Origin of the sequence: Limosilactobacillus balticus (assembly GCF_014145615.1) — a bacterium.
Classification (GTDB): Bacteria; Bacillota; Bacilli; order Lactobacillales; family Lactobacillaceae; genus Limosilactobacillus; species Limosilactobacillus balticus.
In genome coordinates, this window is the sequence record NZ_JACIVH010000041.1 from 1 (window position 1) to 57,671 (window position 57,671).

55 protein-coding genes and 1 riboswitch (1 of these 56 running past the window's edge) are annotated in these 57,671 nt (G+C 38.4%); of the genes, 50 read left to right on the top strand and 5 right to left on the bottom strand.

Going from position 1 to position 57,671, the window contains the following annotated elements:
- Positions 1-450 precede the first annotated feature (450 nt).
- The gene (locus H5S10_RS00475) at positions 451-1,299 is read right to left on the bottom strand and encodes a fructosamine kinase family protein (RefSeq protein WP_182588362.1); all 849 of its coding nucleotides are present in this window, start codon (positions 1,297-1,299) and stop codon (positions 451-453) included.
- A 381-nt stretch (positions 1,300-1,680) separates the two neighbouring features.
- Here H5S10_RS00475 and aspS point away from each other — a divergent pair, with 381 nt between their 5' ends.
- Positions 1,681-3,483 (top strand): aspartate--tRNA ligase, encoded by a 1,803-nt coding sequence (gene aspS, locus H5S10_RS00480; RefSeq protein WP_182588363.1) that lies wholly within the window; start codon positions 1,681-1,683, stop codon positions 3,481-3,483.
- 60 nt (positions 3,484-3,543) lie between these two features.
- Here aspS and H5S10_RS00485 read toward each other — a convergent pair whose 3' ends face one another.
- Together H5S10_RS00485 and H5S10_RS00490 are read right to left on the bottom strand one after the other, a co-directional pair.
- Positions 3,544-4,284 carry an amino acid ABC transporter ATP-binding protein gene (locus H5S10_RS00485; RefSeq protein ID WP_269153077.1) on the bottom strand — a complete coding sequence of 247 codons (741 nt, stop codon included), beginning with the start codon at positions 4,282-4,284 and terminating at the stop codon, positions 3,544-3,546.
- Positions 4,274-5,785, bottom strand: a complete 1,512-nt coding sequence (locus H5S10_RS00490; protein ID WP_182588364.1) for an ABC transporter substrate-binding protein/permease — start codon at positions 5,783-5,785, stop codon at positions 4,274-4,276. Before H5S10_RS00490 ends, H5S10_RS00485 begins: the two co-directional genes overlap by 11 nt.
- A 300-nt stretch (positions 5,786-6,085) precedes the next feature.
- On the opposite strand from H5S10_RS00490, the gene rpsU reads away from it, so the two are divergent.
- The 20 genes from rpsU to pepT all read left to right on the top strand — a co-directional run bounded on the left by rpsU (position 6,086) and on the right by pepT (position 26,763).
- A complete protein-coding gene (rpsU, locus tag H5S10_RS00495; protein ID WP_003665847.1) occupies positions 6,086-6,277 on the top strand; it encodes a 30S ribosomal protein S21 in 192 nt (63 codons plus the stop codon).
- A gap of 59 nt (positions 6,278-6,336) precedes the next feature.
- On the top strand, positions 6,337-6,783 hold the full coding sequence (locus H5S10_RS00500; protein WP_182588365.1) for a GatB/YqeY domain-containing protein: 447 nt from the start codon (positions 6,337-6,339) through the stop codon (positions 6,781-6,783).
- A 119-nt stretch (positions 6,784-6,902) separates the two neighbouring features.
- Positions 6,903-7,880, top strand: a complete 978-nt coding sequence (gene bsh, locus H5S10_RS00505; protein WP_182586257.1) for a choloylglycine hydrolase — start codon at positions 6,903-6,905, stop codon at positions 7,878-7,880.
- Positions 7,881-8,039: 159 nt separating this feature from the next.
- A complete protein-coding gene (locus H5S10_RS00510) occupies positions 8,040-9,272 on the top strand; it encodes an argininosuccinate synthase (protein WP_035152705.1) in 1,233 nt (410 codons plus the stop codon).
- The gene (gene argH / locus H5S10_RS00515; protein WP_182588366.1) at positions 9,262-10,647 is read left to right on the top strand and encodes an argininosuccinate lyase; all 1,386 of its coding nucleotides are present in this window, start codon (positions 9,262-9,264) and stop codon (positions 10,645-10,647) included. The genes H5S10_RS00510 and argH overlap by 11 nt, the downstream gene beginning before the upstream one ends.
- A gap of 126 nt (positions 10,648-10,773) precedes the next feature.
- Positions 10,774-11,346 carry a biotin transporter BioY gene (locus H5S10_RS00520; RefSeq protein ID WP_182588367.1) on the top strand — a complete coding sequence of 191 codons (573 nt, stop codon included), beginning with the start codon at positions 10,774-10,776 and terminating at the stop codon, positions 11,344-11,346.
- A 6-nt stretch (positions 11,347-11,352) separates the two neighbouring features.
- Positions 11,353-12,324: a biotin--[acetyl-CoA-carboxylase] ligase gene (locus H5S10_RS00525; RefSeq protein ID WP_182588368.1), complete on the top strand. Its 972-nt coding sequence runs from the start codon at positions 11,353-11,355 to the stop codon at positions 12,322-12,324.
- A 99-nt stretch (positions 12,325-12,423) separates the two neighbouring features.
- Positions 12,424-13,431 (top strand): PhoH family protein, encoded by a 1,008-nt coding sequence (locus tag H5S10_RS00530; protein WP_182588369.1) that lies wholly within the window; start codon positions 12,424-12,426, stop codon positions 13,429-13,431.
- Complete coding sequence (ybeY, locus tag H5S10_RS00535) at positions 13,431-13,910, top strand: rRNA maturation RNase YbeY (RefSeq protein WP_182586387.1); 480 nt, start codon at positions 13,431-13,433, stop codon at positions 13,908-13,910. Before H5S10_RS00530 ends, ybeY begins: the two co-directional genes overlap by 1 nt.
- Entirely contained in the window at positions 13,894-14,289 is a 396-nt protein-coding gene (locus tag H5S10_RS00540) for a diacylglycerol kinase family protein (protein ID WP_182586263.1), read from the top strand. Before ybeY ends, H5S10_RS00540 begins: the two co-directional genes overlap by 17 nt.
- A gap of 11 nt (positions 14,290-14,300) precedes the next feature.
- Positions 14,301-15,206 carry a GTPase Era gene (gene era / locus H5S10_RS00545; RefSeq protein ID WP_182588370.1) on the top strand — a complete coding sequence of 302 codons (906 nt, stop codon included), beginning with the start codon at positions 14,301-14,303 and terminating at the stop codon, positions 15,204-15,206.
- A gap of 15 nt (positions 15,207-15,221) precedes the next feature.
- Positions 15,222-16,007, top strand: coding sequence for a DNA repair protein RecO (recO, locus tag H5S10_RS00550; protein ID WP_182586265.1), 786 nt, complete (start codon positions 15,222-15,224; stop codon positions 16,005-16,007).
- A gap of 260 nt (positions 16,008-16,267) precedes the next feature.
- A complete protein-coding gene (gene glyQ, locus H5S10_RS00555) occupies positions 16,268-17,254 on the top strand; it encodes a glycine--tRNA ligase subunit alpha (RefSeq protein ID WP_003665860.1) in 987 nt (328 codons plus the stop codon).
- 1 nt (position 17,255) lies between these two features.
- Positions 17,256-19,331: a glycine--tRNA ligase subunit beta gene (gene glyS, locus H5S10_RS00560; RefSeq protein WP_182588371.1), complete on the top strand. Its 2,076-nt coding sequence runs from the start codon at positions 17,256-17,258 to the stop codon at positions 19,329-19,331.
- Positions 19,332-19,465: 134 nt separating this feature from the next.
- The gene (dnaG, locus tag H5S10_RS00565; protein ID WP_182586267.1) at positions 19,466-21,331 is read left to right on the top strand and encodes a DNA primase; all 1,866 of its coding nucleotides are present in this window, start codon (positions 19,466-19,468) and stop codon (positions 21,329-21,331) included.
- Between the two features lies 1 nt (position 21,332).
- Positions 21,333-22,475, top strand: coding sequence for an RNA polymerase sigma factor RpoD (gene rpoD, locus H5S10_RS00570; RefSeq protein ID WP_003665864.1), 1,143 nt, complete (start codon positions 21,333-21,335; stop codon positions 22,473-22,475).
- 211 nt (positions 22,476-22,686) lie between these two features.
- Entirely contained in the window at positions 22,687-23,871 is a 1,185-nt protein-coding gene (locus tag H5S10_RS00575) for an aminotransferase class I/II-fold pyridoxal phosphate-dependent enzyme (protein ID WP_182586268.1), read from the top strand.
- A gap of 97 nt (positions 23,872-23,968) precedes the next feature.
- Entirely contained in the window at positions 23,969-24,676 is a 708-nt protein-coding gene (locus H5S10_RS00580; protein WP_288134654.1) for a tRNA (adenine(22)-N(1))-methyltransferase, read from the top strand.
- Positions 24,663-25,487 (top strand): Nif3-like dinuclear metal center hexameric protein, encoded by an 825-nt coding sequence (locus H5S10_RS00585; protein ID WP_182588372.1) that lies wholly within the window; start codon positions 24,663-24,665, stop codon positions 25,485-25,487. The genes H5S10_RS00580 and H5S10_RS00585 overlap by 14 nt, the downstream gene beginning before the upstream one ends.
- Before the next feature lie 25 nt (positions 25,488-25,512).
- Positions 25,513-26,763 carry a peptidase T gene (gene pepT, locus H5S10_RS00590; RefSeq protein WP_182588373.1) on the top strand — a complete coding sequence of 417 codons (1,251 nt, stop codon included), beginning with the start codon at positions 25,513-25,515 and terminating at the stop codon, positions 26,761-26,763.
- Between the two features lie 41 nt (positions 26,764-26,804).
- Here the strand turns inward: pepT and H5S10_RS00595 are convergent, their stop codons facing one another.
- Entirely contained in the window at positions 26,805-27,047 is a 243-nt protein-coding gene (locus tag H5S10_RS00595) for a YjzD family protein (RefSeq protein WP_003674260.1), read from the bottom strand.
- Positions 27,048-27,129: 82 nt separating this feature from the next.
- Between H5S10_RS00595 and dnaE the strand changes: the two genes are divergently transcribed.
- The 21 genes from dnaE to H5S10_RS00700 all read left to right on the top strand — a co-directional run bounded on the left by dnaE (position 27,130) and on the right by H5S10_RS00700 (position 50,701).
- Positions 27,130-30,477: a DNA polymerase III subunit alpha gene (gene dnaE / locus H5S10_RS00600; protein WP_182588374.1), complete on the top strand. Its 3,348-nt coding sequence runs from the start codon at positions 27,130-27,132 to the stop codon at positions 30,475-30,477.
- A 185-nt stretch (positions 30,478-30,662) separates the two neighbouring features.
- Positions 30,663-32,084 (top strand): pyruvate kinase, encoded by a 1,422-nt coding sequence (pyk, locus tag H5S10_RS00605; protein WP_003665875.1) that lies wholly within the window; start codon positions 30,663-30,665, stop codon positions 32,082-32,084.
- 142 nt (positions 32,085-32,226) lie between these two features.
- Positions 32,227-33,108: a CvfB family protein gene (locus H5S10_RS00610; RefSeq protein WP_182586348.1), complete on the top strand. Its 882-nt coding sequence runs from the start codon at positions 32,227-32,229 to the stop codon at positions 33,106-33,108.
- Positions 33,108-34,001, top strand: coding sequence for a tyrosine-type recombinase/integrase (locus H5S10_RS00615; RefSeq protein ID WP_182586349.1), 894 nt, complete (start codon positions 33,108-33,110; stop codon positions 33,999-34,001). Before H5S10_RS00610 ends, H5S10_RS00615 begins: the two co-directional genes overlap by 1 nt.
- A gap of 14 nt (positions 34,002-34,015) precedes the next feature.
- Positions 34,016-34,372 (top strand): hypothetical protein, encoded by a 357-nt coding sequence (locus H5S10_RS00620; RefSeq protein ID WP_003665878.1) that lies wholly within the window; start codon positions 34,016-34,018, stop codon positions 34,370-34,372.
- A complete protein-coding gene (locus H5S10_RS00625) occupies positions 34,365-35,156 on the top strand; it encodes a segregation and condensation protein A (protein WP_182588375.1) in 792 nt (263 codons plus the stop codon). The genes H5S10_RS00620 and H5S10_RS00625 overlap by 8 nt, the downstream gene beginning before the upstream one ends.
- Complete coding sequence (gene scpB / locus H5S10_RS00630; protein WP_182588376.1) at positions 35,119-35,724, top strand: SMC-Scp complex subunit ScpB; 606 nt, start codon at positions 35,119-35,121, stop codon at positions 35,722-35,724. Before H5S10_RS00625 ends, scpB begins: the two co-directional genes overlap by 38 nt.
- Positions 35,724-36,437, top strand: coding sequence for a pseudouridine synthase (locus tag H5S10_RS00635; RefSeq protein WP_182588377.1), 714 nt, complete (start codon positions 35,724-35,726; stop codon positions 36,435-36,437). Before scpB ends, H5S10_RS00635 begins: the two co-directional genes overlap by 1 nt.
- A gap of 134 nt (positions 36,438-36,571) precedes the next feature.
- Positions 36,572-36,691: riboswitch (FMN riboswitch) on the top strand.
- 115 nt (positions 36,692-36,806) lie between these two features.
- Positions 36,807-37,385: an ECF transporter S component gene (locus H5S10_RS00640; RefSeq protein WP_231796054.1), complete on the top strand. Its 579-nt coding sequence runs from the start codon at positions 36,807-36,809 to the stop codon at positions 37,383-37,385.
- 100 nt (positions 37,386-37,485) lie between these two features.
- Entirely contained in the window at positions 37,486-38,511 is a 1,026-nt protein-coding gene (locus tag H5S10_RS00645; protein ID WP_182588379.1) for a helix-turn-helix domain-containing protein, read from the top strand.
- Positions 38,501-39,940, top strand: coding sequence for a RecQ family ATP-dependent DNA helicase (locus H5S10_RS00650; RefSeq protein WP_182588380.1), 1,440 nt, complete (start codon positions 38,501-38,503; stop codon positions 39,938-39,940). Before H5S10_RS00645 ends, H5S10_RS00650 begins: the two co-directional genes overlap by 11 nt.
- An 84-nt stretch (positions 39,941-40,024) precedes the next feature.
- The gene (locus H5S10_RS00655) at positions 40,025-40,594 is read left to right on the top strand and encodes a LysM domain-containing protein (protein WP_182588381.1); all 570 of its coding nucleotides are present in this window, start codon (positions 40,025-40,027) and stop codon (positions 40,592-40,594) included.
- Positions 40,595-40,667: 73 nt separating this feature from the next.
- A complete protein-coding gene (gene cmk, locus H5S10_RS00660) occupies positions 40,668-41,354 on the top strand; it encodes a (d)CMP kinase (protein WP_182588382.1) in 687 nt (228 codons plus the stop codon).
- A gap of 72 nt (positions 41,355-41,426) precedes the next feature.
- The gene (gene rpsA, locus H5S10_RS00665) at positions 41,427-42,677 is read left to right on the top strand and encodes a 30S ribosomal protein S1 (RefSeq protein WP_182588383.1); all 1,251 of its coding nucleotides are present in this window, start codon (positions 41,427-41,429) and stop codon (positions 42,675-42,677) included.
- 91 nt (positions 42,678-42,768) lie between these two features.
- Complete coding sequence (der, locus tag H5S10_RS00670) at positions 42,769-44,082, top strand: ribosome biogenesis GTPase Der (protein ID WP_182586359.1); 1,314 nt, start codon at positions 42,769-42,771, stop codon at positions 44,080-44,082.
- A gap of 209 nt (positions 44,083-44,291) precedes the next feature.
- Positions 44,292-44,567, top strand: a complete 276-nt coding sequence (locus H5S10_RS00675; protein ID WP_003666054.1) for an HU family DNA-binding protein — start codon at positions 44,292-44,294, stop codon at positions 44,565-44,567.
- Between the two features lie 135 nt (positions 44,568-44,702).
- Positions 44,703-45,968, top strand: a complete 1,266-nt coding sequence (locus H5S10_RS00680; protein ID WP_182588384.1) for a tetratricopeptide repeat protein — start codon at positions 44,703-44,705, stop codon at positions 45,966-45,968.
- A gap of 125 nt (positions 45,969-46,093) precedes the next feature.
- Positions 46,094-47,305 (top strand): CCA tRNA nucleotidyltransferase, encoded by a 1,212-nt coding sequence (locus tag H5S10_RS00685; RefSeq protein WP_182588385.1) that lies wholly within the window; start codon positions 46,094-46,096, stop codon positions 47,303-47,305.
- A 1-nt stretch (position 47,306) separates the two neighbouring features.
- Entirely contained in the window at positions 47,307-49,217 is a 1,911-nt protein-coding gene (locus H5S10_RS00690) for an ABC-F family ATP-binding cassette domain-containing protein (protein ID WP_182588386.1), read from the top strand.
- Positions 49,218-49,234: 17 nt separating this feature from the next.
- The gene (locus H5S10_RS00695) at positions 49,235-50,197 is read left to right on the top strand and encodes a thymidylate synthase (protein WP_182588387.1); all 963 of its coding nucleotides are present in this window, start codon (positions 49,235-49,237) and stop codon (positions 50,195-50,197) included.
- Positions 50,198-50,212: 15 nt separating this feature from the next.
- Complete coding sequence (locus tag H5S10_RS00700) at positions 50,213-50,701, top strand: dihydrofolate reductase (RefSeq protein WP_182586364.1); 489 nt, start codon at positions 50,213-50,215, stop codon at positions 50,699-50,701.
- On the opposite strand, the gene trhA is transcribed toward H5S10_RS00700, so the two are convergent.
- The gene (gene trhA / locus H5S10_RS00705; RefSeq protein WP_182586365.1) at positions 50,690-51,334 is read right to left on the bottom strand and encodes a PAQR family membrane homeostasis protein TrhA; all 645 of its coding nucleotides are present in this window, start codon (positions 51,332-51,334) and stop codon (positions 50,690-50,692) included. The genes H5S10_RS00700 and trhA overlap by 12 nt on opposite strands.
- A gap of 178 nt (positions 51,335-51,512) precedes the next feature.
- On the opposite strand from trhA, the gene H5S10_RS00710 reads away from it, so the two are divergent.
- The 8 genes from H5S10_RS00710 to topA form a co-directional block, all read left to right on the top strand.
- Positions 51,513-52,355: a DegV family protein gene (locus tag H5S10_RS00710; protein WP_182586366.1), complete on the top strand. Its 843-nt coding sequence runs from the start codon at positions 51,513-51,515 to the stop codon at positions 52,353-52,355.
- Positions 52,356-52,446: 91 nt separating this feature from the next.
- The gene (locus tag H5S10_RS00715) at positions 52,447-53,373 is read left to right on the top strand and encodes an SGNH/GDSL hydrolase family protein (RefSeq protein ID WP_182588388.1); all 927 of its coding nucleotides are present in this window, start codon (positions 52,447-52,449) and stop codon (positions 53,371-53,373) included.
- Positions 53,374-53,375: 2 nt separating this feature from the next.
- Positions 53,376-53,978, top strand: a complete 603-nt coding sequence (locus H5S10_RS00720) for a YpmS family protein (protein ID WP_182586368.1) — start codon at positions 53,376-53,378, stop codon at positions 53,976-53,978.
- Positions 53,979-53,996: 18 nt separating this feature from the next.
- A complete protein-coding gene (locus H5S10_RS00725; protein ID WP_182579074.1) occupies positions 53,997-54,218 on the top strand; it encodes a YozE family protein in 222 nt (73 codons plus the stop codon).
- 21 nt (positions 54,219-54,239) lie between these two features.
- Positions 54,240-55,112, top strand: a complete 873-nt coding sequence (gene ylqF, locus H5S10_RS00730; RefSeq protein WP_182588389.1) for a ribosome biogenesis GTPase YlqF — start codon at positions 54,240-54,242, stop codon at positions 55,110-55,112.
- Complete coding sequence (locus H5S10_RS00735) at positions 55,105-55,875, top strand: ribonuclease HII (protein ID WP_182588390.1); 771 nt, start codon at positions 55,105-55,107, stop codon at positions 55,873-55,875. The genes ylqF and H5S10_RS00735 overlap by 8 nt, the downstream gene beginning before the upstream one ends.
- A 50-nt stretch (positions 55,876-55,925) precedes the next feature.
- The gene (gene dprA, locus H5S10_RS00740) at positions 55,926-56,801 is read left to right on the top strand and encodes a DNA-processing protein DprA (RefSeq protein WP_182586371.1); all 876 of its coding nucleotides are present in this window, start codon (positions 55,926-55,928) and stop codon (positions 56,799-56,801) included.
- A gap of 121 nt (positions 56,802-56,922) precedes the next feature.
- A protein-coding gene (gene topA, locus H5S10_RS00745) for a type I DNA topoisomerase (RefSeq protein WP_182588391.1) crosses the window boundary here: on the top strand, positions 56,923-57,671 show its start. 1,372 nt of this gene lie beyond the right edge of the window; 749 of the gene's 2,121 nt are visible here — the first part of the coding sequence; its start codon is at positions 56,923-56,925; its stop codon lies beyond the right edge, outside the window.

Here is a 57,671-nt window from a genome sequence, read left to right on the forward strand (position 1 = left end):
GATATTAACTTTCATACCATGTCACCGTTAGCTTTACTAAGAGTAACTTCGAGTAGTATTGGACTTCAGTTTGGTTTGCAACCTTATCCAGTCACCCTCAGCCTTATAGCTACTTCTTATTCATCGGTGCAGTATTTTGCCTTAGACTTCCTTCAGATTCCGTCTCACGACGGACACCCTTGTCTTAAGCTCATGGTTCCGACTACTACGGCCCATAGCGGACTTTCACCGCCTAGCTAATACCCATGCCGGGCGCACAAGCAAAGAGGCTGAGAGAAAAAACTTTCTCTCAGCCTCAATTGTTTTCACGAACAATAGCAAGATAACGTGGAAAATAATCACAAGACTTGAGTCTAAGTACGAACGCTAATTAACCCGTGACGTGATAATTATCGTTCTAGCTTAGTCCACCGCCTTGTCGAGGAGATTATTTCCCACTCCCTTTGATTTTTAGTATTGACTTAAAATTTGATCGACTGCGCCACCATAGCTCTCACCGAATAAGATTAAATGCATGCATAGATAATAGAAACGATACCACGAAAGGCGTTCCTCTAAATGATCATCAAATGGAAAGACGCTGCTATATGCCTGATAAAAACTATTATCGAAACCGCCAAAAACAGTTGTCATGGCTAAATCAAATTCACGATCCCCAAATAATGCATCTGGATCGATTAAGTATGGCTTATGATCGCCAGCAAATAAGAAGTTGCCGGCCCATAAATCACCATGAAGAAGACTAGGGATGACTTCATGGTGTTGATAGTAATCAGTAAATTTATTAACCATTTGTTGGTAATGTTCTTGCCGCCATTTATTCCATCGACCGCACTGGCTTGCCACTTGAACTTCAGGCTCTAGTCGCTGATTAATATAAAAATCAAGCCAGCTTGAATTCCAAGAATTATCTTTTACAAGGGCCTTGGTTTGATGATCGTCCATAAAGCCGAATTCATCATTATGCTGTTGGTGCATTTTGGCAACTGCTAATCCCAGGTTGGCTTGATTACCCCAAGTTTCATCAAGCCAGTTTAAAATTAAATAGGCATTCCCATCGATTTCACCATGATAAAGTGGGGTCGGGGTATTAATGACCTTACCGATAGCTTTGAGACCATTAATTTCATGATTGAAATAATCTTGTGAATGGTTAGGTTGAACCTTTATAAAGTACCTATTTCCATCAGTAGTTGTGGCTTGATATGCTAAATTAATATCACCACCACTAACTGGTTTAACAGAAGTGATATTTTTTAAAGGAAGGTGCTTAAACCATGCTGTATTTGGACTTTCCAATTGGTGTTCCTCCTTTATTAAATTACTTTATTTATACCATTTTTAGGTAAGTATTGTTAAATAAAGTTGATTTATAAGGCACTAATTAACCTTAGTATTGACATTTATGAGGGGATCGAGTAAGGTAAAAATGTAAATTAAAGATATTAATAGCTGTTGATAAAGAATGCTCGGGTACTTGAAATTATCAGCGATTGGAGAAAGGTGAGAGCTCCAAATATTTCAGTCTCGATTGACACTTTTGAAGCTGAGCAATACGCTCCGTTGTTTAGACGTTATTTTTGAGTGATACCAAGGTGGTACCGTGCATTTGCACCCTTGTAATTTCAAGGGTGCTTTTTATTTAAACTGCTATTAAAAATTGAAAGAGGTAAGCGGAGAATGAAGAGAACAAATTATGCTGGGGATACAAATGAACAGCAAGTTGGGCAAGAAGTTGTCTTAAAGGGTTGGGTAGCTAAGCGTCGTAACCTAGGCGGACTTATCTTTATTGATTTATGGGATCGGGAAGGAATCGTTCAACTAGTATTTAACGAAAAAGAAAATCCAGAAGCATTTGAAATCGCAAATGCGGTTCGTAACCAATATGTTCTTGAGGTTCAAGGAAAAGTTCAGTTACGGGCAGAAAAAGAAATTAATCTGGATATGAAGACTGGTAAAGTCGAAGTAGCTGTTGATAAGGTTAAGGTATTAGCAAAGTCAGAAACAACGCCATTTGATATTACTGATGGTGTTGATGCTTCTGAAGATTTACGGATGAAGTACCGTTACCTTGATTTACGGCGACCAGAAATGATGCGTAATTTGAAGTTGCGGAGTAAGGTTGCTTCGATCGTGCACAATTACTATGATAATGAAGGCTTTATGGATGTTGAAACCCCTGATTTAACACGGTCAACACCAGAAGGAGCACGTGACTATATTGTTCCATCACGTGTTTACCCCGGTCATTTCTATGCTTTACCACAATCACCACAATTATTTAAGCAATTGTTAATGGCAGCCGGAGTTGATAAGTATTATCAATTAGCACGTTGTTTCCGAGATGAAGACCTTCGTGGTGACCGTCAACCAGAATTTACGCAAATCGATACTGAAATGAGTTTTGCAACTCCTGAAGACATCCAAACAGTTACAGAAGGTTTAATTAAGCGGGTAATGAAGGAAATCGTGGGGGTAGATGTTAAGACTCCATTCCCACGGATGGAATGGCAAGAAGCCATGGACAAGTACGGTTCCGATAAGCCTGATACCCGTTTTGGGATGTTGATTCATGACCTTTCTGACATTGTAAAGGATAGTTCATTTAAGGTCTTTGCTAATACGGTTGCTGATGGTAACTATGTTCGTGCAATTCGCATTCCTGGTGGGGCAGATAAGTATTCCCGGAAAGATATTTCTAAGTATGAAGAATACATTAAACGTTTTGGTGCAAAGGGCCTTGCATGGGTTAAGGTAACTGCTGATGGTTACAATGGTCCAGTTGCTAAGTTCTTAAATGATCAAGTTGCACAAATCAATGAAGAAATGGATGCAAAAGAAGGGGACTTAATCCTCTTTGTTGCTGGTAGTTTCCACGTTGTATCGGATTCACTTGGCTATCTTCGTCGGGCAATCGCTGAAGAGCTAGATATGATTAAGCCTGACCAATGGAACTACTTATGGGTTGTTAATTGGCCAATGTTTGAATATGATGAAGGCTTTGGAAAGTGGATTGCCGCTCACCACCCATTCACAATGCTAAATGAAGAAGACTTACATTATCTTGAAGATGGGGAAGATCCTCATAAAGCTCATGCTCAAAGTTACGACATTATCTTGAATGGTAACGAGATCGGTGGGGGATCAATTCGTATCCACGATCCAAAGGTTCAAGAAAAAGTTCTCAAGGCACTTGGCTATACAAAGGAACGTGCAGAAGCTCGCTTCGGATTCTTACTTAAGGCTTTAACCATGGGGATGCCACCCGAGGGAGGCCTTGCCTTTGGTTTAGACCGGTGGGTTATGTTACTAGCTCAAGCTGATAGTATTCGGGATGTTATTCCATTCCCTAAGAACTCGAAAGCAGTTGAACCATTAACGGCAGCTCCTGGTAAAGTTAGTGAACAACAACTTGATGATCTTAAAATTGAATTTGATGAAAAGATTGATTATAAGCTCGATCAAGATCCAGATGAACAATAAATAAAGCAAAAATAATCCTCGTGAAAAGGTACTTGAAGTGTACTGTTCACGAGGATTATTTTATTTCAAAATCTTTTTCAGAAAGTCTTGTGCCCGTGGGCTAGTAGGGTGGGCAAAAAATTCTTCTGGATCCCCAGTTTCCTGAATATACCCATCGGCCATGAACCATATTTGGTCTGCTACTTCACGAGCAAACCCCATCTCATGGGTAACAACCACCATTGTCATTCCCGATTCAGCTAAATCGCGCATTACTTTTAGTACCTCATCAACCATTTCGGGATCAAGGGCACTAGTTGGTTCGTCAAAGAGCATCACTGTTGGATTCATCGCAAGGGCCCGCGCAATTGCAACCCGTTGTTTTTGCCCTCCTGACAGTTGATCTGGATATTGTTGAGCTTTATCGCTTAAACCAACTTTTTCTAGTAGTTCCATCGCAGTTTTAGTTGCTTCTTTTTCATTGATATTTTTTACTTTAACTGGTGCAATTGTGATATTTTTAAGGACTGTCATATTAGGAAAAAGATTGAAACTTTGAAAAACCATTCCCATCTTTTCTCGCAACTGATCGAGTTTTTTATCACTTAAGCCAATCAGATTCTGTCCTTCAAAAAGAACTTGTCCGCTTGTTGGTTGTTCAAGTGCATTTAAGCAACGGAGAAAAGTACTTTTACCTGCTCCTGAAGGGCCGATCACACAAATTACTTGACCCTTATCAACATGTTCTGAAATATCTTTTAAGACAATATTATTTTTGAATTTTTTCTGTAAGTTTTTAATTTCAATCATTTTAGTGGGCATGTTTCATTCTCCCTTCAAAGTAAAGCAAAATCCTGGATAACGTAAATGTGAGGATAAAGTAGATAATCATTGTGATGAATAAAGGTAATACTCCTTTATAAGTTGCTGATTGAACTAATTGCGTTTGATACATTAATTCGGAAACACCAATTACAGAAACTAATGAACTATCTTTTAATAAGGTAATAAGCTCATTCCCTAATGCTGGCCAAATATTTTTAAGTGCTTGGGGCATAATTACATATCTGAATGTTTCATTTTTACTCATCCCCAAGCTTCGAGCAGCTTCCGTTTGTCCAAGTGGAATGGATTGAATCCCAGAACGAATAATTTCGGCAACGTAAGCACCAGAATTTAGTGAAACGGCAATAATCCCAGCGAGGAGGGCCGGAAGTGATTGAATAATTGCCCCAATCCCAAAGTAAACAAACATGATTTGAACCATCATTGGCGTACCCCGAAGAAATTCAATGTAGCAAACAGCGATTGAATGTAAAAATTTGTTCTTTGAAAGCCGCATTAGTGCAAAGAGAGTTCCTAATAGGAAACCAAAAATAACAGAGACAACTGTAATGATTAATGTATATTTAATCCCTTTAGCAAAGTAACGCCAATAGCTAAGAACAGTATTTTGTTTTTTATAGCTCTTCATGTATTGGGAGGCTTCAGGAATCCATTTTTTATTAATTAGTTGTTCTTTATTAACTTTTTTAATTGTCTGGTTGGCGGCATTAACTAATGAAGTATCACCTTTAGGAAAGGCCATGGCAATTCCACCAGCAGTATTTGGCAATTTTGAATTAAAGGCATAAAGGTTTGAATTATTGGCAGCATAAGCTTTAGCAGTAGCAGCATCCATTAAAATTCCATCGTATTTATGAGATTGAAGTCCAATGACTAAGGAAGAAAGTTTAGCAAGACCTTTACCGTTTGCTTTAGGCATTTCCTTTGAAATCAAGGTTGCTTGGAGTGTCCCGTTTTGTGCTCCCACATTTTTCCCATTAAAACTCTTGGCATTAACTAATCTATCTTTATCTCCTTTATTAATTAAGAAGTAGCTATCACCGGAATAATATGTATTTGAGAAGTCAACGCTCTTTTTTCGTTCAGCCGTAATGTTCATTCCCGAAATAATAGCATCAATTTTACCAGTTTCCAAAGCAACAAGAAGTGAGTCAAAATCCATATTTTTAATAACTAACTTTACTCCTAGGTCTTTAGCAAATTGTTTAGCAAGGGAAACTTCAAAACCGACGTATTTAGTTTTTCCATTTTCTTTGGTTGTGAATTCGTAAGGTGGATAACCAGCACTCATTCCAACAACCAATGTTCCTTTTTGTTTAATCTTTTGCACTGAATCATTACTAGCGACTTGCGATGGATTATTGGCTGACGAAGAGCTAATTGAACTGCTCTCGTTAGCAGCTAATGCAGTAATAGGTGTACATAATATCGGAAATGCAATTACCATTAGCAGTAATAAATGTTTAAAACCTTTCATAGTTAATAACTCCTTTGAGAATAGTAAAATTAAATTGTTACTAAATATACACTTAAATGTTTATTTATGCAATGAAAAATCTATAAAAAGAATAAATATTCATATATTTGTATAATATCAAAAAGCGTTTTCTATGCTTGTGGAGTAAGCGAAGAATAAAAGGAGAAGAAATTTAAATTTTTATTTAAATGTAATGTTGACAGGGTAGGTCATGTTGGGTAAAATAATTTTTGTAGTGAAAAGGAAGCAGTATTTCTGCTACCTCAATACGTAACTTTAAGCTCGGAGGGAGGGATCAACATGTCAAAAACAGTCGTTCGTAAGAATGAATCTTTAGACGACGCTCTTCGACGCTTTAAACGTTCAGTTTCACGTAACGGAACATTGCAAGAATATCGTAAACGTGAATTTTACGAAAAGCCAAGTGTAAAACGCAAGTTGAAATCTGAAGCGGCACGGAAGCGTAAGAACAAGCGCGGTCGTCGTTATTAAAATGTGTGCTCTCACCTGTTGCCTGGTGAGAGCTTTTTTATATGAAAGAAGGATAAATAATGAGCTTACTACAACAGTTAACGTCAGATATGGTATTAGCAATGAAGAATCGTGATAAGGAAACATTAAACGTTGTCCGGATGCTTAAAGCAGCGGTTCAAAATGAACAAATTGAACTTGGCCACGATTTGAGCACTAATGAAGAAATTACAGTAATGGCACGTGAATATAAGCAACGTAAGGAATCGCTTGAAGAATTTGAAAAAACTGGACGAGAAGATCTGATCAACCAAGCTAAAAATGAATTGGCAATTGTTGAAAAGTATATGCCAAAACAGTTATCAAAAGATGAAGTTACTAAGATTGTTAAGAAAGTAATTGACGAACTTAATGCTTCTAGCATGAAGAACTTTGGGCAAGTAATGGGAGCGGTTATGCCTAGAGTTCAAGGACAAGCAGATGGAAAAGTAGTTAACCAGGTTGTAAAAGAACAGTTGAGCAAGTAGTATTAGCGGTAGTAATGAGAGTGTGAGGATAAAATTTCTTCAAACTTTCTTTTTTACTGTACTTTATTTCATTTTTAAACTAGAATTTGAAGTATATTCAAAAGAAAAGGGGCATTTATATGTGCACATCAATAATTTATACAGCAGGTGATTCTTACTTTGGTCGTAATCTTGATTTGGAAGTAAACCTTGGTCAAGAAGTAGTGATTACGCCACGTAATAAGACTTTAGAATTTCGAGAAATGCCAAATCTTAAACATCATTATGCGATTATTGGAATATCAATTGTTCGTGATGATTATCCATTATATTTTGATGGAGTAAATGAAAAGGGAGTTGGAATGGCAGGCCTTAATTTTGATGGACCGTCCCACTATTTCCCAATCCAAGAGGGAAAAGACAATATTGCATCTTTTGAGTTAGTTCCTTATATTCTTGCAGCAGCTTCTTCAGTTGTTGAAGCAAAGAAGCTGCTTTCAAATGCAAACATTGCAAACCTTAATTTTTCAGATAAATTACAAGCTGCTCCGCTTCACTGGATTATTGCTGATAAGACTGGAGCATCGGTAACAGTTGAATCAACGGCAAAGGGATTAAACATTTATGACAATCCGGTTGGTGTCCTAGCCAATAATCCAGAGTTTCCTCGTCAATTATTAAACCTTAGCAACTATCGTAGTGTTTCACCTGCTAGTTCGGCTAATGTATTTGCACCCGGTGTCGACTTACCAATTTATGGTCGGGGCCTAGGGACACATTTTCTTCCAGGCGGGATGGATTCTGAAAGTCGATTTGTTAAGGCCACTTTCACTAAGATGCATGCCCCTATTGGTGCTTCTGAAGTTGAAAACATAACTAACTATTTCCATATTCTTCAATCTGTTGAACAACAAAAGGGATTAGATGAAGTTGCGCCGGATACTTTTGAATATACAATTTACTCTGATGGTTCAAATCTAAAGAAGGGTATTTTCTACTACAAGACTTATGAGAATAGTCAAATTAATGCAGTTGATATGCATAAAGAAGATCTTGAAGCATCGAAATTAATTACTTACCCAATTCAAAATGAACAGGTAATCAACCAACAAAATTAAATAATTATTCTATCTGTAAACTCTTTTTATGCATGAATAGCTTATATTTCATGCATAAAAAGAGTTTTTTTGAAAAAATATGCTAAATCTATTGATTTTTATTCATAATACTCGTATATTTATAAACAACAAATTTCAAATGAGATGGAGGACGAGATTATGTCAAAGGAAAAGATTGTTTTAGCTTATTCTGGTGGTTTAGATACTTCGGTTGCAATTGCCTGGCTCAAAAATAAGGGGTATGACGTAATTGCATGTTGTATTGATGTGGGTGAAGGAAAAGACCTTGAAGCGATTAAAGAAAAGGGCCTCCAAGTTGGAGCGTGGAAATCAGTAGTAATTGATGCTAAACGCGACTTTGCTGAACAATTTGTATTACCAGCTCTTCAAGCCCATGCAATGTATGAGCAAAAGTACCCATTAGTTTCAGCACTTTCTCGTCCATTAATTGTTCAAAAACTTGTAGCAGTTGCTAATCAATATGGTGCGACTGCTATTGCCCATGGGTGTACTGGTAAAGGAAATGACCAAGTACGATTTGAAGCAGGAATTCATGCTTTGGCTCCTGATATGAAAATTGAAGATCCAATTCGGGATTGGCACTGGTCACGGGAAGAAGAAATTCAATACGCTAAGGATAATGGCATTCCCGTTCCAATCACAAAGGCTAGTCCCTATTCCATTGATGAAAACTTATGGGGCCGGGCAAATGAATGTGGAATTCTTGAAGATCCGTGGGCTGCGGCACCTGCTGATGCATATGATCGAACAGTTTCAATTGAAGAAGCCCCTGATACCCCAACCACAATTGAAATCACCTTTAATGAAGGAGTTCCGACCGCGATTGATGGCGAAGAAATGCCGCTTGACCAGTTAATTATGAAACTTGACAAATTAGCTGGTAGTCATGGGATTGGCCGGATTGATCACGTTGAAAACCGGCTTGTTGGTATTAAGTCACGGGAAATTTATGAGTGCCCAGCTGCAACTGTTTTATTGGCAGCCCATAAAGACTTGGAAGACCTAACGCAAGAACGGGAAGTAGCTCACTTTAAACCATTAATTGAACAAAAAATGAGTGAAATTATTTATAATGGGCTTTGGTATTCACCATTAATGAAATCCTTAGTTGCTTTTATTGATGAATCACAAGCTGTTGTTAATGGTGTAGTAAGGGTAAAGTTATTTAAAGGAAATGTAATCTGTGAAGGTCGGAAATCACCAAATTCGCTTTATGATAAGAACTTGGCAACTTACACCTCCGCTGATGAATTTGACCAAGAAGCTGCTACTGGCTTTATTAAACTTTGGGAATTACCAGATAAGGTCTATGCTCAAGTACAAAACAAAAATAAAAAGAAAGTAAAGGAGAATACAAGCGATGCCTATTAAGAGAATGTGGGGTGGCCGGTTTGAAGAAGCTGGCGACCAACTAGTTAACCAATTTAATGCGTCGATCAGTTTTGATCAAGAAATGGCTCAAGAAGACATTGAAGGCTCATTAGCCCATGTGAAAATGCTGAAAGAAACACAAATTTTGTCAGCAGATGATGCTGATAAGATTATTGCTGGACTCAAGAAATTACGTGAGCGATTAACTAGTGAAGGACTCCCATTTTCGAGTGACAATGAAGACATTCATATGAATATTGAGGCATTGCTGACAGAAGAAATTGGTCCCGTTGCCGGTAAGCTTCATACTGGGCGGAGCAGAAATGATCAAGTTGCAACTGACCTTCACCTATATGTAAAGAAGCGGTTGCCTGTTATCATTAATGAATTAAAAAAATTACAGGCAGAATTAGTAGATAAAGCAGCAGAAAATGTTGAAACGATTATGCCAGGATATACTCATATGCAACATGCTCAGCCAATTTCGTATGGACACTATCTCATGGCTTATTTCCAAATGTATCAGCGAGATGTTGAACGGTTTGAATTTAACCAGCAGCACACGGATTTATCACCCCTAGGAGCGGCTGCTTTAGCTGGGACCACTTTTCCAATTGATCGACAATTAAGTGCAAAGTATTTAGGTTTTGCTGAACCATATCATAATTCACTGGACGCCGTTTCTGATCGGGATTTTGCCCTTGAATTTTTAAGTAACGCAAGTATTTTGATGATGCACTTGTCACGGTTATGTGAAGAACTGATTTATTGGTGTAGTTATGAATTTGGCTATTTAGAATTGGCGGACTCATATTCTACTGGTAGTTCGATCATGCCTCAGAAGAAGAACCCTGATATGGCAGAATTGATTCGTGGTAAAGCTGGGCGAGTTTATGGTGATCTTTTTGGCTTATTAACAACAATGAAGGGGCTCCCGCTTGCCTATAACAAAGATATGCAGGAAGATAAGGAAGGATTATTCGATGCGGTGAAGACGATTCTTCCAAGTATCAGGATCATGACCGGGATGATTACCACCCTTCAAGTAAAGAAAGAAGCCATGGAGCATGCAACTCATCATGACTTTTCTAATGCCACTGAATTAGCAGATTATCTTGCTACTAAAGGAATTCCGTTTAGGGAAGCGCATGAAATTGTCGGTGAGTTAGTATTAAAAGGCCTTAAAACAGAGACAAATCTTGTTGATATTCCATTGGACGAATATAAAAAGATTTCGCCCAAAATTGAAGAAGATGTTTATATCTGCTTACAACCTAAAGTAGCGGTTGAACGGCGGAATTCTTATGGCGGAACTGGTTTTGATCAAGTTCGTCAACAAATTAGAGATGCTAAGAAAATTTTAGAAGGTAATTAATTCGGAAATTGAGAGTGAGAAAGCCAATTTTTTCTCACCCTCATTTTTTTGCTTTATAGTAACCCATATATTGAATTAAAGGTTACAATTAAATATAATTAATGCAAAAATAAAGGATTTACGATGATGATTAGGGAAAAGATAAGTTTGTCAATTCATGAAATGACTGTCGTTGCCATGATGGTTGCAATTATTGCTGTTTTAGGAGCAGTCCCAGGAATTCCGTTGGGGTTTATTCCGGTGCCAATTGTTTTGCAAAATATGGGAATAATAATTGCTGGGGAACTCCTTGGACCAAGATTAGGGACAATTACAGTATGGCTCTTCGTGTTTTTAGTTGTACTGGGTTTGCCGCTGCTTTCTGGTGGACGTGGCGGAATTATGATAGTCTTAGGCCCAACTGGCGGATATATTTTCGCCTGGTTATTTGTCCCGTTATTGATTGGTCTTAGTCTAAAATGCAGTTGGTTTTATGGGATGACGCAAGAAATAACTGAATTCCTGATTGTTTGGCTATGGGGAGTAATCTTTGTGGAAGGAGTGGGAGCAATATGGTTAGCAAATCAATTGCATACCACCTTTATTTCTGCTTTGGCGTCAAATATTTTATTTGTTTTTGGCGATACAATCAAAGCGCTTATTGCTGTCACAATTACTCGTCGTTTACGTCACATTAAGGTTGTTTCGTTCAGGAGATGATTAGAAATGGTTCATTCAACTGCACAGAAAATTTTATGGCAATTACTTTCAGCGCCGGGTTCATGGGTTTCTGGAAATGACTTAGCACAGCGGTTCAATATTAGTCGTGAATCCGTTTGGAAGGCCATCAACAGTTTACGAAAAAACGGAAATAATATTGAGAGTCGCAGAAATCTTGGATACCGTTTTACCGGAAATTCACGGTTGAATGCTGATATTATTGATTTTTATACTCATAATCACTTTACTAATCGTCTTTATGTTAAAGACCAAGTTAGCTCAACCCAAAGCATTGCAAAAGCTTTTTTGAGTCACCACCTAGTTACTGCGCCAACGGTATTTATCGCTGATCATCAAACTGCTGGTTATGGAAGACAGGGACGGTCCTTTTACTCTCCAGCAGCAACTGGATTGTATTTTAGTATGATTCTGCCTAGCCCAACGGACAGACCGCTACAAGCTGGGTTAATGACAACAACTTTTGCAGTTTTAATTGTGGGAGTTCTTAAACAATTTTTCCCTGCTCAAGATTTCCAATATAAATGGGTCAACGATGTTTATTTAGACTATAAAAAAGTTGGCGGAATTTTGACCGAGGCAGTAGTAGACCTTGAATCAAGGACAACGGCTTCCTTAGTGGTAGGAATTGGCTTGAATATTACTACAAAGAAATTTCCCCTGGCCCTTAAAGAGAAAGCGACGGGAATAGCACCAGCAGATCGTAATCTTTTAGTCAGTCGGCTTATTGAGGAGATTGCTAATAATTATTCGGACTATGATAATCCACAGTATCTTAAGAAATATCGCCAAGCCTCAATGATTTTAGGACAAAAAGTGGAAGTGTTAGTAAATGGTGAGGTTATTGCTGGAACTGCTAAGAAGATAGAAAATGATGGTGCTTTAACAATTAGCCTGGCAGACGGAAAAACGAAAACTTTTAATAGTGGAGAAGTAGTTAAAGTTAATTTTGAAAAATAACTTCGATCTCTTACGAAAGCTTGCAGTGGTGAGGTTAAAGGTGATCTATGATATAATTATCATTAAATAAAGTCTGCTAAATTAAAGGAGATTGTATAGGTGGGAGAACAAAAAACGATTGAACAAACTTTTCAAATTGAAAGTCCAGAAATAGAAGTTGGCTTACTAGGAACTCAGGATAAGTATGTGAGCTTGATTGAACAGGGAATGGACGTCGAAATTCGACCATTTGGTGAAAATCTTAAAGTAAGTGGACAAGAAGATGATGTTAAGCTTACGGTCGATGTATTTCGGGCCCTTATCTCATTGTTAAATCAAGGGATCCGCATCCACAGTACAGATATTGTTAGTGCGATGAAGATGGCACATCGAGGGACCTTGGAATATTTTGCTGACTTATATAGCGAAACGATTATTAAGGATCGTCGTGGTAGAGCTATCCGAGTAAAAAATTTTGGTCAACGGCAGTATGTTAACGCAATGAAACATAATGATATTACGTTTGGGATTGGACCTGCCGGAACAGGAAAAACTTACCTAGCAGTAGCGATGGCAGTGGCGTCTTTAAAGCGTGGCGAAGTGGAACGAATTATTTTGACGCGGCCGGCAGTTGAAGCGGGTGAAAGTTTAGGGTTCTTACCAGGTGACCTTCGTGAAAAAGTAGATCCTTATTTACGACCAATTTATGATGCATTAAATGATATTTTTGGTGCTGATCATACTCAACGGCTAATTGATCGAGGAATTATCGAAATTGCGCCACTTGCTTATATGCGAGGGCGAACTCTTGATGGAGCATTTGTAATTTTAGATGAAGCTCAAAATACAACTAATGCTCAGATGAAGATGTTCCTTACCCGTTTGGGATTTGGATCAAAAATGGTGATTAATGGGGATGTTTCCCAAATCGATCTTCCTCATGGGACTCGCAGTGGTCTTGTCAACGCGCAACGAATTTTGAATAATATTAAATCAATTAAGTTTGTTAAATTTAGTGCGGAAGATGTTGTTCGTCACCCGGTTGTAGCACGGATTATTACTGCTTATGAAGACCAAACATCAAAGCGATTAGCAGAAAAAGATAAAGAGAAAAAAGAGGAAAAATGATGGACCTGGAAATTTTCGATCAAACAACAGCACAGCTTCCCAATGAGCAAGTGAAGATGGTAAGGGACTTATTACAGTACGCTGCTAAAGAACTTTCCTTATCAGATAATACTGAAATGTCTTTAACATTTGTAAATAATCCGGAGATAAAAAAATTAAATGCCCAGTATCGGAATGTTGACCGAGCAACTGATGTTTTAAGTTTTGCTGCAGAAGAAGCAGGAGAAGAAACACCAATTATTATGGATCCCGAACTGGCTGCCGAAATTCCTGATAACCTGGGTGACCTGTTTATCTCTATCGATAAAGTAGCTGAGCAAGCAAAGTTCTTGGGTCATTCAGTTGATCGAGAGTTAGGATTTTTAGCTGTTCATGGCTTTCTTCACTTAAACGGGTACGATCATGAAGAGCCGGCAGATGAAGAAAAAATGTTTAAATTACAACGGGAGATACTAGACGGCTATGGACTCACGCGATAAACATCAAACTGAGAAAAATCATCACTTAATTCAAGCAATGCGTCATGCAATTGATGGCATTATCCAGGTATTACGTGAAGAACGTAATATGCGGTACCATCTTTTAGCTGCCTGCTTAGCCATTATTATGTCGGCTGTATTGCATATTTCAGCAATGGAATGGTTATGGATTTTATTGGCAATCTTTGTTGTTTTTACATCTGAATTTCTTAACACAGTTACCGAAGCTGTTACAGATTTGATTGTTGACCACCATTATGAATTAAATGTAAAAAAAGCTAAAGATGTTGCGGCTGGTGGTGTACTGATATCAGCGATATTTTCGGTCTTGGTGGGTCTAATTATTTTTATTCCCCGTATATTATCAATTATTAGATAGGAAGTTTTAATATGGATAATCCAAATTATAAGTCTGGCTTTGTGGCAATTATTGGGCGCCCAAATGTTGGGAAATCAACTTTATTGAATTATGTTGTCGGTCAAAAGGTAGCAATTATGAGTAATGTTGCACAGACGACACGGAATAAGATTCAAGGAATTTATACAAGCCCAGAAGCACAGATTATTTTTATTGATACGCCAGGAATTCATAAACCATCTACTAAGTTAGGTGATTTTATGGAAAAATCAGCAATGTCAGCATTAGATGAAGTGGATGCTGTCTTATTTGTTGTGAGTGCAACTGAGAAGCGCGGTCCTGGTGACGACTTTATTATTGAACGCTTAAAGAAAGTTAAGCAGCCAATCTTTTTAGTTGTTAATAAGATCGATCAAATTAATCCTAATGATCTGCCTGAAATTGTTGACCAGTATAAAGATACCCTTCCATTTAAGGATATTGTGCCAATTTCAGCTTTGCAGGGAAATAATGTGAACAGCTTAATTAATGATCTTATTAAGATTCTTCCCAATGGCCCACAATACTACCCTGCCGATCAAGTGAGTGACCACCCTGAACGTTTTGTGATTGCAGAAATGATCCGTGAAAAGGTCTTTTTGCTAACGAGACAAGAAGTGCCACACTCAGTAGCTGTTGATGTGACATCGATAAAGCGTGAGGATGAAAATCATATTCATATCTCGGCTAATATTATTGTTGAACGTCCAGGCCAAAAAGGAATTATTATTGGTAAGGGCGGAAAAATGCTGAAAAAGATTGGGACAATGGCACGACAAGATATTGAAAGATTACTTGGTGACAAAGTCTTTCTTCAACTATGGGTAAAGGTTGTTCCAGATTGGCGTGATAAGTCTGCAATGCTAAAAGACTATGGTTATCGGAATAAAGACTATTAAAAGGATGATGGTTACATGGCGCGCGTAACCACACAATTTACTGGGATCATTATGTATCGACAGGATTATCGTGAACGTGATCTATTAATAAAAATGCTCACTGATAAGATTGGGCCAGCAATGTTTTTTGTGAAAAACGCTAAGAAACGTGGCTTTCGAATGACTGCTGATATTCTCCCATTCACCCATGGTACATACATTGGCTCCCTTGATGAAAATGGCTTAAGTTTTATTAATACCGCTAGCGATACTAGCCAATACAAGAATATTGCAAGTGATATTAGCAAAAATGCATATGTTACGTATATTTTGGCATTGGTTGACAGTGCGTTTAATGATGGCCGAAGTATTGGTGAGTGGTTTAAGCAGGTTGCTGCAGCGTTAGACTTAATCGAAAAAGGATTAGATGAGCAAATAATTACAAATATTATTGAAACACAGCTGTTAGTTGCTTTTGGGGTAGCACCAATTTGGGATCGGTGTGTTGTTTGTGGTCGCAATGATCTGGCTTTAGACTTCTCTGAACAATATGGGGGGATGCTTTGCCAAAATCATTGGTCACTTGATGAGCATCGTCTTCATCTTGACCGTAAAACTATTTATTACCTTCAACAATTTGCCACAATTAACTTGCAAAAATTGAATTCTATTCGAATTAATCCAGTTACTAAACGACGCCTTCAACAAGTCTTAGATACTCTTTATGATAACGAGGTCGGGTTAAACTTGAAAGCAAAGCGGTTCATTAGACAAATGAATAAGTGGGAACAAAATATCGGAAAGTTATCAATGAACGATTGACATTTGTAAAATATTTTTCTATTATAAGAGCGTGTTTAATTGAATATTGGCAATGACAGAGATTATGGATAAACCAAATCAGCGAGCAGGGGATAGTGCAAGCCTTGTAATTTATTTATCCTTGGCACTCTAACAGCCGCTTAAACTAAGCTGTTTTACAGAGATGTAAAAAAGTAGGGTGGAACCGCGATTAACTTCGTCCCTACAGTATCGATTACTTGATACTGTAGGGACTTTTTCATTGAAAGGAGAAGTAAAGTATGACGAAAAAACTAACTGTGCAAGATATTATCTTTACATTAGAACAATATTGGGCAGATCAAGGTTGTATGTTAATGCAGGCTTATGATAACGAAAAAGGTGCAGGGACAATGAGTCCTTACACTTTCTTGCGGGCAATTGGTCCTGAACCATGGAATGTGGCTTATGTTGAACCTTCACGGCGGCCTGCTGATGGTCGTTATGGTGAAAACCCAAACCGGCTTTACCAACACCACCAATTCCAGGTATTAATGAAGCCTTCTCCTGATAATATCCAAGAATTATACTTAGGTAGTTTGAAAAAGTTAGGAATAGATCCTTTAGAACATGATATCCGGTTTGTTGAAGATAACTGGGAAAACCCTTCAATGGGCTGTGCCGGTGTTGGTTGGGAAGTTTGGCTTGACGGAATGGAAGTTACTCAATTTACCTATTTCCAAGTCGTTGGGGAATTGCCTATGAGTCCTGTAGCCGCCGAAGTTACTTATGGACTTGAACGGTTAGCTGAATATATTCAAAACGTTGACTCAGTTTATGACTTAGAGTGGGCAGATGGTGTTCTGTATGGTGATATCTTCCAAGAACCTGAATATGAACATTCTAAGTATGCGTTTGAAGAAAGTAACCAAGACATGCTTCTGCAAGACTTTAATGATTACGAAAAAGAAGCTAAACGTTTAATTAAGCTTGGATTGGTTCACCCAGCTTATGATTATGTTTTAAAGTGTAGTCATACCTTTAACTTGCTAGATGCGCGTGGTGCTGTCTCGGTTACCGAACGTGCTGGTTATCTTCACCGTATTCGAATTATGGCAAAATCAATTGCCAAGGCCTTTGTTGAAGAGCGGCGTAAACGTGGCTTCCCATTGATTCATGATGAAGCAGTTCGCCAAAAGACAGTTGAAGAATATACAAAAAAAGCGGAAAAGGCAAAGGAACGGGCTGCAAAGCAAGCGGCTAAGAAAGCACAAAAGGGGGAAAAGTAAGATGGCAAATACATACTTATTAGAAGTCGGTGTTGAAGAAATGCCTGCTCACGTTGTAACACCAAGTATTAAGCAGTTACACGCACGAGTAGTAAAGTACCTTAAAGAACAACGGATCACTTTTGATGATATTCAAGAATTCGCTACTCCACGACGGATGGCATTATTAATCCATGGCTTAAGTGATAAGCAACCTGATATTGATGAATCAGTTAAGGGGCCTGCGAAGAAGATTGCGCAAGATGCCGATGGTAATTGGACAAAGGCTGCGATTGGCTTTACCCGGGGTCAGGGTGCCTCTGTGGAAGATATTGAATTCAAGGAAGTAAAGGGCGTTGAATATGTCTTTGTTGAAAAGCATATTGCCGGAAAGACTGTTGCTGAAGTTCTTCAAGGATTGCCAGCAGTTATTACTTCGATGACATTCCCAACCTTGATGAAATGGGGCTACAATAACTTACAATTTATTCGTCCAATTCGGTGGCTAGTTTCATTATTAAATGATGAAGTAGTTCCATTTAATATTTTAGATGTTGAAGCCGGCCGAGAAACACAAGGTCACCGGTTCTTAGGCCATCCAGTTGAAATTGCTAAGGCTGATGATTATGAGGAAAGCTTAAATAATGATTTTGTTATTGCTGATCAAACAAAGCGAAAGAATTTAATTAAGGATCAAATTACTACAATTATTAATAAGAACAACTGGCAAGTTGATTGGGATGAGGACTTACTAGAGGAAGTTAATAACTTAGTTGAATGGCCAACTGCCTTTGCTGGATCTTTTGATGAGAAGTACTTAGCATTACCTGATCCAGTCTTAATTACCTCCATGAAGGATAACCAGCGTTTCTTCTGTGTACGGGATAAAGATGGTAACCTCTTATCGCACTTTATTTCCGTTCGTAACGGTAATACAGACTACCTTGACAATGTTATTAAAGGAAATGAACGGGTTCTTGTTCCTCGTCTTGAAGATGCTCAATTCTTCTATCAAGAAGACCAGAAGTTGACAATTGGTGAGTATGTGGAACGACTTAAGAAAGTTAGCTTCCATGATAAGATTAGTTCAATGTATGATAAAATGCAGCGGGTTGCAGTGATTGCAAATGTTCTTGGTAAGCAACTAAACCTTTCAGTTGAAGAACTGGCAGACCTTGATCGAGCAGCACATATTTATAAATTTGACCTTACTACGCAAATGGTCGGTGAATTTGCTGAATTACAAGGAATCATGGGCGAAATCTATGCTAAGTTATTCGGTGAAAAAGATGATGTTGCCACAGCCATCCGCGAACACTACATGCCAATCTCGGCAGAAGGAGAATTACCACAAACTAAGATTGGGGCGATCTTAGCAATTGCCGATAAACTTGACAGTATCATGAGCTTCTTTGCGGTTGATATGATTCCAAGCGGTTCGAATGACCCTTACGCTTTACGTCGGCAGGCATTTGGAATCGTCCGGATCATCGCCGATCGTGGTTGGAACCTTCCATTGTTAAATACTCAATCAGAAATTATCACAGCCTTTGAAAACGCTGAAGTCAATGTTTCTTTTGATTTGAATAAGAATAGTGATGAAGTCCGTTCATTCTTCTTAGATCGGATTAAGCAGTTATTCCATGGTCAAAAGGTTCGTCACGATATTATTGATGCAGCTATCGATACTCGCCAAAATGATATTGCCAATGTTCTTGCAGCCATTCAAACTATTGATGAGCATAAGGACGATGCTAACTTTAAGGAAGATATCGAAGCCCTTACCCGGGTATTACGGATTGCAAAGAAGGATAATCGTCCAGTTAGTGAACTTTCGGTAGATCCTAATTTATTTGAAAATCCATCTGAGGCTAAGATGCATACTGCTGTTTCGGAATTGCTTAAAGAAGACCAACAAACAGTAAGTGAACACTTTGCAGCCTTACGGACTTTAACACCAATAATTAGTGAATACTTTGATGAAAATATGATTATGGATAAGAATGAAGATATTCGTAATAATCGTTTGGCCCAATTAAGTATTTTGGCTAATCAAGCATCATTAATTGGTAACTTGGATAACTTGATTGTAAAATAAGACGTTTTAATTGTATTGCTGCTAACTTGTGGTATTATAGATACTAGTTAAATGTAAAAATAGGTGGAGGTCGCATTCCGTTAGGTTGCGACCTTTCATTTCGTTGCTGTTCGCTTACTAAGTGAGGTGGATCAATGGCAAAGATACCGCGTAATGTAATTGATGAAATACGAAATTCAGTTGATATTGGTGATGTAATTGGGCGCTATGTTCAATTACATCAGGCTGGAAAAAATCTAATTGGGTTATGTCCCTTTCACGATGAAAAGACACCATCTTTTTCGGTGAATGAAGAAAAACAATTTTTCTATTGCTTTGGTTGCCACCGGAGCGGAAACGTATTTCAATTTTTAATGGAATTAAAGCATATCGATTTTGTAGATGCGGTTAAGGAAATCGCTAACGATAGCAATATCAAAATTCCAGAACAATATGTTAGCGTTCCGGCTAAACCATTAAATAATGAGAATCGACAATTGTTTGATCTTCATGATAAAGCAGCTAAACTTTATCACCATATATTGGTAAATACACCGGCTGGGCAAGTTGCACTTAATTATTTAAAAAAACGGGGAATGAGTGAAGAACTGATTGAGCAATTTGGCTTAGGCTATGCTCCTGATCAGCGAATCTTGAAGCCTTTCTTCCAGCAACAAAAAGTTGATTACCAATTGCTAAGAAAAAGTGGGCTTTTTAGTGAAGACCAGCAGGGAGAGTTGCGAGACCGGTTTATTGAACGGATAATGTATCCAATAAAAAATGGTCAAGGACAGGTGATCGCTTTTTCCGGGCGATTAATCGATACTAGTAAAACAAATTTACCGAAATATTTAAATAGTCCTGAGACACCGATTTTCAATAAACGGCGAACATTATTTAATTTTGACGTTGCACGAAAAGCTGCCCGTAAAGATGGTCGATTATACTTATTTGAAGGATTTATGGATGTAATCTCTGCCTTTGCTGCAGGGATCGAAAATGGAATTGCTTCAATGGGAACCAGTTTTACCGAAGAGCAAGTAGCGATTATTGGGCGTGCCACTAAGCAATTAGATATTTGCTACGATGGAGACCAACCGGGACAAAATGCAATTGATCGTGCAATTAGCCTCGTTAATGATCATCGACCTAATCAGTTGCAGGTAAAGGTTGTCCAACTGCCAGCTGGGATCGATCCAGATGAATATGTTCAAAAGTATGGTCCACAGCAATTTAACGCCTATCTTACCAATAAGGAAGAAACAACAACAGAATTTTACCTGCGCTTTTTAAGAAATGGGAAGAATTTAGATAATCAGAATGAACTAATGCAATACCTTAACCAAGCACTGAAGGTAATTGCTCAAGTTCAAGCTCCCTTAGAAGAAGATATGTACTTGCAACGGTTGGCGGGTGAGTTCGATTTAGATCGACAAACCTTAAAGACACAGTTAGATCAATTGCGACAACAACTAGGAATTCTTAATCAGCCAGGGATTAAGCAACAGCCTTCACTAGCTCGTCGCCAACAGTTTCAACAAACTAGTGAAGAAGAACATCGAAAAATTAAACTTAGTAGGACTGAATTAGCAGAACAGATCTTACTAAGGTATATGCTATATGATCGTGAAGTGTGGATGCATGTGACATCAGATCACAATTTTCATTTTGCGCATGAAAAATATCAAACCTTGTATTTATTAGCAGCCAGTTATTTTTCTGAAAATGGATCATATTCAACGGCTGACTTTCTTGATTATTTAGATGAAAGTAGTTTACAAGGAACTCTTGGACAAATTGAAAATTTAAATGTTGACCAAGAAGTTGATATGCGGGCAATTGATGATTGTATCCATATGATCGTAGAACAAACACCGTTAGCTGCGCAAATTGCAGATAAGCAAGCCCAGTTAAAAGAAGCTAATTCATTGCATAATACAGAATTAGCTACGCAATTAACGATTGAACTGGTAAAATTATTAAAGCAGCAGCAACGCTTAAAAACGGAGGAGACTAATTAATATGGCAAAAAGCAAGAAAAAAGATATTGTTATTTCTAACAGCGCCGATTTTGACCAACAAGAATATGACACCGCAGTTGGTAAGTTAATTCGTAATTACAAGAAGCAAAAGCAGATTGAATATGATGAATTAACTACTAAAATTGCTAAACCATTTGAATTGAACGCTGATGGGATTGATAATTTGCTTCAAAATATTGAAGATGCCGGAATTAGTGTTGTCGATGAAAATGGGGATCCAGATCCTCGTGCTTTAAAAGCTACTGAAAAATTATCTCAATCTGCCATGAAGGATACATCGGCACCAACGGGGGTTAAAATTAATGATCCTGTGCGGATGTATTTGAAAGAAATTGGTCGTGTAAATCTTTTGACGGCTGATGAAGAAGTTCAGCTTGCTTTACGGATTGAAAAAGGTGATGAAGTAGCTAAACAAGAACTAGCTGAGGCAAACTTGCGGTTAGTTGTTTCAATTGCAAAGCGTTATGTTGGTCGTGGAATGCAGTTTCTTGATTTAATTCAGGAAGGTAACATGGGACTTATGAAAGCCGTTGAAAAATTCGATTACCGGCGAGGATTTAAGTTCTCTACTTATGCTACCTGGTGGATTCGTCAGGCTATTACGCGGGCAATTGCTGATCAAGCACGGACAATCCGGATTCCAGTTCATATGGTTGAAACTATTAACAAATTGATTCGGATTCAACGGCAATTACTTCAAGATTTAGGACGTGAGCCGTTACCAGAAGAAATTGGTGCAGAAATGGATATGCCAACTGAGAAAGTACGGAATATTCTTAAAATTGCCCAAGAACCAGTCTCACTTGAAACGCCTATTGGTGAAGAGGATGACTCTCATTTAGGGGACTTTATTGAAGATCAAGATGCGACAAGTCCAGCTGACCATGCTGCTTATGAAATGATGAAGAAGCAACTTGAAAATGTTCTGGATACGTTAACTGATCGTGAAGAGAACGTTCTCCGGCTTCGCTTTGGATTAGATGATGGTCGAACACGAACGCTTGAAGAAGTTGGAAAAGTTTTCGGGGTAACGCGGGAACGGATTCGTCAGATTGAAGCTAAGGCGCTCCGGAAATTACGCCACCCATCACGTTCTAAGCAATTAAAAGATTTCTTAGAATAAAAATATTCTTCATTTAATATATATACGTAAAAAAGATGAATTTACACTAAAAAAGCAGCTTAATTAATTATTTTAAGTTGCTTTTTAATTTAATTTAAAATAAATGAGAAAAATCTTATTTTTATATTGAAAACATTTTATTGTTCGGGTAAAATTTTTATAAAGCGTTTTTTAAATCTATTATAAATAAAAATCGAGGAGAGATCGAACAATGCCAGAGTTATCTGCTGATTTATATGGAACTGTTAGTCACAAGTTAGATGCGTTACAGCCATCAGGTATCCGTGAATTCAACAAAGAAGTTTCAAAGATCCCAGGAATTATTAAATTAACATTAGGAGAACCAGACATGGCAACTCCTGAACACGTTAAGCAAGCAGCCATTAGAAGTATTGAGGAAGATGATTCTCACTATGCTCCTCAAATGGGAAAGCCAGAATTACTTGAAGCAATCAGTGATTATATTCAGAATACTCGTGATGTGCACTATGACCCGCAAACAGAAATAATTGCGACTGTGGGAGCAACTGAGGCCCTCGATGCCACCTTATTTGCAATTCTTAATACTGGAGATAAAGTTGTGGTTCCTACCCCAATTTTCTCCCTGTACTTCCCGTTGATTGAAATGACAGGAGCAACGGTTGTTCAGGTTGATACTTCAGCAGATAATTTTGTTTTAACTCCAGAAAAGCTTGAAGAAGTTCTTGAAGAAGAGGGAAAAGGCGTTAAAGCCGTTATTCTTAACTATCCAAGCAACCCAACTGGTCGTGAATATCCGCAAGAAGTTCTAGCAGGATTAGCGGAAGTAATTAAGAAGCATCATTTATATGCGATTGCTGATGAAATCTATAGCGAACTTGTCTATGGAGTAGAACACTATTCAATTGCTACCATGATTCCAGAGCGGACGATTTTCATCTCTGGACTTTCAAAATCTCACGCAATGACTGGTTACCGTTTAGGATATGTTGCCGCTCCAGCTAAGATCATGGCTAATATTTCAAAGATGCATGCCTTCTTAGTCACAACGGTAACTAATAACGTTCAAGTTGCCGCAGCAGAAGCACTGACGAATGGTTTAGATGATCCATTAGAATTTCGAAAGATTTACCAACATCGCCGTGATCTACTCGTTACCGGTCTTAAGGAATTGGGCTTTGAAATGTTAACTCCTGAGGGGGCATTTTACCTTTTTGCTAAGATTCCAACCCAATTTGGTACTGACGATGTTGCCTTTGCAAAGCAGCTTGCTAAAGAAGCAAAGGTTGGAGTAACACCAGGTAGCGCATTTGGTAAGGGTGGCGACGGCTATGTTCGTTTGTCATATGCTTCCTCTGATGAAAACCTAACAGAAGCTATTAAACGAATTGGTGAATTTTTAGATCATCTTGCGTAAATTAGAAGGAAGTAGGAATAGGACTCCTAAGTGGGTGCTATCTTACTTCCTCTTTTTGTTATAATTAACTTATTAAATAGATAAAGGAATGATTTTTGTGGATGAAAAGCACTTATCAGCACGTCTAGCATGTGTTGCTTCTCTTGTTCCAACAGGTGCGCGGGTTGCCGATATTGGGTCTGACCATGCATATTTACCAGCGGCATTAGTGTTAGATGGTAAGATTGATTTTGCGATTGCTGGAGAAGTAGTAAAAGGTCCTTATGAAAATGCTGTTCATGAAATAAAAGACCACCAATTAGAAGGACGGGTTATCCCGCGTTTGGCAGACGGCTTAGCAGCGATTGAACCGGCAGATAAAGTCGATACAATTACGATTGCTGGAATGGGCGGGAGTTTAATTGCTTCTATTTTAGAGAAGGGTAAGGATAAGTTAACGAGAATTAAGCGGCTTATCCTTCAACCGAATGTAGGGGAAAGTCAATTACGGGAATGGTTAATGAATAATCATTACCAAATAATGACCGAAAAAATAATTGAAGAAGACAATCATATTTATGAGATTATCGTTGCTGAGCCATCAGTTGTCCCATTTAGATACAGTAAGTATGAGCTTGATTTTGGGCCATTTTTATTGGAAAGCAAAGGGCCTGTTTTTAAGAAAAAATGGCAAGAATATCTTCAACGTGAAGCACATGTTATTGATCAGATGCAAAAGGCTCAACAGCCACCAGTAAAAAAGATTAATGAGATAAACCAGTTTTTATCACAAGTAAAGGAAGCGATCGCCGATGACAACCGGTAACCAATTAATTGCGCGTTTTGAAAAATTTGCTAATCCGCAACTAGCAGAAAAATGGGACCATGTTGGCTTGCAAATTGGCAATCCAGATCTCCCAATCACTCGCCTAATGACAACCCTTGATGTTCGCCCAGAAGTGGTTAATGAAGCAATTGAGCGAAATGTTGACTTTATTTTTGCTCATCATCCCATTATGTTTCACCCAGCAAAGAATCTAGATACGCGGGATCCGCAAAATGCAATGTACGCTAAACTTTTGGCGAATAATATTACTGTTTACGCAGCTCATACGAATTTGGATACTGCTAATGGCGGAATGAATGACTGGTTAGCAGATCAACTTCACCTAATCAATACTGTACCTTTAGTACCAGCGGGAAATGATCCAATAAGCGGTAAACCAGTTGGAATGGGGCGTGTTGGTGAGCTGAATGAACCATTAACACCGCAAAAATTTGCAAAATATTGTATGGATGTTTTTGGTATTCGTGGCTTACGGTTGATTGTCAACCCGTTCGATCAAGAGAGAGCGATTAAACGTGTTGCAGTACTTGGTGGTGCTGGTCAAGACTTTTATCAACAAGCTCTTGAAGCTGGAGCAGATGCTTATGTCACCGGGGATGTAAGTTACCACTTTGCGCACGATATGATTGCTAATCACCTTGTTGTTATTGATCCTGGACATCATATTGAAGTGATAGCCGCTCACCAGCTTGCTAACTTAATTACCCAGTGGAAGAATGAAAATAATTGGCAGTTTGAGGTGCTAGATAGTAGAGTTAATACAGAGCCATTTACTTTTATTGCTAAATAGTTTTTAGATAAGGAGGATGCTAATTATGAGTGAGGAAAAATATGAGGGGTTATTACCACGGTTTTTGAAGTATGTTAAAACGGAAACAAGGTCAAATCCAGATTCGAAAGCAATTCCTTCTGACCCTAAAGAAACTGCATTTTTAAATGAATTAAAAGATGAATTGATATCTTTAGGGTTGAGTGATGTTCATATTAATCCACAAAGTTCATATTTGGTCGCCACAATTCCAAGTAATATCGACAAGGATGTGCCAACGGTTGGCTTCATTGCCCATGTCGACACTGCAGATTTTAATGCTCATAATGTTAATCCACAGATTGTCGAAGATTACGATGGCAAGTCAGATATTAAACTTGATAAAGATGGCCAATATGTCTTAACTACTACTGAATTTCCATCATTGAAAAAATATCAGGGCAATACTTTGATTACTACTGATGGGTCTACTTTGCTTGGGGCTGATGACAAGTCAGGAGTAGCGGAGATTGTTACAATGGCTGCTTACCTGATGGCTCATCCTGAAATCAAGCACGGAACAATTAAGATTGGTTTAGGACCTGATGAGGAAATCGGCACTGGAGCTGATTATTTTGATGTTAAAGATTTTGGGGCTGACTTTGCCTATACGGTTGATGGTGGCCCACTTGGTGAATTGGAATATGAAACATTTAATGCAGCTCAGGCTGAAATTGAGATTCAAGGAAAAGATGTTCACACTGGAGTTGCTAAGGGAACCATGATCAATGCTATTCAGGTTGCAATTGACTTGCAAAATAGTTTACCAGCACATGATCGAGCTGAACGAACAGATGGACGGCAAGGATTCTATCACTTATACAAATTTGATGGAACTGTTGATCATGCTTCAATGACTTATTTAATTCGTGATCATGATAAGCAAACGTTTATTGAACGGAAGCATTTACTCGAACGGGTTGTTGCTGGCCTAAATGATGAACTTGGTGCAGACCTCGTAACGATGAATCTTTATGACCAATATTACAACTTAAAAGATGCGCTTAAAGGCCACATGGAAGTTGTTGAAATTGCGAAGAAAGCTATGGAAAATCTGGACATTAAACCTGATATCTATCCAGTTCGTGGTGGAACGGATGGTTCAACAATTTCTTACAAGGGATTACCAACGCCTAATCTTTTTGCCGGTGGAGAGAATATGCACTCTCGGTACGAATATGTATCACTGCAAACAATGGAACGCGCATTGGACACCCTGCTTGAGATTGTGCGGTTGACTGCGGAAGAAGATAAATAAATTAAAAAGGATCGAGCCATTTTGGACTCAATCCTTTTTAATTAATCTTCTTTTTTACTAGGATTTGCATCTGCGGTAATTTTATCCACACAATTGATAACAATTAATCCCATAATTACAGAACACCAGCCGACAAGGGTATAGTCTGGTGTCATCGATTCTAGTTGACTTGTGATGTAAGCTAGGACCTCACCCAGAATAAGTGCCCAAATACCAGCCACAATATTCTTTGATAAAAAGTTCATGTTGGTCATCCCCTTTGAAGTCATACCATATTCTAGCATATTTATTAATATTTTTGAAAGGGCTGGGTTAATTTCTCTATTTAGTCTGATTTGATATAATTTTATTGAGAGGTGAAATGAAGTGGATTTTACGCCCTTAGATGTTAAGAGTAGTTACAGTTTGCTAAAAAGTCCCACCCGGATTACTGACCTAGTTACAACAGCCAAGGAACGAGGGTATAAGGCATTAGCGTTAACAGACGAAAATGTTTTATATGGGGCTGTCGAATTTTATAATGCAGCCAAGAAAGCAGGGCTTAAACCAATTCTCGGTTTGCAGCTGGTAGTTGCATTAAATGAGACGGATGGTACCAAGCTAGATTTGGTATTCCTAGCTAAGAATCAACGAGGGTACCAGCATCTGATGGACCTATCGACGCTTCAGCAAACACGAAAAGATAAAAAAGTATCTTTAACGGTTGCGCAAATTAGTCCATTATTGGATGAGTTATTTATAATTATTCCTCCTCAAAGTACGGTTTTTAGTGTGCTTGCTCAGCCAACATCAATTTTAACAGAGCTTGCTAATCTGGGGGATGATGATAGCGTCTTGTTAGGAATTAATTCGCGATTAGATGACGTTCAAATAGATACCTTGCAGCAATTATCAAAACAGCTATCTTTACCATTAGTAGGAACGTCCCCAGTCGATTATTTAAACGCTAATGATCTTTTTGCTAGTCGTGTTTTACAAGCAATTGATGCTGGAGTTGAGTTAAAAGATCCGACGATAGAAGCGGGGCGAAGAGGACAACATTATCTCCATTCGAAAGAACAAGTTATCCAAGAATATAATGCAAAGGGGCTTAGTGCAGCCGCAAAAAAGACAGTTGAAGTGGCAACACTGTGTAACGTTGAGCTTCAATTTAGGGCCCCGGTCCTTCCTCATTTTAAAAATCAAGCAGGGATATCATCTCAACAATATTTACGTTCTCTATGTATTCAAGGATTGAAAAAAAGGCGAGTTGCACCAGGAAAAACTATTCAACAGTACCAAGAACGTTTAGCGATGGAATTAAAAGTAATTCATGAAATGGGCTTTGATGATTATTTCCTAATTGTATGGGATGTAATGAATTTTGCTCACCAGCAAAAGATTACGACCGACCCTGGACGGGGATCAGCTGCTGGATCATTAGTTGCCTATGCTTTAGCAATTACAGAAGTCGATCCCTTACAATACGACTTACTATTTGAACGTTTTCTGAACCCTGAACGAGCTCAAATGCCAGATATTGATTTAGATATTCCAGATAATCGACGTGATGAAGTTTTGCAATATGTACATCAAAAATATGGTCACCAACGAGTAGCTCAAATTATTACTTTTGGGACGTTAGCTGCTAAACAAGTCGTTCGCGATGTGAGTCGGGTCTTTAACTTACCCCGTTACGATATGCAAAGGTTAATCGATGCTTTGCCGCATGGCCTTCACGTGACACTCAAAGATGCATTAAATGAGTCGCAACAATTAAAAAATCTTCTTGACGATAATCCAAAATTTCGTTTGCTGATTCAAGTCGCACAGCAATTAGAGGGGTTGCCACGCCATTATTCAATTCATGCGGCAGGAATTGTCCTTTCTGAGCAGCCACTACATGAAATTGTGCCGTTACAAGATGGTAGTGATGGCTTGTTAATGACGCAGTTTGCCAAAGATACAGTAGAGGCGCTGGGGCTATTAAAAATGGATTTTTTGGGATTGAAAAACCTTTCAATCATGGATAATACCCTGCAGATGCTTCGGCAAGAAGACCCTAATTTTGATTTACAAAGAATTAACTTTAATGATCCGTTGACTCTCCAACTATTCCAGCGGGGCAAAACTGAAGGGATTTTTCAGTTTGAATCAAGTGGGATTAGAAATGTCTTGGTTAACCTTCACCCAACAAATTTTGAAGATATTGTGGCAGTGAATGCACTTTATCGTCCGGGCCCAATGGAAAATATTCCTCATTTTACCGCCCGTAAAGCTGGAAAAGAGAAAATTACTTATCCTGCCCCTTCCCTTGAAAAAATTCTGGGACCAACTTACGGTATTTTGGTCTATCAAGAGCAGGTAATGCAGCTGGCCTCAGTAATGGCTGGTTTTACCTTAGGAGAGGCGGATCTTTTACGCCGGGCAATGAGTAAGAAGAAAAAGACCACGATGGAAGATATGCGGACAAAATTCATTGCCGGTGCAACAGAACACGACTATTCGCCACAAGTTGCTCACCAGGTATTTGAATATATTGGTCGGTTTGCTAACTATGGTTTCAATCGATCGCATGCGGTTGCTTATTCTATGATGGCATTTGAGATGGCATATTTGAAAGTTCATTATCCTGCAGCTTTCTTTACTGCCCTAATGAATGCAGAAACTAATATTGAGAAATTGAAGCGTCATGTGGGGGATGCAAAGCAATTTGGCGTTAAAATTAGCGGCCCGCGAATTAATATAAGTGAAAGTAGCTTTTTATTACATGATGGAATAGTTTACTTTGGCTTTTCTGCTATTAAAGGAGTACGTCGTGATTTTGTCGCCGCAATTCTTGAAGAACGGCAGGAAAATGGCAAGTTTATAGATCTTCGTAATTTTATTGCCCGTATTCCAGAACGTTGGCAAAAACAAGAATTAATCGAACCGTTAATCTATAGTGGGGCCTTTGATAATATGGGATATAACCGGGCAGAGATGATTAATGCCCTTCCTAAATTAATTTCTGGGATTGAGTTATTTGCCGGTTTTGCTAATTTTGACGATCCAGCGCTTCAAACGGCAATTGATCAACGAAATGAATTTCCTCTATTGACCCGTTTAACTAAGGAGAATGAATACTTAGGAGTGTATCTTTCAGGACACCCGGTTACTCAATATTACCAATTAGGACAGCAGCTTCATGTAACTAAAATTGATGAGTTATATCCGAATTCGGAAGCGACAATAATTGTCCTTACAAATCACGTTAAGACTATTTATACTAAACGTGAACATCGGGAAATGGCCTTTGTTAATGGAACAGATGAGACCGGAGCAGTTGATATTACCGTCTTTCCAAAACAATATCAGCAGTTTAGGGAGCAACTAGAAACAAATAAGATATTGGTTGTCAGAGGCCGTGTAGAGTATCGAGAGGGACGCGGCCTACAACTAGTTGCTAATCAATTGCAGGATGTTAAAAAAGTTCAACAGGATCGCCCTAATCAACGGTGGGTTTTGCGAATCTTACCGCCGTTAGATACTGAGATGGTGCATCGAGAGTTAAATAGTATTTTTAATGAATACCATGGTTCAATTCCTGTCCTGTTATTTTATCCAGCAAACGATAAGAAGATTCTGCTTGAACGGCAACGGTGGTTAAAAAATTCTCAGAAAGTAAAAAAAGCGCTTATCGCAGTTCTTGGCCAAGAAAACGTTGTCTTACAACAGCTAAATAGTAATCATTAAAAGACGTAAAATTAAATAACGGTTAGAGAAAATAACTAATTTTAGAATGATAGCGCTTTTTTAAAACCTTTTGCATAAAAAATAAAGACACGTTATTTGAAAAGTGCTATCATAACAGTGTGCAAATGAGGCATACAATTACAGGTTGTGATTGATGCTATAGATGCAAAAGGAGAGATTCATTTATGAAGAAAACCAAGATTGTAAGTACACTTGGTCCTGCAAGTACTGATGTTGATACGATCGTTAAGTTGATCAATGCGGGAGCTAACATTTTCCGTTTCAACTTCTCACACGGTGACCACCCAGAACACTTGGGTCGAATCGAAAACGTACACAAGGCTGAAGAAATTACTGGCAAGCACGTTGGTCTTATGCTTGATACTAAGGGTGCCGAAATTCGGACTACTGTTCAAAAAGAAGGTAAGATCAACTTTGAAATTGGCGACAAGGTTCGCATTTCAATGGATCCTTCAATTGAAGGTACTCATGACAAGATTGCTGTTACCTACCCAGGCTTATACGATGATACTCATGTTGGTGGCCATGTCCTTTTTGATGATGGTTTAATTGACATGGTTATTGATGAAAAAGACGATGCAAACAAAGAACTTGTATGTCACGTCTTAAACCATGGTGTTCTTGGTTCTCGGAAGGGTGTTAACGCCCCTGGTGTATCAATCAACTTACCAGGTATTACTGAAAAGGACAGTAGCGATATTCGTTTTGGTTTGGAAAACAAGATTAACTACATTGCTGCATCCTTCGTTCGTAAGGCTCAAGATGTTCTTGACATTCGCGAATTACTTAAGGAAAAGAACATGGAAGACGTTCAAATTTTCCCTAAGATTGAATCTCAAGAAGGTATCGACAACTTTGAAGAAATTATTGCTGTTTCTGATGGTTTAATGGTACCTCGTGGTGACATGGGTGTTGAAATTCCTGCTCAAAATGTGCCAATTGTTCAAAAGCACATGATCAAGCGTTGTAACGAATTAGGTAAGCCAGTTATTACTGCTACTCAAATGCTTGACTCAATGCAAGAAAATCCACGTCCAACTCGTGCCGAAGTATCAGACGTTGCTAACGCCGTATTTGATGGTACTGATGCTACTATGCTTTCTGGTGAAAGTGCTAACGGTGACTACCCAGTTGAATCTGTTGCAATGATGAACGATATTGATATCAAGGCTGAAAACCACCTTTGGGAATTCGGTACTGAAAAGTTCGATTGGGATAAGTCTGACGTTACTGAAACTATTGGTTCTGCTGTTGCTAACGCAGCTAAGGACTTAGATATTCACACAATTGTTGCTTACACTGCTTCAGGCTACACTGCTAAGATGATTTCTAAGTACCGTCCTAATGCTGATATCGTTGCATTAACTCCAAACGAACGTGTAGAACGTGGACTTATGATCAACTGGGGTGTTCAACCATACGTTGTTGATGAAATGAAGAACACTGATACAATGTTCGACTTAGCTGCTAAGAAGGCTGTTGAACTTGGCTTTGCTAAGAAGGGCGACAAGATCATCATCGTTGCTGGTGTTCCTTTAGGTGTACCAGGTGCAACTAACATGATGCGTGTTAAGACTATCGACTAATATTTTATAATATTGTCTACAAAAAGATCGGTCATTAGTAACCGGTCTTTTTTTTATACCAATGATAATCATTGATCTTACTAGCAAAATAAGCCTTTACCGTGTAAAATCGATATAGAATAAAAAAGGATAAGTGATAAAAATGAATTCAGCATTAGGAAAAGTTGTTACAGCGGTAATGATTGATGAAAATGATACCGATTATTTTGTTCAACCAGATCGTAATGGACAAACGTATCGATTACCGAAAAATGAAAGTCCCCAAGAATTACATATTGGTGGACAAGTCCGAGGTTTTGTTTACGAGAATGAGGACCATCAACTACAGATGACCTGTGAACATATCCCAACGATCCAGATTGACCATTATGATTATGGTACAGTAGTTAATGTGCGTCGTGATCTAGGAGTTTTTGTTGATATTGGTCTCCCCAATAAGGATATTGTTGTCTCTTTAGATGACTTACCAAGCTTAAAACACTTATGGCCACAACCAGGCGACCGTTTATTAATGGCGCTTCAAGTTGATGATAAGAACCGTTTATGGGGTAAACTAGCGGATGATCAAATCTATCAAACTATTTCAGCAGCTCCAGATAAACGATTGCTCAACCATGATACTTATGCCACAGTTTACCGTCTCAAGATGAGTGGAACCTTTGTGATTACTGATGACTATCGTTTAGGATTTATCCATCCAAGTGAACGAGACCAAGAACCGCGATTAGGTCAACGGGTTAAAGCGCGGGTTATTGGGATTTCATCACATGGTAGTCTTAATCTTTCTCTTAAGCCTCGTGCCTACCAAGCTATTGGTGAAGATGCACAAATGATTTTGACAATGTTAGAACATGATATAAATCATCGCTTGCCATATACTGATAAGACGGACCCATCAATCATCCGTGACGTCTTTGGAATAAGCAAGGGGCAGTTTAAGCGTGCTATTGGCCATTTGCTTAAAGAAAAATTAGTAAAACAAGAAAATGGTCAATTAATTTTAGTAAAAGAGAATCAAGATTAATGAATAATGAAGTGGCTGCGTTTTTAGCTTTTTTGAAAGATGAACGACAATTAAGTGATAATACCTTGATGAGTTATCAACGTGACTTGGAACAAACGGTAACTTATTTAGAAGATCGCGGAATTGCTGATTGGCAACAGGTGGATCACTATTTGCTAATTGACCTTCTTAATAGTCTTCGTCAGCAGGGAAAAGCTAATTCAACAATTAACCGTGTAATTTCAAGTTTACGGCAATTTTATAAATATATGATCCGTCACCGTAACCTAACCATGAATCCAATGGAAATGATTGATCACCAGTATACTTTCAACCAACCACCTGTACCGGTAATTTTAACTGAAAAAGAAATTGAACAACTGCTGGCAGTTCCTGATGTTTCAACCCCAATTGGTCTTCGCGATCGAGCGTTATTAGAGATTATGGATGCAACGGGAATGAGGGTTAGTGAAGTAATTGCCTTAGATCTGACAGCACTTCATCTCGACGTTAAGCTTTTACAACTAACAGGAAAGAATGAACGCGAACGGATGATTCCCTTAAGTCAACCAGCAGTTAAATGGCTTACCGACTACCTAGGTCATGGTCGACCACGTTTGCTCAGAGATGATCACGAAACGCGGGTGTTCTTAAATGCCCATGGTTATCCTTTAACGCGGCAAGGAATTTGGAAAAAAATGAAAGAGTGGGTTGGTGAGGCTAAAATCAAAAAAGAGGTTACTCCACAAACCATGCGTTATTCTTTTGCTGTTCATTTAATAGAAAATGGCGCCGATGTTCAATTAATTCAAGAAATTCTTGGCTATAACGCGATGAAGGCTCTCCAACCATATTTACAGGTATCGCCGCAACAGTTATCTGCTAACTATATGAAATATCATCCTCGCGCATAGAAAGGAAAAATACGATGTTAGTTCGTTATCGAAAAGATTACCAAAAAATCGCCCTTGGTTTATTATCCTTAGTAAAAGACCTTCGAAAAGATAATCGCTTTATGGAAGAGATGGACTGGGCACTTGCTAATGATTGGCCAATCTTTTTGTGGAAAGACATGGATGATAGCCACTTTATTGGAATTGTGATTCTAGAAATAGGGGATTGTTACGTGCTGGTTCGTCGCTTATCGTTTACGCCAAGCGAACGATCTGGACATAATATTTTTTCTTTATTAGATGGCGTTCACGACCAATATCCCCATAAACGCCTTATGGGAACCTTAGCAACCCAACCAATAATTAGCATGTGGGAGAGAAATAATGAATAAGCAAGTGCAAGCACAAAATCCATTTCAGCCAGTTATAAAGGTTCACGACTTTGAAGGGCCACTAGATTTATTGCTTCATTTAATAAAGCAATCTGAAATGGACATTTATGATATTCAGATTTCACAAATAACTAGCCAATACCTAGACTACCTTCACCAGATGCAAAGTCACCAGTTAGAAGTGGCGGGTGAATATTTTGTGATGGCTGCCACTCTGATGGACATTAAAAGCCAAATGCTATTACCTTCGCCGCCAATATTGGATGATGAGTTAGAAGTAGAAGAGATTGATCCCCGACAAGAATTGGTGGAACAGCTTTTGGAATACCAGCGTTATAAAAAAGCGGCAGACCGGTTAAAAGATAAAGAAAATCTACGACAACAGGAGTATACGCGGCCAGCAATGCAAGTTCCGCGTGAAATGGTGAAATCTCATGTGGAGCCAGGCATCGAGATAACGGATTTGCAAGAAGCCTTTGCAACAGTTCTTCGCCGCCACCAATTAGCTACTCCATTAGTTGAAACCGTTGCAGCTGAAAAAGTAAGCGTTGGCCAACAAATGAAGCACGTGATTGAAATTCTTCATGATGGGCCGGTTAGGTTTGAAGACTTGTTTGAAGATTTACATACTCGCGATGGCTTAGTTACAACTTTTTTAGCAATTCTTGAACTAGCAAAGCATCAAGCAATTGTTATTAACCAAGGTGACTTGTTTGAACCAATAATTTTAGCGGAGGGACCTAAGAGTGACGAATACAAAACTAACCAACCAAGCGCAGATTGAAGGATTACTTTTTATTAGTGGGGATGAAGGAATTACCCTGGGTGATTTAGCGAAAATTTCTGGTTTTATGAAGCCAGCTGTTCTAGCAATATTACAAGATCTAAAAAAGAAGTATGAAGATGATCCCGCGTCTGCTTTTATCTTACTCGAAAGTGATCAGACTTATCGTTTGGCAACCAAACCCCAGTTAGCAGAGGTCATTAAACATTATTTTGAAGTCCCATTAACGGTGCCATTGACTAAAGCATTACTGGAAGTGTTGGCCATTGTTGCTTATCGACAACCAATTACGCGACTAGAAATTGACGATATTCGGGGAGTGCAAAGTTCAGGATCATTACAAAAATTAATGGTTCGTGGTTTAGTTGACACTCATGGACGCTTGGATGCACCTGGCCGTCCATTTTTATATTCAACAACCCCGGCTTTTTTAAATTATTTTGGGTTAAGCGATTTAGATGAACTTCCACCGTTACCTGATCAAGATGAATTAGAAATGAGCAATATTAATGGAGATATTTTCCTCGAAGCATTGCAAGCGCGAGAAGAACGAAAGGACGATAATTAATGGAACGATTACAAAAGGCAATGGCAGAAGCAGGAGTAGCTTCGCGTCGGGCATCGGAAAAACTTATCCTTCAGGGAAAAGTTGCAGTTAATGGCAAGATTGTGACTGAACTTGGCACTAAAGTTGGCGTTCACGATGAAATTGTAGTAAATGGCGTTCCAATTCATCATGAACAACACGTTTACTACTTACTAAATAAACCGCGGGGAGTTATCTCAAGTGCTCATGATGATAAGGGACGGCGAACAGTCGTTGATATTATTCATGATGCTGATATTGATGAACGCATTTATCCAGTTGGCCGCTTAGACTATGACACAACAGGAATTCTTCTCCTAACAAATGATGGCGCTTTAGCAAATAAACTGATGCACCCTAAATATGAAGTTGAAAAAACTTACATTGCTAAGGTTGAAGGGATCGTCAAAAATGATGAATTGAAACAATTGCGTTTAGGGGTAGTTATTGATGGGCGAAAGACAAAGCCGGCTAAATCGAAACTCTTGAATGTTGACCGTGCCAAGAAGACAAGTCTTGTTCAATTAACAATTCATGAGGGACGAAACCACCAAGTTAAGAATATGTTTAAAGCAGTGGGACATCCAGTGACTAAACTTCATCGTGAAACATATGGGCCATTGAATTTATATGGCCTTCAACCAGGGGAATTTCGTGCATTAAAGCCTGAAGAAGTGCAGTTGCTAAAGAAGTAAAATTGAACTTGTGAAATAATCCGAAGGGCAAAAAATTATTCAATTTTACGAAAGGACACGGCAAAAGAGCCAAGCTATAAACGTTGACATGACGGCAAAAGCCTATTAGAATAGGATTTGTAAAAATATAAAACGTTTGTCTTCAAGGCGCGGTGAAATTCCCGACCGGCGGTGACAGCCCGCAACCCATTGTTATTGGTTGATCTGGTGTAATTCCAGAGCCGACAGTATAGTCTGGTATAAAGAAGATTTCTGTATTAAATAATCTTTAAATAGTTTATTTGCGTTGCTGACAAACAAATCGTAAGTCAGCAACGCTTTTTATACAGGATGCCAAATGGAGGCAATCTCAGATGGAGGTTGTTATTAATGACAGTAACGCATCAACGTATTCAACGATTGGTAGGTATAGCATGTTTGGGTGCTCTAGCATTTATTTTAATGTTTTTTGAGTTTCCAGTTTTGCCGATGGCTCCCTACCTAAAACTGGACTTTTCTGATGTCCCCGTTTTACTAGGGGGCTATATCTATGGGCCAGTTGGCGGAATTGTTATCGCAGCAATTAAATGCTTAATTCACGGAATGATTCACGGTTTTTCTCCAGCTGAATTAATTGGGGTTGCCAGTGATTTTATTTCATCGCTTGCTCTTCTGCTTCCATTCTGCTGGGTATGGCGTCATCATAACTGGAGTAAGAAAAAACAAGCTATTACCGGAATTGTTTTAGGAACAGTAACTTTGACTATCTTAATGTCTCTGCTTAATTTGTGGATCCTTACGCCTTTATATATGGCAGTTTGGAACTGGAAGTCGACATTACCAGTATCCCAACTAGTGGCGATTGGTGTGTTGCCCTTTAACCTTATTAAGGGTTTGGTTGTTACGATTGTATATGTAATTATTGCGGGTCGGCTACGTCCATGGCTAGATCAGCATAGAATGATTTAAAAAGATGAATTGAGAGGCTGAGATTTTTCTTGGCCTTTTATTTTTTATGGTAGAATTTTTAAATAAATTACGTATATAAATAGATAGGGAGGTGAAATGGGTGAATAAATTATTGCGCTTTTTTAGTTATCACCAGCCACGGCGAATTCGTGTAATTGAAAACACTCTTCGAAGTCGGCGTACAGTCGCAACCCTCTTTTGGGCTCGACAATATGGAATCTTAGAGTGGTTAGGGGCGGATCGAGCATTGAATCGTCAAGAATATGATCAGCTTATTAATCAACTTGTTGATGATAAATTATTAGTGATTGATGATCAATCCCAAGCAAGTCTTACAGAAGAAGGCGCGAAAGTCTTAAAAAACGAAGAAGAGAGTTTTTACATCCCATCTTTTTATGACTGGTACTGGTTAGCTAATACCCAACGAGTAATTCAACGGCTTTTTTTGGCTATTCAAGTTGTATCAGAATTCTCTTATCATCAAAGAAAATATGTTCCATTGGCAATTCCATATGGTGAAATGATTGCTGTGAAGCAGTGGTTTCGACAAAATTATCATCACGATCTGGTTAAAAGTCTCTATAATGACCTCCATCGGTTTGGCAGCGCTTTAGAAAGCGAAGACCCACGAATGACAACTGACCTTTTTAATGTCATGATTGGTTATCAGCGATCAGGATGGACGATTAATCAAGCAGCCCAAGAATTGCAAATAAAAATCAATGATATCCAATACTTACGTCATGATGAGATGTTAGCAATTAGCGCTTATGCTCGTAATTTCCCTGGCCCACTGCAACAATTGCTTCTTCCATTGATCAATGAGAGTCCACTAAACCGGAGTGCCCAAGTAACATTTGATTTGTATACCCAAGGGAAACCAATGAAATTGATTGCTCAAGAGCGACGTTTAAAAGAAAATACGATTAAGGAACATCTCTTAGAAGCAGCAATCCTTATTCCTGATAAGCTAGATTGGGATATCCTTTTGCCAGGAAGTAAGCGTGATGAACTTAGTCAATTCTATAAGGGAGAACCGACAGCGTGGAAATTTGACGAGCAAATTGCTAGTTTTTATGAATATCGCCTATATCAAATATTTCAAGGAATAACAAATGAAAAATAAGCAAGAAATTCTAGATGTTTTACAAAGTCATTTCGGCTTTGATGATTTTCGTCCAGGCCAAGAAGAGACAATTAATGCCTTACTGGAAGGAAAAGACACTTTATCGATTCTTCCTACTGGCGCCGGAAAATCGCTTTTGTATCAATTGCCAGCTTATTTATTATCAGGAACGATTCTCATTGTTTCGCCGCTGATTTCACTAATGCAGGATCAGGTTGACCGTCTTCATCGGCAGGGTGAAAAACGAGTCATTATGTTAAGTGGCCAGCTTGTTGGAAAAGAGCGTGCAAGTGTTCTCCGCAATTTGAAATCATTTAAATTTGTATTTACTTCTCCGGAAATGCTTGATAACCAGCAAGTTTTAACTGCACTTAAGAAAAATAAGGTTGCGTTAATGGTTATTGACGAGGCTCATTGTATCTCACAGTGGGGTCCTGATTTTCGTCCTGAATATTTATTGCTAAAGGAAGTACGGCAACAATTAGGATCGCCGACAACATTGCTGTTGACGGCAACTGCTACTCCTCGTATTCGGCAGGATATTTTGAAAAAAATGGGGATGGCGACCGCTTATCAGGTAATTAAATCCGTTGACCGTCCTAACATTTTTTTGGCTGGTCAGTCTGTAGCTACGCAAAAGGAAAAAGATGGTGAACTACTGAAACTGATTCAAAAATTTACTGGTCCTGGGATTATTTACTTTGCAAGTCGCAAGCTGGCTTCTCAGATGGCAGAATGGCTTGAAAATCAAACTGACTTAAATGTAGCAGCTTACCATGCTGGCGTTGCGCCGATTGAACGATTTCGGATTCAAAATCAATTTATGAATAATGAATTACAGGTAATTTGTGCAACAAGCGCCTTTGGGATGGGGATTGATAAAAATGATATTCGTTACGTCATTCATTATCATTTGCCGAGTAATTTAGAAAATTATTTACAGGAAATTGGTCGGGCTGGTCGTGATGGTAAGCAGAGTTTGGCAGTTCTTCTATATGCAAATGGCGATGAAATGATTCAACGACAATTAACAAGCGTTGATGTTCCACCCGTTACAATCCTAGAGCAGATTAAGAATGGCAAGTTGTCAGCAAATATTTTGGGAGAGCAAGCATCTTTATTTGAATTTTATCTTGAACATTCTTTTACACCTCAGCAAATAATTGCGATGTTTGAGCGACGTAAAATTCAAACAGAAAAAGAATTACAAGAAATGGTTGCTTATATCAAAGAGGACGGTTGCAAACGAAAATATCTTTTAACATACTTTGGCGAGCAATTTGATGGTCCAAATGAGTTCTGTTGTGATAATGAGCTTTCAAATTGGTCAACTAAACTTGTTTTGCCGATTAGTCAGCCGATTCCTGAAAACAACAAAATGGGATGGGAAAACCGCTTAAAAGCCCTATTAAATATTACCGAAAATTAAAGTTTAGCGTTGTTGCTAGACAATCGTCAAAAGTTTGCGATACAATCAGAATGTTAATTCTCAAAATAAGGAGGCATGATTACTTTGAGTGAGGAACGGAAAGAGAGCCGACGAGCTAATGATGAATTATGGGATAAAAAGTTTACAGATAACGAAGACCTTGATAGTGACGGCCATTTATCACGAACGGAACACCGTAAGCAACGATCACATAATTCAATGATTACTACGATCTTAATCGTGTTAATTATCGTTCTCGCCGCTACACCACTTATTTATTGGATTAATAATAAACAGTCCTTTAATCATCCGGCGAGAACCGAACAAGTAGCTACTAGTTCTGAAAATAGTAAAAAAAAAGAATCTCACAGTTCGAGTACCTCTAGTGAGCATTCAAAGAAAGAATCTAGTGTAAGCAGTAGTGAATCCTCTTCAAGTATTGAGGAATCAAGTTCGACGCAAACTAGCCAAAGTTATAGTGCTCCACAAAGCAGTAGTAGCTATTATCGGTATAGTAGTAGTTATCGTTACGGTAATGGGTATCAAAACCGGACTACTTCTAATCGTTATAGTAGTTATCAGCAACGTTATAACAATAACCAGACCTATAATCGCTACAATAATAATACAGAAAATACAAACCGTTATCGTTAAAAATAGAGCATTAGCAGCAATTTTCTGATAAAGTAGTGTATTGGATTGAAGATAGAGGAGTGAATAACTAATAATGTGTAAGGGATTGCAAGTAGCAATTGATGGTCCGGCCTCAGCAGGAAAGAGTACGGTCGCCAAATTAGTAGCAAAGAAGTTTAATTATGTCTATTGTGATACTGGTGCAATGTACCGAGCAGTTACATTAGAAGTGTTAAATAAGGGCATTGATCCTAAAGATGATAGAAGGGTTGCTGAAATTGCTCGGCAAATAAAAATAGATTTTGAACCGGGGGAAACTGAACAACGAGTTTTTTTAAATGGCAAAGAAGTTACTCATGATATTCGGTTGCCGAAAGTAGCCGCAAATGTATCTGCTGTGGCGGCAGTTCCGGCTGTTCGCGAAGAGATGACTAAGCAACAGCGACAAATTGCTAAAAATGGTGGAATCGTGATGGATGGACGGGATATTGGTACGACTGTTTTACCTCAAGCACCAGTAAAAATATTTATGGTAGCGAGTGCCTATGAACGGGCGCGACGTCGATATGTTGAAAATCAGGCAAAGGGAATTAATACCACGTCGCTTGAAGAATTACAAAAGGCAATTGAATTAAGGGATAAAAAAGACTCAACACGAAAAGTTTCACCTCTTACACAAGCACCTGATGCAATCAAATTGGATACAACAAATATGACAATTGATGAAGTTGTGAGTGAAATCAGTAAAATAATTAAAAAAACACAAGATGAATTAGCCTAAATACTGGAAATGTGAAACAAATTTTAGTAAAATATCTTTTAGAGTTGATTGTTGCAAGGAGGATTTTTTTTAATGGCTGAAAACAACGAAAATAAAAACGATATGTTAGAAGCGCTTGATAGCATTGAACAAGTTAAGGTGGGCGATGTTGTCAAGGGTGAAGTTTTGGCAATCGATGACGATCGTCAAGCTATCGTTGGTATTAAAGATGCAGGGGTTGAAGGTGTCGTCCCTGCTAAGGAATTATCAACCAAGCCAGTTGAAGACATCAATGATGCTGTAAAAGTAGGTGACGAATTAGACTTAGTTGTCATTTCTAAGATCGGTAACGATAAGGAAAATGGTAGCTATCTTCTTTCTCACCGTCGTCTTGAAGCCCGTAAGGTATGGGATGACATTCAAAAGAAATTTGATGAAGGTGAACACATTACCGCCAAAGTCACTCAAGCTGTTAAGGGTGGATTAGTCGTTGATGCTGGAGTTCGTGGCTTCGTCCCTGCTTCAATGATTGCTGATCACTATGTTGAAGACCTTAATCAATTTAAGGGTCAAGAACTTGAATTCAAGATTGTTGAAATTGAACCAAGCGAAAACCGTTTGATTCTTTCACACAAAGAAATCATTCAAGCTCAACACGAAAAGGCTGCTGAAAAGGTATTTGCTGAATTACAACCAGGCGATGTTGTTGAAGGTAAAGTTGCACGGATGACTAACTTCGGTGCATTTATTGACCTTGGCGGCGTTGATGGATTGGTTCACGTTTCTGAAATTTCATACGATCACGTTGACAAGCCTTCTGATGTATTGACAGCTGGTCAAGATGTTAAGGTTAAGGTATTAAGCGTTGATCCTGAACGTGAACGGATTTCATTATCCATTAAGCAAACTTTACCAGGACCATGGGATGATATTGAAGAAAAGGCTCCAGTAGACAGCGTATTAACTGGTACTGTTAAGCGCTTGACTAGCTTTGGTGCTTTCGTTGAAGTATTCCCTGGTGTTGAAGGTTTAGTTCACATTTCACAAATCTCACACAAGCACATTGCTACACCTGCAGATGTTCTTAAGCCAGGTCAAGAAGTACAAGTTAAGGTAATCAATGTTGATCCTGAACACCAACGTCTTGGCTTATCAATGAAGGCTCTTGAAGAACGTCCAAAGGAAGACGAAAACAACAATAACAACGGTGAAAACTACCGTGGTCGTCGTCGTTCACGTCGTAACAATAACAACCGGAGCTTCATGAACAACGCTCCAGAAGAAGAAAGTGGCTTCTCAATGGGTGACTTAATTGGTGACAAGCTTAAGGACCTACGGAACTAGTTTCTTAAATTAATTATCTTTTAAGGGGGAAGTGACATGATTGTTACTTCCTCTTTAATCATTTAAAATAAAATGAAAGAAGGTGGAAAGATTGGCAAATCCAATCGTAGCAGTTGTTGGTCGTCCGAACGTTGGAAAATCAACATTATTCAATCGTATTGCAGGAGAACGGATTTCAATTGTTGAAGATACTCCTGGTGTTACTCGAGATCGTATTTATGCTCATGCTGAATGGTTAGGAAAACATTTTAGCATGATTGATACTGGTGGAATTGAAATATCAGATCAACCATTATTAACACAGATCCGTCAACAAGCAGAAATTGCTATTGATGAAGCAGATGTAATAATCTTTGTTGCCGATGTAGAAAACGGAGTGACTGATGCTGATGAGCAAGTAGCACGAATTTTATATCGCTCTAATAAACCAGTGGTCTTAGCTGTTAATAAAGTTGATAATCCAGAACGACGTAGTGATATTTATGATTATTATTCCCTTGGTTTAGGTGAACCTTATGCAGTTTCAAGTGTTCACGGGATCGGAATGGGTGACCTTTTGGATGCTGTTATTAAAGAGTTTCCTGATAACGCCGCTAATGATGAAGACGACTCCATTCACTTTAGCTTTATCGGTCGCCCTAATGTCGGAAAATCATCACTAGTTAACGCAATTTTAGGTGAGAACCGGGTAATTGTATCTAACGTTGCCGGAACTACCCGTGATGCCATTAATACTCAATTTGAAACAGCAGATGGACAAAAATTTACAATGGTTGATACTGCTGGAATTCGCAAAAAGGGGAAAATTTATGAGAACACTGAGCGTTATTCATTAATGCGTTCCATGCGGGCAATTGATGATAGTGATGTTGTCCTTGTTGTCCTGAATGCAGAAGAAGGTATTCGCGAATTAGATAAGCATATTGCTGGATATGCCCACGAAGCGGGATGTGGGGTTATTATTGTTGTTAATAAGTGGGATACATTAAAAGAAAAAGACCACCGAACGATGACAGACTTCACTAATTTGATTCGGCAAGAATTCCAATACCTCAGTTATGCACCAATTGTTTTCGTTTCAGCAAAGACAAAGCAACGATTAAATCAATTACCTGGATTAATCGAAGAAGTATATCAACATCATCGTCAACGGATTCAATCGGCCGTCTTGAACGATGTTTTAATGGATGCAATTGCTGCAAATCCGACTCCAACACAAAATGGTCGGCGTTTACGAGTATACTATGGAACACAGGTTGCAACCGAACCACCAACATTTGTTATCTTTGTCAATGATCCGGAGTTAATGCACTTTTCTTATGAGCGTTATTTGGAAAATCAAATTCGGAAAGCCTTTGACTTTTCTGGTACACCTATCCATTTAATCAAGCGTCAACGGCAGTAAAAGTTAAAGAATTCATTGTAAAATGAAAAAACATTAAAAATGCGGATAGAAGTTGAGAAAACCGCTTGTCAGCAGGCTTTCACTATGCTAATCTTAACAATGAAATGATACGAACTTCTCGTAGTTATTTCGTTAATTTTGGACCACTCAAAATTAACATTCACAGACGTGAGTTTAACACTCTCGTTATTTGTGGGAGGTGAAACAACATGGCAAACAAAGCAGAATTAGTAAGCAATGTTGCTACTGCAACTGGCTTAACCAAGAAGGATGCTACTGCAGCTGTAGATGCTGTTTTCAGTTCAATTCAAGCATCTTTAGCTAAGGGTGAAAAGGTTCAATTGATCGGCTTCGGTAACTTCGAAGTACGTCAACGTGCTGCACGTAAGGGCCGCAACCCACAAACTGGAGAAGAAATCAACATTCCTGCAAGCAAGGTACCAGCATTCAAGCCTGGTAAAGCTTTAAAGGACGCTGTTAAGTAATTAACAGTTAAATGTTAAAAAGAGACTAGGAAAGAATTTATTCTTTCCAGTCTCTTTTCTTTTTAAAGGCCTGTTCAATGCTTAAAATCATCGATTGTGATATATTTAAAAGTGATAGTAAAAGGAGGGCATAATATGACCTACTCAGAACAAATGCTTGATCAATTAGAAGCAGGAAAATTAAAAGAAGCCCAAAACTCATTTAAACTCGCGCTAATTAATGATGATGATGATATGTTATTTAGCCTTGCGGAGGAATTATATGCATTGGGCTTTCTTCAACAGGCACGAACGATTTACTTAAAATTATTAGATCGTTATCCCGATGAAGATGAGTTAAAGACTAATTTAGCGACGATTGCAATTGATGAAGGACATAATGACGAAGCTTTATCATACTTAGCCCAGATTAAGCCGAACTCGCCAGCTTATGTTCAATCATTACTGGTTGCCGCTGATTTATATCAAACTGAAGAAGAATTTGAAGTAACAGAGGACAAGTTGAAAGAAGCTTATGCATTGGCTCCTGATGAACCAGCTGTTGAATTTGCGCTTGGTGAATTTTACTTTATGGTTAGCCAATATTCTGAAGCAATCCAATATTATTTCCAACTAATTAAAAATGGATATACTGACTTTGCAAAAGTTGATATTGCGGGACGTTTAGGTATCTGTTACGCTCAGAGCGGTCAGTTTAAGAAGGCTTTAGGCTATTTCAATCAGGTAAAACCGGAATATCAGACTAGTGATATTCGTTTCCAAAAAGGATTGACTCAACTTCAATTAGGGGATACTGAAAAGGCAATCAAAACTTTAGAGGATCTAATCAACGATGATAACCAATATGCATCTGCTTATCCTGAATTAGCAAAAGCGTATGAAAAAGAGAATAAATATCAACAAGCACTACGGGTTGTCCAAGAGGGTCTTAGCGTTGATCAATATAATGAATACCTTTATTCACTAGCAGCTGAAATTACTAGTCATCTTGGCGATCAAAAGTTAATGAAGAAATACTTGGTAAAGGCACATGAACTTGCTCCAGAAAATATGACGATCACCTTACAATATAGTAATTTCTTGCTTCACCAACATGATGATGAGGCAAATATTAAGCTTCTGAGTCCGTTGGTAAAAGAAGATGAAACTGATCCACAATTATATTGGAATCTAGCGCGGTCATATCAGCGAACTGATCAGCTTGAATTAGCCGGAAAATATTATGAAGTTGCTTTACCGGCGTATAGTGAAAATCCAACATTCTTAAAAGAATTAATTAATTACTACCGCGAAACTGGTGAAACTGATAAGCTAATGGATGAATTGGAACATTATCTTCGGTTAGTCCCAACAGACACTGAAATGCAAGATCTCTATGACCAATATGAAGATTATAAATAATTTTTAATTTAAATGAGATAGGAAACGTTAACGATTTTAGCCGTTCTTTACGTTTCCTGTCTCTTTTTAGTAGTAAATTAATTTGTTATAATCAACTTTGATTATCAAAATGAGGACATGATTAAATGAAAATAAAACAATTACCAGCTATATTTGAACCAGCACGCCCTGTTTTACAAAAAATAGAGGAGGCTGGCTACGAAGCATATTTTGTTGGCGGTTGTGTCCGTGACACTATCTTACATGACGAGATTCATGATATAGATATAGCAACGAGTGCTTACCCTAGTGAAATAAAGGCGATTTTTAACCATACTGTTGATACCGGAATTGAACATGGTACAGTTATGATTCTTGACCATGGAACGGGATATGAAACAACTACTTTTAGAACCGAGTCAGGTTACCAAGACTATCGCCGTCCTGATAAAGTGACTTTTGTTCGTTCATTAAGCGAAGATCTCCAACGTCGTGATTTCACAATTAATGCTCTTGCCTTGCGCGAGGACGGGGAAGTTATTGACCTATTTAACGGACTAGAAGACCTGCAAAAGCATCTTATTAAAGCGGTCGGTAACCCTAATGAACGTTTCCATGAAGATGCTTTACGGATGATGCGGGCTGTGCGTTTTGCAAGTAAGCTTGATTTTGTCATTGATACTGCAACGTTAAAAGGGATTAGAGAAAATGCACCATTATTAGAAAAAATTGCAGTTGAACGAATCCGGGTTGAGCTAGAAAAACTATTGTTGGGCCAAAATCCAGTAGCGGGCTTAAAAGATTTTATTGCAACTGGTTTGTACCAATATTGTCCAGGATTGGAAAATGCGCAAGCTACTTTGTCGGCTTTATTAATCCTTAACCAATGGCATTTGGAGAATGAGGCTCAATTGTGGTCAGTTTTAAGCTTACAACTCCAGCTTGATCAAAAAGAAATTGGTAAATTCTTAAAGAAGTGGAAGACAGCAAATGACTTAATTGCGCAAGTAAAAAAAATAGTTCCAGCAGTCCAAGCAATTCGTCAACGTGCGCTTACACCAGCGCTAATGTTTAATACTGGTGAAACAGCCCTCCATGATGCTAACCAAGTAGCTAAGTTATATGGATGGGCAATTAATGATGAGGAATTACAAAAAGCTTATCAAAAATTACCAATTAAAAACGCTAAAGAACTAGCGATTGATGGTCGAGTATTAATTACTAAAGCAGGAGTGAAACCGGGGCCATTGATGGGAAAGATTCTTCAGCAATTAACGCTGGCAGTAGTAAATGGTGAGATAGCTAACGATGCAACAACATTGTTAGCAAAAGTAGAAGAGATAACGAAAGAGGGATAATATGCAAACGATGCGTGCAGAGGGTTTAACCAGTACATACGGGGAAAAGACCTTATTTGATAATATTTCGTTTATTATCAATGAAAATGATAGAATTGGACTGATTGGTGTTAATGGGAGTGGCAAAACAAGCCTTCTTAACGTAATTAGTGGAGAAGTAAACCCAGAAGGCGGCGGTCAGATTACTAAGCCTAATGATTATACGATTGGTTATCTAAAGCAGCAGCCTGAACTTGATGAAAATAAGACAATCATGGAAGCTGTTTTTGAAGGTAAACAACCAGTTTTTGAAACAATTCGCCAATATGAGCTGGCTCTTGAACGGTTTACAAAGCACCCAGAAGATCCACAAGCAATCGACCGCTACACAAAAATGCAGGCACGAATGGACCAAGAAGATGCGTGGGAAGCTGATAGTCGGGTGAAGACGATTCTAACCCAGTTGAAGATAAAAGATGTAAGTCAAAAGATTGCTCAACTTTCTGGAGGACAAAAGAAACGGGTTGGGTTAGCGCAAGTCTTAATTCAACAGCCAGACCTCCTATTACTCGATGAACCAACTAACCACTTAGATCTTGATTCGGTAGTTTGGCTCCAGGATTTTCTTCGCAGTTATAAGGGTGCTGTGCTTGTTGTTACCCACGATCGGTACTTCTTGGATCAAATTACAAATCATATCTGGGAACTATCTTTTGGAAAACTTTATCACTACGAAGGAAATTATCAGGACTTTGTAGCGAAAAAGGCGGAACGAGTAGAATTAGCTAAAGATACTGAGAAAAAGAATCAACAGCTATATAAAAAAGAATTAGCCTGGATGCGGACAGGTGCAAAAGCCCGGTCCACAAAACAAAAGGGGCGGATTAATCGATTCCACGAATTAGAAGGGAAAATTGGTAATCTTAAAACTGATGAAGATATTGCCATTAATCTTGGATCACAACGTCTAGGGAAAGATGTTATTCAATTTAAGGCTGCCAACTTAAAATTTGATCATCATCAAATTCTTCATGACTTCAATTGGCTTGTTCAGGCCGGTGATCGAATTGGAATTACTGGTGAAAATGGAGCGGGGAAGACAAGTTTATTAAACGTGATTGCCCAACGTGTCCCATTAGATAGTGGTGTCCTTAAGATTGGAGAAACCGTTAAGTTAGGATATTATACCCAGCAAACAGAAGGAATTGATAATGACAAGCGGATGATTAGTTTCTTATCTGAAATTGCAGATAATGTTACTGATAAAGATGGTAATAAGCTTAGCGTTACCCAATTATTAGAACGTTTCTTATTCCCTCGTTTTATGCATGGTACTTTGATCCGAAAGCTTTCTGGGGGTGAAAAGCGACGATTATACCTCTTAAAGATCTTAATGCAGCAGCCTAATGTCTTATTACTAGATGAACCAACTAATGACCTTGATATTGGAACACTGACAGTTCTTGAAGATTACCTAGATAATTTTGCGGGAACTGTAATTACGGTTTCTCATGATCGCTATTTCTTAGATAAAGTGGCCGACAATTTGCTAGTCTTCAATGGGAATGGTGACATTGAGCGTTATACGGGACGCTTTACTGATTATTTAACTGCTAAAAAAGAAGAAGCAGATAAGGACAAAGAACTTAAAAATGATCAAAAAGCCCTTGCTAAAAAGCAGGTAAGTAAGCAAGAACCAGCTAAGAAAGAAAAAACAAAACTTACTTATGCTGAACAACTTGAGTGGGATCATATTGATGAAGAATTAGATGCCCTTGATCAACAGCATCAGCAATTAGAAAATGAAATGGCCGAAGCAGCAAGTGATTATACGAAACTTGCTAAGTTACAAAAGCAACTAAATGAAGTCCAAGAAAAAATTGATGAGAAGACAGCTCGTTGGGAGTATTTAAGCACATACGTCGATGAGTAAGGGAGGAAAAAATAAGGATGACGACAAATGTAAATGAAGAGCAATATTTAGATTTAATTCGTTATGTATTAGCGAATGGACATCAAAAAAGTGATCGGACAGGGACAGGTACTAAATCTGTTTTCGGATATCAGATGCGATTTGACCTAAGTAATGGTTTTCCTATTTTAACTACCAAGAAAGTTCCATTTGGCTTGATTAAGAGTGAATTACTATGGTTTTTACGAGGTGACACTAATATTCGCTTCTTACTTCAACACAAGAATCATATTTGGGATGAATGGGCATTTAAGAAGTGGGTGGAAAGTGATGAATATCAAGGTCCAGATATGACGGACTTTGGTCACCGTTGGCTTAAAGATCCAGAGTTTAAGAAACTCTATCTCCAAGAAAAGAAGGCTTTTTGTCAGCGAATTCTTGAAGATGATGATTTTGCTCAAAAGTATGGCGACTTAGGCCTTGTTTATGGAAGTCAGTGGCGAAAATGGAAGACGAGTCAAGGCGACACAATTGATCAAATCGCTAACGTTATCCATCAGATTAAAACTACTCCAGATTCACGACGGATGATTGTTTCAGCTTGGAATCCAGAAGATGTTCCTTCAATGGCTCTTCCTCCATGTCATACAATGTTCCAATTTTATGTTAATGATGGAAAACTTAGCTGTCAGCTCTATCAGCGAAGTGCCGATATCTTTTTAGGTGTGCCATTCAATATCGCTAGTTATGCCTTATTGACGCATATGATTGCTCATCAATGTGGTCTAGAACCTGGCGAGTTTGTTCATACATTAGGGGATGCTCACATTTATCTAAACCATCTTGATCAAGTTAAAGAACAACTGACAAGAACGCCTCATGAAGCTCCTAAATTGATTTTACCTGCTGAACCAAAACCAATCGATCAATATGAAATGACTGAGATTAAGTTAGAAGGTTATACTCATGAGCCTGCAATTAAGGCTCCCGTAGCAGTTTAAAAGGAGTGGTTCAAGATGAGTGAGCTGAATTTAATTTGGGCGGAAGATTTGAATGGCTGGATTGGTAAAGATAATACAATCCCGTGGCATGTTTCTGCTGATATGAAGCATTTTAAGACAAAAACTACTGGTCACCCGATTATAATGGGACGAAAAACTTTTACTTCTCTTGGCAATAAACCGTTGCCTAAGCGGGAAAATATTGTGCTTACCAATCAGAACATAGATGTTGAAGGAGTTAAGGTCGTTCATTCTTTAGTTGCCCTTAAAGAATATCTTAAATCAAACCCAGATGAATATTTTGTAATTGGAGGAGCAACCATCTATCAACAATTACTCCCAATGGCGACAAAGTTAACACGAACTGTAATAAATAAGCAAATTGTTGGGGATACAAAAATGCCAACGATCGATTATGACCGTTGGCACTTAGTAAATTTCAATAATTATGAAAAAGATGACCAGCTAATTTGTCGTTTTGAAGAATGGGAACTAAACGTATAAAAGAATTGAGAAATACATTAATATTGTTCCAATGAGGACAAAGATATGCCAAATTAAATGGGTATATGCAGTTGGACGGCTATAGAAGAGGGCACCAAGAGTAAAGGAGAGTCCTCCTAGTAATAGTAGCCCAAAGCCAACTGGACCAAGAGCACGCCAAAGAGGCATGAAAGCGACTAGACATAGCCAGCCCATAAGAATGTAAATAATAGTTGAATATTTACTTTTATGTTTTAACCAAATACATTTATACACGATTCCAATAACGGAGAGGCCCCAAATCACGCCGAAAATTGTCCAGCCTAACCAGCCGCGGATACTAACCAAGCAATAGGGGGTATAAGTGGCTGCAATAAGCACAAAGATCATTGAATGGTCGAGAATTTGAAAGACCCGTTTAGCTCGTGTAAAGATTAAGGCGTGAAATAAGGTTGACGAAAGGTAAAAAAGAATTAAAGCACTTCCGTAAATAGTAAAGGTAACAATTCGCATGGGACTACCAGTATGAACAGCTCTGATAATTAATAAGATCAAGCCGGCAATTGATAATCCTGCTCCGATCCCATGAGTAATGGCATTACCGATTTCTATTAATAAAGTACGCCGATCTCTTGTCCTTTTTTGTGTATCCATCAAAAAACCCCTTTCTAAAGACCAATGAATTTTTAAAATATTTTTGTTATACTAAATAAATAGTAATTGATCCTACAAAATTAGATAAAATTGAGTATAATAGTACTTGAAATTAATTATCTAGTTTTAGATACTAGATAATTATAGCACAAATTGTTCAGGAAGAGTGGTAAGTTTCATGGCAAAGATAAAAATTGTTTGTGACTCATCGGCAGGATTAACTGATGAAGAAATTAAAAAATATGACATTACAATTATACCATTAAGTGTAATGATTGATGGGACGGTATACGTTGAGCGTGAAACAATTACAAACGAACAGTTCCCTGAAATGATGAAGAATGCTAAGTCACTGCCAAAGACTTCTCAGCCACCAATTGGGAAGTTTGTGGATGCCTTTGATAAGCTAGGTGAAGATGGTAGTGAAGTATTATGCGTTACAATGATGGAATCAATTAGTGGGACCGTCCATGCGGCTGAACAAGCGGCTGGAATGACAAAGACAAAAGTTACAGTCTACGATTCCCAGTCAACCGACCAAGTAATGGGCTTTGAAATAATTGAAGCAGCTCAAGTAATTGAAGCCGGTGGTAGCGTTGAAGATGCAATTGCTAAGATGAAAGAAGTACTTAGTAAATCTGAACTTTACTTGGCAATTGATAACCTTGATAATTTAGTTGCTGGTGGACGAATCAGTAGGTTTGCTGGTGCTATTTCTAATCTATTAAACATTAAGGTCATGCTTCATGTGTACGATGGTCAGATTCATATTGAGTCAAAAGGCCGAGGCATTAAATCAATACATAAAGAATGGGATAAGATTTTAGATGAAATGGCACGGGGACCAAAAGTTAAGCGCATTGGGATTTCTCATGTCGATGCTGGCAAAGAAGTAGAACGCTTATTAGCAAAACTAAAAGAACTTTATCCAGAAATTGATGTTACTGTTCGGGAGACAGTGCCAATTATTGCGACTCATACTGGAATGGGTGCTTGTTGTTTGCTATACTACACAGAATAATCTTTGATAAAAATAGGTGGAGGCTGAGAAAAATGAAAATTTTTCCCAGCCTCTATCTTCTTAAAATTTTAAAATAAAGGAATATAAATAGATGAAAAAGTGGACTAAATGGCTATTATTATCGCTTTTGGCTATTCTGATTATTGGTGGAGGATGGTATACTGTTAACCACTTTACAAATTTAACTAGTAATAGTTCAAAAGTTGTTACACCAAAGTACGTTGAAAAGAAAAATGTAAAGCTAGTTGCACTAGGTGATTCCCTTACTCATGGCCAAGGGGATGAAGCTAATAATGGTGGGTATGTTGGAGTAATTAAAGAAAAAATCGAACATCGTTATCACCAAACCAAGGTTACAACAGTCAATTACGGGGTAACTGGAGACCGGTCCGACCAGATTCTTGATCGATTAAATCAGCAATCTCAATTACGCAGTGACTTACAGAGCGCGGATGTAATTACGATGACTGTTGGTGGGAACGACTTGATGCAGATCCTTGAAAAAAACGTAATGGGCTCTGAACGGCAAGTCACCAGTAGTGTTGAAAGCGGCGAAAAAACTTATCAACAAAAATTGATTAAGCTATTTAATGCAGTTCGAAAGGAAAATCCTAGGGCTCCTATTTTTGTGATGAGTATTTACAATCCCTTCTATACCTATTTTCCAGATGTAACAATTATTAACCAGTCAATTAATCAATGGAACCGAACTACACAGGATGCAATGGATAATTATAAGTCAATGTATTTTGTGAACATTAATAAGCTGATGTCATATGGCCAATACCAGACTAAGAGTCAGCAACAACAGCTGGTCAAGGAAGAAGAAAAGGCTAACCAAGGGCAAGTCAGTCAAAAGCGAGTCATTGAAATTATGAATCATAAGGATAAGAACCTTAATAAGTATATTTCAACAGAAGACAATTTCCATCCTAATCATACAGGATACGTCAAAATTGCTGATCAATTATTTAAGGTAATGCAAAAACATGATAGCTGGGAATTCACACGGAGGTAAAAATGAAAAATTCTGCAGAAAAAAAGATTAATTGGTGGAAGTGGGCCTTTTTTTGCTTAGTAGCTCTGATTGTAATTAGTTGCGGAGTTGTATTGAATAAAGCGACTGCGCCTACGCCGGCTGCAACGACAAGCAAAGCTGTAAAACCAAGTGATTCATCGGTGACAGTTGAATTAAATAAAAAACAAGTGAACGCTTTAGCTGCTAACTATCTGAATCAGTTTCTAAAAGGGCAAAAGATTCGTTATGATTTTATTGTTGGGGATCAGTATGCTACCCTGACAGGGAATACTAAGTTTTTAGGGGCTAAGGTGCGATTTGCTATTAATTTTATTCCTGAACGATTAAATAACGGAAATGTCTTGTTACGTGCTAAGGGGCTTTCAGTTGGAAGGCTAAATATTCCGATCAAATTTGTGATGGGGTACATTGCAAAGAATTATAATATTCCTAAATGGGTCACAATTAATCCACAAAAGAAGACGGTTTTATTAGACCTTAACCGTTATAGTAAGCACCGTTCTCTCAAGTACTCAGCTCAAGAAATTAATATGCAAGAAGGGCGGTTTAAATTTTTAATTACAGTCCCAACAAATAATGAATAAACATTGGAGGAAATTAAGATGAGAATGAGCTTTTATCAGTTTTTAATGACTCAACGAAACCCGAATAGTGCAGATGAAGTTCAACAGTTTGCAAACAATGCTTTTTTAGATACTGCTTTTCCTAAACATTCAGAGAATTTTGATGAAATTTCACATTATTTAGAAGAAAATGCCGACTATTTGCCATCAATGACAATTTTTGATGAAGCATGGCAACGGTATATTGATGCAATGAATTAAAAGAGAAGGGGAGAAAGTCAAATGGCAACAATTCAATGGTTTCCGGGACACATGGCAAAAGCATTACGACAAATTCGTGAGCAAATGCCACTAGTAGATATTTTATTTGAGCTAGTTGATGCGCGGGTCCCTTATTCGTCGCAAAATCCAGAAGTGGCACTAGCGGCAGGAGAAAAGCCAAAACTTTTAATTATGACAAAGACGGATTTGGCAGACCAGAAACGATTAAATGAATGGATTAAATACTTTGAGCAACATAATCAACCAGTTCTTGCCCTTGATTCACGACAAAATAACGTGGCAAAAGTTGTAACGGCTAAAAGTAAAGAAATATTAAAAGATAAATTGGCAGAAGAAAAAGCCAAGGGAATGAAAAAGAGGCCAATTCGGGCAATGTGTGTTGGAGTTCCCAATGTAGGGAAATCAACCCTTTTAAATCATCTGGTAAAAAAGAACGTCGCAGCAACTGGAAACCGTCCAGGTGTTACTACTGGACAACAATGGTTACGGTCATCGGCAGAATTGGAATTACTTGATACTCCTGGTGTCCTTTGGCATAAATTTGCTACTCCTAAGCAAGGAATAATGCTGGCTTTAACAGGAGCAATTAAAGATAGCTTATACGCAAAGGATGATGTAGCGTTGTTTGCCCTTGATTACTTGCGGCAATATCAGCCAGAAGTGTTAAAGCAACGTTACCACTTAACTGATGCAGATCTGGATGAATCGGTTGCCAATCCGGATTTACTATTAACGATTACTGCTAAAATGGGCTTTCGTGATGATTATGATCGAGCTAGTGAACGGTTGATTTTTGACTTGCGAAAGGGAAAATTAGGACCAATCACTTTGGAAGTACCAGTTGACCTAAATGAGGATGGACTAAATGAATAAGGAAACCATTAGTCAAATTAAGGCCCGTTTACAAACTATCACAGATGCAACTGATCCTTACTTGCAGACTATTCGTGATGATTCGCGCAAAGGTGTTCAAACGGCAATTCAGCAATTTGAACACCGGCTTGCACGGCAGAAGGAAGCTGAAGAGGCGTTCAAAAAGCGATTCAAATATGAAAAGTACTACTGGGAAAATGGATGTCAGTATATTGCAGGAATGGATGAAGTAGGAAGAGGACCATTAGCTGGGCCAGTGGTTACTTGTGCGGTAATCCTAAATGCAGATTTTGATCTGATAGGGGTAACAGATTCTAAACAATTAACTAGACATGAACGGGAAAATTTATATTTACGAATTGTTGATGAGGCAGTTGAGGTTAGCATCGCGGTCAATGATGCGCCAGTGATTGATCAAATGAATATTTATGCGGCTACCCAAGATGCAATGATCCGAGCAGTTAACTGCCTTCACCATCGGCCAGATCATCTGATTGTTGATGCTGTCCCGTTAACAATTGATATTCCTCAGACAACTTTAATCAAGGGAGATCAAAAGAGTATTAGTGTTGCTGCAGCCAGTATTGTCGCAAAAGAATACCGGGATCACTTAATGCGGGACTATGATTATGTTTATCCAGGGTATGGTTTTGCACAAAATATGGGGTATGGGACCAAAGAACATTTAGCCGGTTTAGAAAAAATGGGGGCCACTCCTATTCATCGGCGTTCTTTTAATCCCGTTCCAAAATATTTAAATTAAAAAATGCATTTTCAAAAAGCTTTCGTATATAAATATAGGGAGGCTTTTTTATGTTACAAGTAAACGATTTTCTATTACGGTTAAGTTTGTGTCGCGGGATTGGCTTAGTTTCAAAGTATCGTCTATGGGAGTGTGCTCTACAAGCACGATGCTTTAATAATATTGACTATTTGATTGATCATGCAAATGTTAGCTTACGAAGTGCATCGTCATTGAAAAATAATTGGACAAGTCCAGAGCTTGATCAAGCAGTAGCCTTAAACAGTCAGGAAAAGTTTATTACGATTGCGGATCCGTTATACCCGCTGACCTTGAAAGAAACGTACTGTCCGCCCTTGGTCTTGTTTTATCGTGGTAATTTGAGTTTGCTCCATCAGCCTTCAATTGGTGTTGTTGGCACTAGGCAGATAACTAATTATGGACAGAGTGCTTTACGAGGATTATTGCCACCAGTAATTAAGCGACAGATAGTAGTAATCAGCGGATTAGCTCAAGGGGTAGATGGTTTTAGCCATGAACTTGCGCTCAACTATGGAGGCCTTACTATTGGCGTGATTGGGACTGGTTTGGATCAAGTTTACCCACGAAATCACCAAGCCCTTCAAGACGAGGTTGCTAGACAAGGATTAGTAATCTCTGAGTATGGGCGAGGTGAACCACCTGTGGCTTTCCACTTTCCGGAGCGTAATCGCATTATTGCAGGATTAAGCGAAGTGATTTTGGTTGTCGAGGCAAAGAAAAGGAGTGGGAGTTTAATCACGGCTAACATTGGCTTAGATGAAAATCGGTCTGTATGCGCTATTCCTGGAAGGATTGATGCTCCTTTATCGGTAGGATGTAACAGTTTAATCGCAGCTGGCGCGAAACCAATTCTCAGCGCGCAAGATCTTTTAGACGAGTTTCGACTGTGTGATTCGAGGGCTTGATTTCTGGTGAGAAGTTGATTAAAATATTTTGTTCAGTTAGAGATTATATTTGACAGATGGTAGTCAAATGGATTAATAATATTATTGAATGAAATATTAAAAATGTTAGGAGCCTACCAGAATGGCAACCAAAACAACCAAATCAACGGCGAAAAAGACAACTCGTCGCCGTTCAAAAATTAAAAAAAATCTGGTGATCGTGGAGTCACCATCAAAGGCAAAAACAATCGGTAAATTTTTAGGCCGGTCCTATAAGGTTGTGGCTAGTTTAGGTCATATTCGGGACTTGCCAAAAAGCCGGATGGGGGTAGATATTGAAAATGACTACACCCCTGATTACATTTCAATTCGGGGGAAGGGTGATGTAATTAAGGAACTACGGAAGGACGCTAAAAATGCGAAAGCCGTATATCTTGCATCTGACCCTGACCGTGAAGGGGAAGCAATTGCCTGGCACGTTTCAAATATTTTAAAGCTTGATGATGATCAGAAGAACCGGGTTACCTTTAACGAAATTACTAAGGATGCGGTTAAAGAAGCTTTTAAGGAACCTCGAGAAATTAATATGGATCTCGTGGATGCCCAACAGGCACGACGGGTATTAGATCGATTAGTTGGATATTCAATTAGCCCAATTTTATGGAAAAAAGTTAAAAAAGGCTTAAGTGCTGGTCGTGTTCAATCAGTTGCTCTTTACCTGATTATTCAACGTGAAAATGAAATCAAGAACTTCAAACCAGAGGAATACTGGACAATTGATGCTGATTTCAAGAAGGGCAAAGAAGAATTTAAAGCTAGTTTTTACGGTGAAAATGGTAAGAAGGTTTCCTTAAAGAATAATGATGTCGTTCAGGCAATTCTTTCTAAAAT

Excerpts from the sequence above, each read along its gene's own strand:
- H5S10_RS00720 (WP_182586368.1), top strand. The coding sequence starts at position 53,376 with ATGAAAAATTCTGCAGAAAAAAAGATTAATTGGTGGAAGTGGGCCTTT.
- glyS (WP_182588371.1), top strand. The coding sequence starts at position 17,256 with ATGGCAAATACATACTTATTAGAAGTCGGTGTTGAAGAAATGCCTGCT.
- H5S10_RS00715 (WP_182588388.1), top strand. The coding sequence starts at position 52,447 with ATGAAAAAGTGGACTAAATGGCTATTATTATCGCTTTTGGCTATTCTG.
- glyQ (WP_003665860.1), top strand. The coding sequence starts at position 16,268 with ATGACGAAAAAACTAACTGTGCAAGATATTATCTTTACATTAGAACAA.
- H5S10_RS00610 (WP_182586348.1), top strand. The coding sequence starts at position 32,227 with ATGAATTCAGCATTAGGAAAAGTTGTTACAGCGGTAATGATTGATGAA.
- H5S10_RS00680 (WP_182588384.1), top strand. The coding sequence starts at position 44,703 with ATGACCTACTCAGAACAAATGCTTGATCAATTAGAAGCAGGAAAATTA.
- pepT (WP_182588373.1), top strand. The coding sequence starts at position 25,513 with ATGAGTGAGGAAAAATATGAGGGGTTATTACCACGGTTTTTGAAGTAT.
- H5S10_RS00540 (WP_182586263.1), top strand. The coding sequence starts at position 13,894 with ATGGACTCACGCGATAAACATCAAACTGAGAAAAATCATCACTTAATT.
- H5S10_RS00525 (WP_182588368.1), top strand. The coding sequence starts at position 11,353 with ATGGTTCATTCAACTGCACAGAAAATTTTATGGCAATTACTTTCAGCG.
- H5S10_RS00485 (WP_269153077.1), bottom strand. The coding sequence starts at position 4,284 with ATGCCCACTAAAATGATTGAAATTAAAAACTTACAGAAAAAATTCAAA.
- H5S10_RS00510 (WP_035152705.1), top strand. The coding sequence starts at position 8,040 with ATGTCAAAGGAAAAGATTGTTTTAGCTTATTCTGGTGGTTTAGATACT.
- H5S10_RS00520 (WP_182588367.1), top strand. The coding sequence starts at position 10,774 with ATGATTAGGGAAAAGATAAGTTTGTCAATTCATGAAATGACTGTCGTT.
- H5S10_RS00695 (WP_182588387.1), top strand. The coding sequence starts at position 49,235 with ATGACGACAAATGTAAATGAAGAGCAATATTTAGATTTAATTCGTTAT.
- H5S10_RS00575 (WP_182586268.1), top strand. The coding sequence starts at position 22,687 with ATGCCAGAGTTATCTGCTGATTTATATGGAACTGTTAGTCACAAGTTA.
- H5S10_RS00490 (WP_182588364.1), bottom strand. The coding sequence starts at position 5,785 with ATGAAAGGTTTTAAACATTTATTACTGCTAATGGTAATTGCATTTCCG.
- H5S10_RS00585 (WP_182588372.1), top strand. The coding sequence starts at position 24,663 with ATGACAACCGGTAACCAATTAATTGCGCGTTTTGAAAAATTTGCTAAT.
- era (WP_182588370.1), top strand. The coding sequence starts at position 14,301 with ATGGATAATCCAAATTATAAGTCTGGCTTTGTGGCAATTATTGGGCGC.
- cmk (WP_182588382.1), top strand. The coding sequence starts at position 40,668 with ATGTGTAAGGGATTGCAAGTAGCAATTGATGGTCCGGCCTCAGCAGGA.
- H5S10_RS00640 (WP_231796054.1), top strand. The coding sequence starts at position 36,807 with ATGACAGTAACGCATCAACGTATTCAACGATTGGTAGGTATAGCATGT.
- H5S10_RS00625 (WP_182588375.1), top strand. The coding sequence starts at position 34,365 with ATGAATAAGCAAGTGCAAGCACAAAATCCATTTCAGCCAGTTATAAAG.
- H5S10_RS00675 (WP_003666054.1), top strand. The coding sequence starts at position 44,292 with ATGGCAAACAAAGCAGAATTAGTAAGCAATGTTGCTACTGCAACTGGC.
- H5S10_RS00690 (WP_182588386.1), top strand. The coding sequence starts at position 47,307 with ATGCAAACGATGCGTGCAGAGGGTTTAACCAGTACATACGGGGAAAAG.
- aspS (WP_182588363.1), top strand. The coding sequence starts at position 1,681 with ATGAAGAGAACAAATTATGCTGGGGATACAAATGAACAGCAAGTTGGG.
- dprA (WP_182586371.1), top strand. The coding sequence starts at position 55,926 with ATGTTACAAGTAAACGATTTTCTATTACGGTTAAGTTTGTGTCGCGGG.
- ylqF (WP_182588389.1), top strand. The coding sequence starts at position 54,240 with ATGGCAACAATTCAATGGTTTCCGGGACACATGGCAAAAGCATTACGA.
- pyk (WP_003665875.1), top strand. The coding sequence starts at position 30,663 with ATGAAGAAAACCAAGATTGTAAGTACACTTGGTCCTGCAAGTACTGAT.
- H5S10_RS00620 (WP_003665878.1), top strand. The coding sequence starts at position 34,016 with ATGTTAGTTCGTTATCGAAAAGATTACCAAAAAATCGCCCTTGGTTTA.
- H5S10_RS00685 (WP_182588385.1), top strand. The coding sequence starts at position 46,094 with ATGAAAATAAAACAATTACCAGCTATATTTGAACCAGCACGCCCTGTT.
- recO (WP_182586265.1), top strand. The coding sequence starts at position 15,222 with ATGGCGCGCGTAACCACACAATTTACTGGGATCATTATGTATCGACAG.
- rpsA (WP_182588383.1), top strand. The coding sequence starts at position 41,427 with ATGGCTGAAAACAACGAAAATAAAAACGATATGTTAGAAGCGCTTGAT.
- H5S10_RS00635 (WP_182588377.1), top strand. The coding sequence starts at position 35,724 with ATGGAACGATTACAAAAGGCAATGGCAGAAGCAGGAGTAGCTTCGCGT.
- argH (WP_182588366.1), top strand. The coding sequence starts at position 9,262 with ATGCCTATTAAGAGAATGTGGGGTGGCCGGTTTGAAGAAGCTGGCGAC.
- rpsU (WP_003665847.1), top strand. The coding sequence starts at position 6,086 with ATGTCAAAAACAGTCGTTCGTAAGAATGAATCTTTAGACGACGCTCTT.
- ybeY (WP_182586387.1), top strand. The coding sequence starts at position 13,431 with ATGGACCTGGAAATTTTCGATCAAACAACAGCACAGCTTCCCAATGAG.
- H5S10_RS00615 (WP_182586349.1), top strand. The coding sequence starts at position 33,108 with ATGAATAATGAAGTGGCTGCGTTTTTAGCTTTTTTGAAAGATGAACGA.
- H5S10_RS00595 (WP_003674260.1), bottom strand. The coding sequence starts at position 27,047 with ATGCTAGAATATGGTATGACTTCAAAGGGGATGACCAACATGAACTTT.
- H5S10_RS00650 (WP_182588380.1), top strand. The coding sequence starts at position 38,501 with ATGAAAAATAAGCAAGAAATTCTAGATGTTTTACAAAGTCATTTCGGC.
- trhA (WP_182586365.1), bottom strand. The coding sequence starts at position 51,334 with ATGGATACACAAAAAAGGACAAGAGATCGGCGTACTTTATTAATAGAA.
- dnaG (WP_182586267.1), top strand. The coding sequence starts at position 19,466 with ATGGCAAAGATACCGCGTAATGTAATTGATGAAATACGAAATTCAGTT.
- H5S10_RS00735 (WP_182588390.1), top strand. The coding sequence starts at position 55,105 with ATGAATAAGGAAACCATTAGTCAAATTAAGGCCCGTTTACAAACTATC.
- H5S10_RS00725 (WP_182579074.1), top strand. The coding sequence starts at position 53,997 with ATGAGAATGAGCTTTTATCAGTTTTTAATGACTCAACGAAACCCGAAT.
- rpoD (WP_003665864.1), top strand. The coding sequence starts at position 21,333 with ATGGCAAAAAGCAAGAAAAAAGATATTGTTATTTCTAACAGCGCCGAT.
- bsh (WP_182586257.1), top strand. The coding sequence starts at position 6,903 with ATGTGCACATCAATAATTTATACAGCAGGTGATTCTTACTTTGGTCGT.
- H5S10_RS00500 (WP_182588365.1), top strand. The coding sequence starts at position 6,337 with ATGAGCTTACTACAACAGTTAACGTCAGATATGGTATTAGCAATGAAG.
- H5S10_RS00710 (WP_182586366.1), top strand. The coding sequence starts at position 51,513 with ATGGCAAAGATAAAAATTGTTTGTGACTCATCGGCAGGATTAACTGAT.
- H5S10_RS00700 (WP_182586364.1), top strand. The coding sequence starts at position 50,213 with ATGAGTGAGCTGAATTTAATTTGGGCGGAAGATTTGAATGGCTGGATT.